The sequence below is a fragment of the Vibrio sp. MMG023 genome, from assembly GCF_021654215.1.
In the GTDB taxonomy this organism is placed as follows: Bacteria; Pseudomonadota; Gammaproteobacteria; order Enterobacterales; family Vibrionaceae; genus Vibrio; species Vibrio jasicida.
Window position 1 is genome coordinate 1 of record NZ_JAKFZP010000001.1, and the last position, 57671, is coordinate 57671.

Genomic DNA, 57671 nt, shown 5'->3' on the forward strand with positions numbered 1-57671 from the left:
GATCACGATCGGAACCACCGGTGATGTATCGGGTAATACAACAGTAACCGTCAATGGTAGCAGTACTCGTTTCGAGACGGGGGACACAATAGAACTCAAAGCGGTTGATACCGATAGCTTGGAAGTTCGAGGCAGTGCAACAGTGTTACTTGATGGCACCTGGACCGTTGATCTTGATTTGTCTACTTTAAAAGATGGAGAAATAACCGTTTATGCAAATGGTACTAATTCACTCTCTGCGACCGCTGATGAGGTGAATACGATATTCAATTACTCCAGTACTACAGCGCTTGTTGCTCCAGATTATTGGGAAAAATATTCCGCGGAGTTACCCTCCCAGAAAGCAGCCTAAAAGAAAGCTCGCTTTCTTTTTACTTGGTATTAAGTGATCTAAGTCAAACGATTGGCTTTTTCTAATAATTGCGACAAATGACTTGCCGGGCTTTATACAAGGTGAAACATCTAGAATGCCTATGCCAATTTTGTTTTAGGAAGCGGTTAGTGTGATTGTGATGGTTATTTGAAAGATGCTGTGGTGAATATGCCACGTTGAGAATATGTCTTAATATTATATAGTTACACGCAATGCTATACCCCAAGTATAGAGTTCTGCATTAGGTAGTGTGAACTACCTGACGTTTTGTGACTGTGATGAAGCGACACCAGCCTAGCATTGCTTCAAAGTAGTTGCGCTTTTTTGTGAGTGTGACACGCGCTCACCTTTTTATTCATACTTCCTCAGTAGCTATTCATTATCTGTTGCTGCTGAGGAAGGTCATTCCTTCAGAGCCTCTCTCAGAGGTGTCATTTGCCCAATAGAAACTGTTAACTTCTGCCCAAAAATAAAAAAATTCCTTTTATTTGAATCCTTCTTTTTGATTTCAATATCTAGTTATTTTGTCTTTATTTGTGGTTTAAATGACTTATTTGCTAGCGAATGTGTCTTTTGGGTGGCTTTCAGCTTATTTGCTGATTTTTCTATGTGATTGAATGTTATAAATTAAATTAGTAGCATTAGCGCACCAAATCGTACTTGTAAGCCTTATCAGCTTAAATGTCACCGCAACCATATTTACGATGTTGGTTGTGGAGAATTCAAATGCATTTAGTTTGCAAATTTATACCTAGCTCGAAGCTATCTTCCAGCGAGCTACCTTATGTTCTTACACCAGACGAGTGTATAGGGCAGCTTTCGCGTTTGCGAAATTCAGATGACATCCTTAGAAACCTCCCTAAAGAGTTTGCGCAAAAGATTTCTCTTTCTTCTAAAAAAACGACCAGCGGATTGCTAGCAGCGATTAGAACCGAACTTGGGAAAGGCAGTTGGGTCTCATTATCTTCCCTTGCTCGTAGGTCGCCATTAACGGACTCTCAGTTACAAAGCTTCCCTAGACTTAAATCGCTTGTTGACTCTGTATCAGCTTCGAATGAAAGCAAAGTTTTTAAAGCGGGTTACAAGCAGGTTACTGACGATGTTGCTTTAGTTCGTAGTTACACGCATGTACCTTCTGAGCCGAGCCCAGATCAAAAAATCGTTGTTGAGTTTGCAGGGCAGTGGTCTAGCAATGCAGCCTGTTTGATGTTGGGTAAAACGGACGCTCAAAAAGAAAAAGTGACTGTGGGCAAGGCCGATACAGAAAATAAACACCGCAGCCTCGCGACGTTTAAAGATCTCGAAACTGAGGGCAAAACGCTCTATATCAAAATCCCTTGTTCCGACCAGCCTCAGCCGATCTTGCTTAAACTCGCAGAGAACCTACAACCCGTTGATAAAGAAACTCAGATGGATGAGTGGGATAACGTGTTGGTGCCGGTAGTTCCAGTTCATAAGAGTGATTCAGGGTATGTATCTATCGATCGCGGTTATATTTATGTCGTTTGGCAATCAGAAGTTTGGCGAGAAATCCAAGTTCAAAACGACGGACGCTTTTCTGATGTCGATCTATCACTCTACCAAAGCACTAAGTCCTCGCCTCAAAGATCGGTCGATATCAGCTTATATGATGAAGACTCCGAAGCATTTCTGTCAGGGGAAGCGTTTCAGCTGTACCAAGACGGTAAAAAAGTCTATGAGGGTGTGTTGGACGAATACGCTTGCGCCCGTGTTTTTGGTCTTACTGGAGAAGAAGTTGAGGTAGTGGTCGCTGATTGGCCTAACGAAGGCGAAACATACACAGAATTACTTCAAACCGAATTGAGTCCATTTAAGGCTGGAAGTAAAACAAAGAGAGAGCCACTTGGTGTTCCTTTGCCTCATATTTGGCTTCCATACAAAATCAACGGCAGCGTACAGAGTGATGTTGCTCTTTATTATTCTCGGGCTCAACTCAATACTCAGCAACTCAATGAGTTAAAGAGCGGGAATAACGAGAAAGCGGTTAAAGTAGACCTCAGTGATTATTCTTCTGCTCATAACTTTGATGCGAGCTCCGAACCTGTGATTTCGCTGCCGAATCTAGATACTCAAGTGTTAAGCAAATCAGATTACAATGTCGTCAGTCAAAAAGAGCAGGGTGTTGCTGCCGCTGTTGTTAACTCCCCAAGTGAAGGCATCGTAATTACTTATAAGAGTAACCCCCAATGCGATCAACCAGATGATTACTTCCAACTGGCGTGTGTTGATGAAACATGGAGCCAAAAGATTTTTTTGCGCGAGGCTGAGTTTGTGGATCAGTATTGTAAAGAAGTCGTGTTTAGTGGTTGGTTACCAGAAGTTAAAAGGGTCAATCTAACCCGTCATTGCCGATCTCATAACTCAGATAAAACGGTCTTAATGTCAGTAATTTATCAAGACATTGAACTCACGGAACTATTATAAAATGAAACGAACAACGTTAAGTATCATGCTTCTGTCGACAGCTATGTTATTAACAGGCTGTGGTGACGAAAGTAATCAAACTTCGAATACTGCAACAACACAATCCGTAGAAAAAGAACCCACTCAAAAGGCTTGTTACAATGTTGGTGAAACAACGTCATTCGAACGCAAAGATGTAACAGGACCACGCTGCCAATGGCAAAGTGAGCACAACTTTATTGTTTACTCTGAAGATCTGTCCAAGCCTGAATATCCAGGTACACTTCCCGTAAAACCAGGCTATGCTGTTCGCAGAGCAAAAGAGTGGCCCCGTGAAGATTTATCTGATGCGAGCTCTTATGACAAACCTCGAATTCAGTTTTGGTGGAATAATGTTAGCTCTCGAGACCCTCTCGTAAATGATTACGAAAATGGCTACAAGATTTGGAGCGTGAAAATTGATGGGACAGATTTACGTTTAGTTACGGATGATATGCCAAGTACGGCGTCACCACAGAATTTTACGATGAGTCGTTCACCTAACAATCGTTATGTGGCTTATGCATACAGTTATGGAGAGCCTCTGATAAAAGCCATTTTTGACTTAAAAACGCAACAGACCATTCAACTAGGGAGCGCGCGGACTAAGCCATATTTGGTCTGGGCGGACGACTCTAGTTACATCTATTTCTCAGATGGTTCTAAGCGCTTTAAATACACACTCGCGACAGGAGTCAAGGAAGAAGTAGATGTCGACATTTCAGAATCTACGGTCATTGTTGACGGTAAGCTCATTTATGTCGGCGATTTGGGTGTGGTGGTTTTCGATGCCAAGACTTTAAAAATGCTATATAAAATTTTCCCTGAGGACGAATTTAAGCCAGAAAAAACGATTAAGGAACGTGTTTATGTACAAACTGCTATCAGCCCTAATGGAAAATACGTGTGGGCAGTAAACTCGTACCGCAAAGTGTTGATCAACGTTGAGGACAAAACGTGGCTTGCGTTCTCTGACGAAGGAGAGGAAAAGAACGTTTATGCGAAAGTTGTAAATATCAGTAACAACGGTAATGAAACACAGAGAGGAGCAGCAAAAATAACCATAAGACGTTATGGGGCAGATTACCGTTATGAAATGAATGGAAATGGCGCTCAGTCATGGAAGGTGATTCATTCTGGAAGAGTAGCTAAAACCCCAGTTCTTTATAATGCCGATGCTAACGGTGGGCGTTTTCTGGAGGTAGATAACGATGAATAATGACTTTAAATATTTACCGACAGACATCTATTTATTTGGCGTTGAGTATCCTACCGTTGATGGTAAAAAAGGTTCCGACTATGCCGATGTGAATTCAGCTGATAACTTGGAAGTGATTGAGGCATTAAGCAATATTCGCCCTATGTCACGGCTTCCCATTGCCAAAAACTTAGGTGAGGAAAGCGCAGGCCTTTGGGCGACAGACGACTTAGGTCGTTTACATGTACTCGGTGATTCAACGCAGAAAAACCAAAAAACCAACGTCAATCAGGTTTTGGCACTGCGCTCGCCAGTACATGAACTAACACAGAAGACGTACAAGCTGTCTTTTCCTGAATGGTCAATGCTTACAGAGTTGGCGATTGGTGCACAGAGTGATGCTCGGCCAATGAAAAAGGCGTGTGTAGACCTTGTCTCTATCTTAGAAAAGCTAAAGGGGTATGACGGTGATCAAGCACTGAACTCGCTAGAAAAAAAAGTGGAATACGCTGTTACAGAAGTAAAGCGCTCACAACTCGCGCCTAAATATGAAGCAGGCACTCAAGCACTAACGGATGAGCAAGCTACATATAACAAATGGTATGACTCTGTTCCTGAAGATAAGGCCATTCGTGGCTTTATTGTACCCACGTTCTCATTTCTCGCCGTAGCATTTTCAACACAAGAGTATGCTGATGCAATTGTTAAAGTTACTCGTTTTGATGATGAGACCGGACAGCACCTAAACCTGCAGGGTAAAAATACCATAACGCAAGCACAACTTGACCGAAACAGTGATTCGCATCGCCCAATTGCGTTGTTTCCGTTGGCGTCGGAGGTTTTTATTGATGGCATGTACACCATTGAAGTGGTTTTTGATGTTGATCTCATCGATGAGATCCCCGAGTTTGCATTAAATGCCACTAATGTAACCAAAGAGTATGATGAGTTTGGTGATGCTACTAGAGTCAGCTACGAGCTACGAGAATTCATCACGCTCAGTCAAACGACTCCGTTTGGTAAGATTGCGGTTGTTGCGGGCGACATGATCTCACTTGAAGAGTCTTTGATATACCAATTTCCTACGCAGTTTAAAGCTCTACAAGCCTTCCGAATGGGGGACCTTGAAAACCTAGAGAATAGCGGAACTACTGCCAGTATGAGTGCTGCGCTGTGGGAGATTGGCACAAAAGTGACACCAAGTTTGGTTAATGCTGGCATTAATATTCATCAAAATCCCTCAAGTAAACACGACGTGATTGGAAGTTTAGCAAACACGTTTTGGGGGCAAGTAGACAAGGGCGCTTTACCTCCAGCCATGATTTCGGCATTGGAGTTTTCATTTGGGGTATCGGCTACCGCAGCAGCATACCAAACTCTTCAAGATTTACGCCAAGCGGCATCGGAATCCGAGCGTGCAGCACAAGTGGGCTTAAAAGTGCTCCTCAAAGAGAAGGGGTTTGACAAAAGTAAGTTCTTTACCAAGGTTATTGAACCTGCGAGAAATGGTAATGCCCACGTTGTGGCGGGGAGTGCTGCAAGAACTTGGTTGACAGGTAACGGCAGTATCAAAAGCTTTTTGTCGCCCTTTGCTGGTGCAGGGCTCAATGCAATCAACACCTTCTATGAGATAAAAGAGATCACTGACAAAAGCGAGCAATTACGCTTAGCAGAAGAGAAAGCTAAACTCAGGAAAAGTTATTTTGAGCAGGTATCACGCGATTATCTGAACTGGGTACCAGTCTGGAAAGAAAGTCTGAAGAGTGGGGAATTACTACTTAAGCAAATCATAGATAAGTTAGGCGACAATGTAACGTTTACTGACAGCATTCCTAATGACGTTGCTGAAGACAGTGCAATGTTTGTTAAAGACCATAAAGGTGCCGGTTTACGCTTGGTTTTTCCTTTTGATAACAATCAGGTTCAAGCCCCTCACTTGTCATATTTGGCTGCTGTCGATAAAGAATTATCTAAGATTCCAAATGCCGTTGTTGAAATCGAAGGGCATGCCTGTCAAAACGGTGATTCAGAATATAACCAAAACCTTTCGCAACAGCGAGCGCAGCATGTTGCTGAGTTCTTTTCTTCAGTCAGTGACATTCGATTTTTTGGCGAACGTCGACCGATAGTCGAGGTACCAAACAACGAAATCAAACGCGAAAACGCTCAACTTAATATTAACCGACGTGTTGAGGTTCGAATCTACCTACAAGAGTTTGCGGCGAGAATTCCACCGAGTCGACTTGGCTTTAAGGCTATGGAGCAAGCGCGCTTAGCTCAGTTAAATGCGAACTTGGGAGAAGAAGCAATTGCAAAAGAGCTCAAGCTAGCTATCTTCGAGATGATCGTTGGTATGGCTTGCTATGTTCCGATAATAGGACAGGCAGCAAGAGGCTTTTTCGTTGTCAAAGAAGGCGGGAAAATGCTGATGAGTGGCGCCCAGTTGCTAGACTCTGCGCTCTTCGATTATTACTTGTCTTCCTACAACGAAGTTAGAAAAAGCATATCTGCGATTGAACAACTTAGCCATGAAACCACAGAGATTATTGATTCATTGGCTGAAATTAATACTCAATTGACCGAGATGTATTTTACGTCTTCAGATGCGTTAGTTGAGCACCTAGGAAAAGCAACGGGTGCAAAGGAGTTGATTAAGCGCTATCAACGCCGTGCACTTGCTATTAATGGTTTGGTGCTTTTGATTCAAAGAGCTTGTGCTGAGGGCGAACAAGAGTTCACAAAGCAGTGGCAAGTTTTAGCCATCGATGAATACATTCAGCGATACATCGAAACCGACAGCTGGATATTAAACACAGAGTTAAAAGAAAACTTGTGTAACTTGTGGCTCCAAGAACTCATGCGTCGTGAGGGACACAAGCAATTAGTTGAAAGTTACGGTGAAGAAATAGCTGAACAAATCATTACTCGTAACAAAGCCAACTATATTGTTCCAAAAAGGAAAGACGTTTCTGGGGCGTTTAATGTCGCGTTTCCAGTGCAAGACAAGCTCTATAATCGGGATCAACAACGAGGCTTAGTGGAGTTTGCGACACAGTTTAATGTTGAGTCTAAAAAATTATCAGAAGAGGACCTAGGGTTCGTTAGGTTATTAGTCTCTGAGCCTCATGACAACTCTAAATGGGTCACCTTTGATGAGTGGGAGAAGGTACGATTAAAAGCAAATAAAAAGGTGCGATTATCGCCTTTCCACCGTTTGAAGTGGCAAATGGTGTTAGGCAAACAAAGTCTGAAACAGATGACGTCAAATGTGTTTCAGTGTGAGATGTCTTATCAGCGCACTGACGGTTTACTTAATACCAGCGGACCTAAGTTTAATTTGATGTTCAAACCGATGAAACACGAGGAGTTTAGTGTAGACCCCAAAGGTGAGTTGGCCGAATTTTTTGAGGCGGAAAAAGCAGACGGCAAAGTCCTGATTGGTTGTGAGTTTGAGCCGTATTTTTACTTTGGTGATGATGTCTTCTCCGGTGTGAAGCCTTTGATCGCCAAGCATGATTTAGTTGATTATAGTGGCTATTTATCTAAAGTTGCTCTCGGTCCGATTTTTGGGCAGGTGATAAAAATTGACTCCCAACAAGATGTACTCAAAGAATATGTAAACAGCGGTGGCTTCAAAAATATGACCTATGAGTTCACTCTATCTGGAAGCAACTATAAGCTGCCAGTACGAGTGGACAAGACAGTCGGACGATTTATTACGTCACCTAGACAGATTCCTGTAGGAGTCGATACAAACCATAACTATACACTCTCTGCTAAATCGGGCTTTATTGCGAACAGAAATAGTGTGTCAGAGAAAGATTTGTTAACGCTAGATTTTGTCTTACATAGTAAAGTTCATAAAGGCCCGACTAAGCCTGTTATCGATGACATTAAGCACAGTGCGATTGCGGTCAACTACGGAAATAAACGACAGTTTATGAACGAAGACAGTATGTTTACTACTGCAGATGAGCTCAAAGACTTTGATTGGACTTCGAATAAGTCATTCGCTACGGAAGTTATGCTTATTGGTGGCAAGCACAGAAAAGAGTCGTATGAGGGACAAAACCTCGAATGGCAGAGTGTTCCAGTTTCACTAAAGCTATCTACCACTTTTGATAATGAAGCCGTATTCGGGTCTGAAACTACCGCTGGTCCTGAGTATCTAAGTAACCTTACTTATATTGGGATACTAAAGAAGGACGGTTCTAAATGGACGCTAGATGACAGCGATGTGGTTAACAAAAATATAGATGCAGATTTTGTCTCTGAGGCTCTATCCAACATAGACATGGATGAAGATTTCGATGGTAAGGTGGTCTACGCGTCTCGTTTCGAGTTCGCATTTAAAGCGCTGAACGGGCAAGAAATCAAGGGGCTTCGACCATTTGGACCCGTTGTTTCGACATCTGGTCGATTCCAAGAAGCAGTTCTAAAGGTGTCCTCTCTAGTACAACGTAATACAGCGGAAAAAACGCCGTTTAAACTTGGAAGCTTTGAGATGTCGTTGGGCAGGCAGTACAAAAATGTAGATGAGTTATCTTATTTTTCTGATTGTGAAGACCCAAGCTATAAAGTTGATAAAGATATGTACATCAACTGGGCAAAACTGAAACCAGAAGAGCGTACAGAACGTTTGGTAACTTGGATTAGAGACCCATACTTAGCAACCATCATTGAAGCGTCGATTCTCAATAAATAAAAAACCGCCTTCGGGCGGTTTTTCTTTTCTTATCAATGGAAACTGAAGTAAGGTTTTCTCGCTTCTCGCTTCTCGCTTCTCGCTTCTCGCTTAACCCGCTGCAGAAATATCGTATTTCTTCATCTTATGGTTGAGGGTACTCATTGGCAGCGCCAATTGCTCGGCCGCTTTCTTGGTGTGCCAATTACAGGCATTTAAGCAATCGATGATCACTGTGCGTTCGTATTGGCTGACAACGTCCTTAAGGCCCATCGAAGCGTCTTCTAAATCCGCTTGTGCTAGCTCGTAAGCAGGTTGTTCTGGGGGAGGCGATGCTACTTTCAATTCGACACTTGGCGTATCTTCTGGGATTTGTTCACCAAACTCAATGTGAGTGATGGTTTCAAAGTCGGACAGTAGCACTGAGCGTTCGATGATGTTTTTAAGCTCACGCACGTTACCTGGATATGGATAAGCAAGAAGCTGTTTACGGACGTTGGCACTTAACCCTGGCGCTTGCGGTAAACCTAGCGTGTTGGTGGTGTGCTGCACGAAATGTTCTGCGAGAGGAATAATGTCTGATTCACGTTCTCTCAAGGGTGGCAGCGTAATCGGGAATACATTCAAGCGATAGAACAAGTCAGCACGGAACCCGCCATCTTTGATCTGCTGCATAAGATTACAGTGAGTAGCGGCAATTACGCGAACGTCGACTTCAATCTCTTTACTGGCACCGACAGGGCGAACCTTACGTTCTTGCAGCACACGCAGCAATTTTGCCTGCAGTAGCATTGGCATATCACCAATCTCATCTAGGAAAAGCGTGCCGCCGTTGGCTGCTTCAAACAAACCAACCTTGTCTTTGTCTGCGCCAGTGAATGAACCTTTCTTATGCCCAAAAAGCTCAGATTCCAATAGCTGCTCTGGAATAGCCGCACAGTTTTGAACGATCAAAGGCTGTTCTGCTCGGTTAGAGTTTTCGTGAATGTATTTCGCGATTACCTCTTTACCGGCCCCAGTTTCACCACGCAACAGAACGTCGACAGGAAGAGATAGCACCTTATCAAGACGATTCAAGACATTGAGCATTTCTTCGCTTTCGGCAATAGGGCCCTGATAGGTTTTTTGGGTACGCTTTTTGAGCTGAGTGTTCTCGCGGACGAGGGCTTGATTATCGGCACTGAGGCTTTTAATCACTTGCCCATATTGCTCTAACCAAACGGCTTGGCGAATATTACTTGCGGCCATGCGACAAAACTCAGTCAATGCTGCCTCATTGTCGATAACACTTAAATCGAGCAAGACCAAGAGTCCAATGGTCTTACTTTCGCTATCAATTAAAGGCCAAGCCAGTAAGTTCTCGCTTTTTAGCCCTAGCGTCTGCTCAGTTTGATAGATGCTGTCACAGTCATAACCGTTGTACTTATACAACTCGTTAATCAATACCACTTCACCATTGCGAATGGCAAAGTTAAATGGGTCGTTCTCACTAGCGGAATCAATCTGCAATGCCTCCCAAGGGTGGGAAACAATCGTTTTATCGTTATGGTGAGCGGTACTTGGAATCAACGCCTGACCAGTCTGGTCCAAAACATAAATGATGCCGTGCTTTGCGAGGGTCATTTGTCTCGCAGCGGTCAACACAGCATCCAACGTTTGGGTAAGCTGGCTGCGATCAGCCAAAGATTGACTGATCGCAAGTAGGGCGTTGCTAAGTTCGCTATGGTTAGCTGAACGCATAGGTTAGTGTTCCTTGCTCATCGACAGACACTTCGATTTGCGTATGTGAATCATCCTTGTCATGCACCAATAGCTGTGTCGATAGCTGAGGCAGTAACTGACGGTTGATAACTGCGTCGATGTTACGCGCGCCCGTTTCAGCAAGGCGACAGTTACCTAGTACGAACTCGACCAAGCTTTCTTCGTAGCTCAGAGATAACTTGTGATGGCTCTGTAGACGCTGAGAGACTTTGTTCAACTTGTGGTGAATAATTTCTGTCATTGCTTCATCAGATAGCGGAACAAACGGAAGCACAGACATACGCGCCAACAGCGCCGGTTTGAAGTGTTGGTTCAAAGTCGGGCGGATAGCTTCTGCGATGATGTTTGCATCGATGTCTTTGGATTGATGAACTAAAGATTCAATCTCATGCGTCGCAAGGTTACTGGTCATGATGATCAGCGTGTTCTTGAAGTCGATGGTGCGACCTTCGCCGTCGTTCAGCGTACCTTTGTCGAACACTTGGTAGAACAGGTTCAGCACTTCTGGATCGGCTTTTTCAACTTCATCAAGAAGTACAACAGAATATGGACGTTGACGTACCGCTTCTGTCAGCATGCCGCCTTCACCGTATCCTACGTAACCCGGAGGTGAACCAATTAGGCGAGATACCGTGTGCTTCTCTTGGAACTCAGACATGTTGATGGTCGTCATAAAGCGCTCGCCACCAAACATTTGATCAGCGATCGCACGAGCAGTTTCGGTTTTACCTACACCACTTGGGCCAACCAGCAGGAATACGCCTGTCGGTGCATCTGGGTTGCCTAATCCTGCTTTTGCGGTTTGAATGCCTTCAGACAGTGCATCGATAGCGTATTCTTGGCCTTTGATGCTCTGTGTTAGGCTTTCTTTCAGTTTTAGCGTGGTTTCTGCTTCGTCTTGAAGCATCTTACCCATTGGAATACCAGTCCAGTCCGAGATCACGTGGCTAACTTCATCTGGACCAACTTCAAAGTGAACCAATGGGTTGCCATTGCGGATTGCATCTAACTGCTCTTGGCAGGCTGAAATTGCAATGCGAACTGCTTCTTCATCCATTTCTGCATATGGAGAAGCGTCTTGCTCTTGTTCTGAATCTTCTTCTGCAACAAGCTCTTCTTCATTTGTTTCACCAAAGACCAGTTCATGCAAGCGAGAGCGTAGAGCAATCATCTCTTGGATCTGCTCTTTTTCTTTGTGCCATTGGGCTTCTTGCTCTGCCAGCTCTTCTTTCGTTGTTTCCATTGCCAGTTTTAGGTCTGGAATATTAGCAAGGCTGTGCTTGTCGCCAGTTTGCTGCAGAGCATCACGCTCAAGTGCTTCAAGCTCGCGCTGTTGAGCTGCAAGCTCTTGCTGAAGGGTCTCAACAGAAGCAGGAATAGCATTCAGGCTGATGTTCACTCGTGCACACGCCGTATCTAGCACATCGATCGCTTTATCTGGCAGTTGACGGCCAGAGATGTAACGCGCAGAAAGCGCTGCCGCAGCAGTGATCGCGTCGTCACGCACGTAAACGTTGTGTGATTTCTCATAAGCAGGGCGCAGACCACGAATGATCAATGCTGCTTGCTCAGGAGACGGTTCGTCGAGTTTTACCAATTGGAAACGACGCGCGAGGGCAGGATCTTTCTCGAAGTACTTCTTGTATTCCGACCATGTTGTCGCTGCGATGGTTTTCACTTCACCACGTGCTAGGGCAGGTTTTAACAAGTTTGCAGCGTCGCTGCCGCCCGCTTGGTTACCACCACCAACAAGGGTGTGCGCTTCATCGATGAAAAGAATGATAGGGGTTGGCGAGTTTTTCACTTCATCCAATACCGCGTTTAGGCGTTTTTCGAATTCACCTTTTACGCTTGCGCCAGCTTGTAGAAGCCCCATGTCTAGGCCGTAAAGCTCAACACCTTTGAGGTTGTCTGGTACGTCACCTTGTACAATCTTAAGTGCTAAGCCTTCTACTACTGCGGTTTTACCAACGCCCGGCTCACCAACAGCAATAGGGTTGTTTTTACGTCGACGAGCAAGAATGTCTACGATTTGGCGGATTTCTTGGTCACGGCAGAAAACAGGATCGATTTCGCCTTTGCGTGCTTTACCCGTAAAGTCGGTCGTGAACTTGCTCAGTGCTGAACCATCTTCACGAGCTTGCGTTTTCTCGGAAGTCGCGACTTGCGCCTCAATAGAGTGGCTTGTTAGCTCTGCAAAATTACGCTTAAGGCTGTCAGGGTTTACGGCTTCAAGGATAGAGGCGTAACCGTGTTGGCCGTAACGTAGAGGATTGCTAACAAGAGTAAGGAGTAGGGCGCCAGAGCGGATTTGTGTTTCGGATAGATCTAAAGAAGAAACCAGCCAACTTTCTTGTAACCATTCGATTAATAAAGCAGAAAAAACAGGTTTGCTGCCATTTCCCTTGGCGTTGGTGTCGAGGGTGGATCGAATCGATTGTCTTAGCAAGTTCTCAGAACAATCAAAATGACTTAATAAGACGTCAAAATCACTATTTGGCCTTTCTAATAGACTCAGTAAATAATGCTCGATTTGAACTTCGGTTGCTTTTTCAGAAACTGCAAGTGCAGCTGCGTCTTCTAACGCCACTTTTGCAATAGGGTGGAGACGCTGAATTAATGAAGAAAGGTTTATATTTATCATAGCCATTTTATTCTTTAGAGGAAAAGAGGTAGCGGCTATTATACTAAAAGTGATAACACTCTTTTTTTATCAAGATATTTTGCCTAGCGTTTGTTGGTGATTTTAATGACAAAATTAGTGGGAATATTTACGGTTGATTATCTTGGTTTGTCATACTGAATTAATTCTTAGTTAATATGACTAAATAGATAGTTTTATTAACTTTATTCTGTTCTTGATATATGGTTATTTTCACTTTTTATTATTGAAACAATTTATTATTATCGATTTCCAACTTTTTGGTTTTTTATCCAATAAATTGTACTTAATAAATTGATAAATAAAGCCCATTTTTAGCTAAGTGTTTGTATTGTAAGGTTTATAAAAGTTGGCATGGAGTTTGATTATACTAAGTAGTCGCGGTGATAAGCGATTTGGTGATTTAAACAAAACAGATTTTAGAAAAGGAAATAACGATGCCAACTCCAGCATATATGTCTATCAAAGGTGAAACTCAAGGTCACATCACTAAAGATACTTACTCTGCAGATTCTGTAGGTAACACATGGCAAGAAGCTCACGTTGATGAGTTCCTAGTACAAGAACTTGATCACGTACTAACAGTGCCACGTGACCCACAAAGCGGTCAGCCAACTGGTCAACGTGTACACCGCCCAGTTGTTGTAACTAAAGTTCAAGACCGTTCTTCTCCGCTACTATTCAACGCACTAGTTTCTGGCGAAAAACTTCCTGAGTGTGTGATTCGTTTCTACCGTACTTCAGTTCAAGGTAAGCAAGAGCACTACTACTCAATCAAACTGATTGATGCGCTACTTGTAGATATCCAAACTCGTATGAACCACTGTCAAGACGCTGCAACAGCAGACCGCGTGACAGAAGAAGTTCTTAAGCTGACTTACCGTGCAATCGAAGTAACTCACGAAAACTGTGGTACAGCTGGTAACGACGACTGGCGTGCTCCACGCGAAGCATAATTGCTTTTTGCGTAAAGATTCAGGGCCAACAATTGTTGGCCCTAATTCGATTATTTGTATCAGGTAAAAGATATGGTGAATGACGTAGAATTTAAATTTGAAGTGCCAGGATCTGGGCACGACTTTCGAGTAGAAAGCTTTCAAGTGAATGAAGAGCTTTCGAAGCCTTTTCACATCAGTCTCTCATTACTTTCACTTGATCCAGATATTTCTTTTGATGCCTTGATTCGTAAAGCGGGCACGTTAACGCTTTATGGACAGGGTGTAGGTGCTGCACGCGTATTCAACGGGGTAGTAAACGAAGTTCGTTACCTAGGTACGGGTCGTCGCTTCTCTCGTTATCAATTGGTTCTGGTTCCTCAAGCTTGGTTCTTATCTCAGCGTCAAGACTGTCGCATCTTCCAGCAGAAATCTGCGAAAGACATCATCACGGAAGTGCTTGATGATGGCGCAGTTACCGACTATCGATTTGAAGTCTCGGGTACTTATCCTCCGAAAGAATACGTACTGCAATATCGTGAATCTGACCTTCAGTTCGTTCAGCGAATGATGGCAGAACACGGTATGTGGTACTACTTTGATCACACTGATGCGAACCACACCATGGTGATTGTGGATAGCAACGATGCTATTGCGCCTTTGGTGAGCTCTCCTATCAACGCTTCTTATATTGGACCGATTGTTTACCACGCTGAGGGCGGCGGTGTTGCTGATCGCGAGCACATCTCTGATCTTGAGCTTGTTAACCGCGTACGAACGGGTCAGGTTACGTACACGGACTACAACTACGAGCAGCCAAAGATTCCACAAGAGATGACGCATGCAGGTGATCTCGACCAAGATCTCAAGCAGTTTGATTATCCGGGTCGTTATGTTGATCCTGCAATGGGGCAGGTGAGAACGACTGAATGGATGTCTGAGCACATTGTTGATAATCAACAAGTTGAAGCAAGCAGTGATGTGATGCGTTTGGCATCCGGCTACAGCTTCAACATCAGTGATCACCCTCGTTCGGCGATCAACCGTGATTACATCATGTTATCAGTGATGCACACAGGACAAGACCCACAAGTGCATGAGGACGAAACAAGTGGTATGCCAACTACGTACTACAACCAGTTCTCTTGCATCCCTCGCGACGTGGTATTCAAAGCTCCTAAACTGGCGGCTCCGCTTGTAGACGGCCCTCAAACGGCGGTAGTGGTTGGTCCAGCAGGCGAGGAGATCTACACCGATAAACTAGGACGAATCAAAGTTCAGTTCCACTGGGATCGTTATGGCGATAACGATGAGCACGCAAGCTGCTGGATTCGTGTAAGCCAATCTATGGCGGCTCCTACTTGGGGGGCAGTTTACTTGCCACGTATTGGTCATGAAGTTGTCGTTACCTTCCTTGAGGGAGACCCAGACCGACCGCTTGTAACAGGCGCGGTGTACAATGGCCTGCATTTCCCTCCGTACTCATTGCCAGAAAACAAAACGCGTACCACGTTCCGTACTCAAACGCACAAAGGCACTGGTTACAACGAGCTGAGCTTTGAAGACGAAGCGAACCAAGAAGAAGTCTACATTCACGCTCAAAAAGACATGTCGACGAAGGTACTCAACAACCGTTACCGAGATATCGGTCAGGATGAGTTCTTAAAGGTAGCGCGTCATCAAACCAACGAAGTACATGGTGACCACAAGGAAACCATTGATGGTCACAAGACAACACAAGTTAACAGCACCTTTACGGAAACCGTAGAGCAAGACGTCACTGTCACTTACAACGCTAACGAAACTCAGTATGTGAAAAACAATTCTGATTTGGAAATTGGTGATAACCGCACGACCAAGATTGGCAAGAATGATGATCTGGATGTGGGTGAAAACAGCAACTTAACCGTTGGTGCATCGAAAAGCTCAGACATTGGCGCGGACGATAACCAAACCGTTGGCGGCAACTTAACAGTATCGGTGAAAGGGAATACGTCATACAAAGCCGATGGTGCGACGCAAATCATCAGTGGTGACAAGATTGTATTGAAAACCGGTGGTTCTTCATTAGTGATGAACAGTGACGGTTCAATCAAGCTTTCTGGTTCTTCAATCACCATTGAAGGCAGCGATAAAGTCGTCGTGAAAGGTGGTAACGTAGCGATTAACTAATGATGGAAAAACAACCTCTTATTGCAGAAACCATCACGAAACAGCAAGCCGAATCACCGGCTTGCTTTTCGCGTTTTGGAACCATAGTCGCCATTAACGAGTCAACGGGCAGTGTCCGTGTCGATTTTGATGGTAATCCATTCAATCAACCGCTCACTGCAAGGTTAGGGCGTGGCTTTCGTCGCAGTGAATTACAAATGGCAATAGATAATAAACTGAGTTGCCGTATCGAATTTATGAACGACGACTTAAGCTTGCCTCTCGTGACGGACATTTTTTTCTCTATTCTGAATGACTCTGACGAGTTCGTGTTGAGAGCGAAAAAGATGGTGATAGAAACCGAGCAAGAACTGATCGTCAAAAGTGGTGAGACAGAAACGCGCTACAGTGGGCGTGATGGCCGAATTACGACGAAAGCGAAATACGTCACCTCACAAGCAGAAAAAGCTCAAAAGATTCAAGGCGGAACGATCGCAATTAACTAGTTACCTCGAGTTAGCTACTTACTGTGAGTTAACTAATTGTTTCGAGTTAACTAACTGTTTCGTGTTAACTAATTGTAATCGCGTTATCGCACGCTAATAACGGATAAGTAGATGCGACAAAGAATCGGTGTTGAACACCTAAATGCCCCCATAACTAACCAACTCGTTGAAAGCGCTTTAGCAAAAGCAGAGAAGGCGACCAACGAGCTTTCCCAATTGCCGGCATCTTGGCTGGGTTTCTGTAATGAAAAGTTATCGATAGCATCCGAGAGTCTCGGTTTTTTACTCAAACAACGTGTCCAAATCCACAAACGTGGTTACCCAAGCCGAGAGATTGAGTATCTCAAATTGATAGAACGTCAGATTAAAGAGCTCAAACAGGTTTATCTCTCGTTCTATCGACTTACCCCAGGGCTGTTCCATCAACTAAAAAACCAAGAACCAGAAATTTATGTTTGGCTCGCGCTACAGAATGAACTTGGTTCAGATATTGATAATCTATTAGTTGGCTTATCGGTACTTGAAGAGTTAGATAGCAACACTGCGATGGTGTTTGTGACTCAATCGCCCGTTGAACACCTCGACAGTGTGATGTCAGAACTGATTGAAGGTAACTCGAAAACAAGCGCGTTTTATTTTGAATGCTTACGTGTAAGGCAAGCATTAAGCGTTGCTCTGATCAAGCGCTGGCATAAAGCGGAAATCATTCGTTCCAATCTCGCATTACCCCTGTTGGCATTACAAGATGTAGAAGAGGGCATTGAGTGGATTAATGAGCATGCGAATGGTGAGCAGTATCTGTTCGAACGCTTGATCACCAAACGTGATAGAAGCACTTGGTTCCGCCAGTGTTTTGGTATTGACCCGAGTGGATTGCCTTCGGCACAAGTGCTGACTTTCGCCAAACTTTTGGAGCTCAAAGAGTTTGAATCCTTTGATATATCTTCATCGCTGGCGCCTGTTGATTTTGCACTAACGGGTGATTGGAAATTGGTGCCTGAGATCATCGAGCAGTTAGAGCGACTAGAAGAAGATGAAGGCGAGGTTTGGATTCAAGCCCTGTATGTCGTCTACGGAAAGCTCCTTCCTCTTACTCCTCAAGAAATAGGTGTTGAGTATGAGTGGGAAGAGATTGTCGATTTACTCAATGAGTGGCTTGAAGACGACAAGTACGTTCAAAACTTACCAAGTCGTTTGGGGTATTCACTGAGTTTCGAATCTACTTTGGCAGCAATGCAAGATGCCAATATAGACGTGATGTTTCGTGATTGGCTATGGCGACAACTCTGTATTCAATCTAGGGCTTATGTGCCTTGGGATATGGCGATGCCAATTCACCAACAAGATTGGAACTTCAACAATTTAAAGGCCGCACCTTCTGCGAGCGAACGATTCAACTTAAGGAATAGCAATGCAGTTATGGGACATTGAAGCGCACCCCGAGCTATCGCTTAAAGGGCGCTTTCAGCGTGATGAACACGGCGATGAAGTGTGGGTTGTTGTCGCGAAGCGTACTTGGCAGTTTGATGGTGCAGTATGGCATGAGTTGGGCGAAAGCGAGATTTTTGATGATCCTCAATATTTAGGAGAAGAAGGCTTCTCGGCAATGAAAATGGACCATGAATTCGCCTATACCAAAACTAATACTGACGTGCTGGTCTACGGAAAGGCGCGCAGCTATGCGAAGAAACCGGTGACTTACCAAGAGTGCCGCGTGTTGATTGATGGCCATATCGACAAGACACTTGCTATTCACGGTGAACGTGTATGGGTAGAGCATGGTGGCAGTATTACGCTCAGCAAACCGATTCCTTTCATCGAAAAAGACATTGACTATACCTGTGCCATTGGCGGTGACTTACGGAACCGTATTGGCGGCGGTGTTGCCGATTCCAGTAAAGAATTAGTTGAGCAAAAGGTGCCTTCGGTGTTTTATCCAAAAGAAGATTGGAGTGCGACAGGGAAAAAACTGCGTGTGGCCGGTTTTGGGCCGATACCTCCGTTCTTTGAATCTCGTCAAAAGTTGGCGGGTACGTTTGATGACGATTGGATTGAAAACCGCAAACCAATGTTACCGGTCGACTTCGATAGACGCTTTTTCCAAAGCGCACCTGTTGACCAACAATGTAAAGGTTTCCTTCACGGTGGTGAACGTTTGATGATGAGTGGTTTTTGTCATGACGACACGATTTCATTTCGCATCCCTAAAGAAAAATACCGTGCGCTTGCTACGTTCAAACAAGATACTTATCAAGCCGATATGTCGATGTATACCCTATTTGTCGATGCTGAAAAGAAAACGATTTCAATCAGTTATACCTCCGCATTTCCTTGTCAGGGGAAAGAGCACCTGTTGGTATCAACGTCCATCACGAAACTGGCAGAGGTAAGTGAGCATGCATAATTCGACAGGCCGTTATGTCTTAGGAATGGAAGTGATGACGCCGATGGGCATGAACCTCGATATCTCAAGCAGTGTCGCTCATGCTGATTTAGCCAGATTTGAACAAATCGTTGGAGAAGACGGGATTGAGCGCTTTACCTACGCGAAAATCGAATACACCAAAGACACTGAGTTGTTTGAAAAAACGTGTGAGATAACGAGTTATCTACTCGATTCTTTATTGATGCAGTTACCGCGTTCTTTGAAACCGATTCCATTATTGATCGCCGTGCCAAGCTCTGTCTCTCTAATAAAGGTGCAGGAATGGCTTGGTGAAAGTGACTATTCTGACTTTCTTTCTGTGGTCCAAGCAGTGCATGCAAGCGGGCCTAGCTTTGTGCTACAAGCCATGAAATCACTCGATAAATACGACGCCATGATGTGTGTGAGTGTCGATTCGTTAGTGAGCTCCCTTGACTCGTTAATAAGTGAAGCAATGGTTATGAGTACCAATAATCCATGGGGCGTTATTCCAAGTGAAGGTGGTGCGGGGTTGATTCTGTGTCGAAGAAATACAGTAGAAACATTAAAACTCAGCCCCCAAGCGCAATTAGGCTATATCGATACGGAATTAAATTCGTCAGATAGAAGAGGGATGTTTCGGTTGGTTCAACGTTCAAGTAAAAAACTGGCATCCTTTGGTGAGGTTTTTTCGGATATGTCAAACTTACGTGCTCACACTGAAGATTATGGTTTCGCTTTGGGTGCAAAGGCGGAACGCTTTACTTATCCAGAACAACCTCAACTTATCAATGAGTTATGGGGAACGATGGGAAGCTCATCTTCGCTTGCTTTGGTCGCTTATGCTGTTAAAAACCACCACTTTAACCAACCTACATCATTGCTGATGTTTGACTTTAATGGTGATAAAGGGCTACTCCAATTATTAGCCTGTTAATTGGATCACACACTTATAAATAGTGAAATAGGCAAAGTTTTTATGATCGGTATTTAAGATGCCAAAACAAGGGAACTAATGTAGTGAAAGCGTAAGTCAAAGCGACTTATAAATTAGTAATTATCACTAAAGTAATAGACTTACTGTTCGTTTTAAATACCAGCCTTGAAACAAGGATGTTTCAGCAAATATTATTTCGCTCTAATAATATTTGTTCGATGAAAGAGTGCAGAGTGTCTGATAAGCAGGGAGCAGCCAAAGGATATATTGATCAATTGGTTGTTAAAGCCATTGAGAAAAAGAAACAGAACGAGCAAAGATTGGCGCAAAAAAATAAGCCAAAGCTTGAGTACGTTCTTTTTTCGCAATTTGATGTACTAGACACGCTGCCTTCAAAAAATGGTAGAACTACGGTTTACCATCTCGCCAAGAAAGGCCAGCCAGAAAAACAAATCTGCTGCAAAGTCGTCAATGAAGAGGCGCCAGAAGTTGCCAGCAAAATGTTGGTTAATGAAGCCAGTCGACTAGAGATTTCCCAGCATCCAAGTGTTGCTGAGTTTATTAAAGTCGGCAACGAGTTCGAACGTCCGTATTTGATGTATGAGTGGATTCAAGGCGAATCTCTCGCAGAAAAAATGGAACGTCACTCGACTAAGGGCTTTCGTCACGATCACATTGCTTGGCTCGTGTATCAACTGGCTGGTGCGCTTGAGTTTATGCACACCAGAGGCATCTGCCATCTCGATATCAAACCATCAAATGTGCTTGTCAGTGAGGGCGATTACGTCAAGCTGATTGATTTTGGTGCGGCTCGTTATATTGGTGAGACTGAGACACATGCCGAAGCCAGTCTGAGTTACGCTTCGCCGCTTTATCTAGAGACAGGCACAACCGAGCCACAAGACGACGTATATTCTCTAGCTTTACTAACCGGACATCTATTTATAGGTGCTATTTTTGGTGATGCTTGGCATAAACAGTTAAAAGATCGCAAGCGACCTGCACTCATTCCCAACCACATTTGGAAGCTGCTGAAGCAAGTCATCAATAATCCGAGAGGGCATGGCTATACAGCCATCTCATTTGCCCAACAGCTCGCACGTATTGATACGCAGTCGATTGATTCACAATCAAACGCGCCAATTTTTAGTAGCTTACGCAATGCAGATTTATTACTGACGCATTGCAAACCGCAAGATAAGCCTGGCTATGGACGTTTCAAAATTTTAGAGGCGAGTTTGGTGCTCAGCGTGATTGCGATTACTGGCAGCTACTTGTACCAACAAAACCAGCCAGAATGGAAAACCATTGTTAAGTCTGAGCCATCGATTTCACAGGCTGAAACACCTTTGGTTAGTACGATCAAGCCAGCACAGACGGCCTCTTTCTTAGCGCAGCCACCTTGGGATATTGAATTCGCTCTTAATGATATGGAAAAGAACGTGGTGACTACTGCGCCATATCGTGAAGCTTTCCAAGTGCAACAGATGAAACTGTCTAAGTTGTACAAGAAGAACCAAAGCCAGTTGACCGCTTATCAAGACTTAGCGGATGACTTACCAAAAACCTTAGTCGATATTCGCAAAGAGTTGGTTACGTTGCGTGAGAAGCTTGTCGATGATGGTGCGCTGTTTCCTTATGCTGATAAAACCCTGACCAAAGTGATGGCAGGTTTGAACGTTGCTGCGGTTGATTCAATGAAACTGTCTGCCGTTGCGGGCAGCAAAGATGAGCAAATCGCTAATTTGATTTTATCGGGTGAAGCGAAGCAAGCAGATGATGAAATGAAAGCGGCTTGGTTGCTCAATCAGTCAGAAGCTTATTTCTACAGCCAGGTACTGCCGAAACGAGTCTTAGAAAGCATTAATGAATCCATTGAGCAACATGCGAAGGACCATTACTACACTAAAGCGATTGACGAAGCAAAAGCCGCAAAAGCTTACTTTGGTAATACGCCAGAACTCAGTAAAAAAGTGAAAGATCTGATTGTCGCAAGAAGTGAATTCATCTTGTTTAGCACAGTGACAGAACAGTCCATTTTTGATCAGCAAAAACTGCATGACTCACTGGCGGATCTAGAGCGTAACGCACCCAAAAAATTCAGTGAGATTACCGAGCTACTTAACGGTATGGCATCAGATTCCATCGACAAAAGCCATCAACTGTCTAAACCAGCACGTGGCGCGATCGCTGTGGAAAGAGCCATTAAAGATTATCTTTTATCTGAAGGGCGAGGTTAGTGATGTCAGTGATTGATATTGAACGCTTGCTTACGCCAATTTCAGACGCAAATCCAGTCGGTGAAGACGCGCGTTACGAGTTTTGCTACGAAATGATGGAAGCCGAAGTGAAGAAGTTTGGCTCTTTGTTTGGGGAAACTGTGGAATGGGGTGTCGTCAAAACGCACGCTACCGAGGTTCTTGAACATCACAGCAAAGATCTTAAGGCGATTTGTTATCTCATTCGTGCACTTACAGAAGAGTCAGACTTGCAAGGTTTTGAACAGGGCTTGCAGCTGCTTAATGGGGCGTTAACGAAGTTTGGTGCGAATCTTTACCCAACCAGAAAGCGAGGTAGAGATGGCGCCGTTGAGTGGTTAAACCATCAGTTTAAGCTGGTAAGTGGTAAGTTAGCGGAAAGTACACAACCTTGGGAGCTTGTCTCTCGTTGTATCAGTACGATTGAAGACGTACAGCGCCAGTTTGATGATGTTTTCCAAGATTCAGAGGCGGATTTCTTTGAGATTCGTACCCAGCTGAATATCTTATCGCAACAAGCTGGAGCGGACTCTCACGAGGCGGGTACGACATCTTCAGCGGAACAAAGTGCGCCCGCTCAATCTGTGCAAGCGGAAAACGCAGAAGAAGCCCCTAGGCCAGTAGCGGAGCAACCATCAAGCAGTCAAAGCGTATCGGCTGTAGCTAAACCGAAAGTGGCCAAAAAAGCCGCGGCGCCGGAGGTTGATGTTGATACGGATTTCTCCTCACCAACTGCTTCTAAACGCACCTTGAAGAAGGTTGCGGAGGTCATGCTTTATTCCAACGCGAGCGATCCACTTGCCTATCGAATTTATCGTCATCTGACTTGGGATGACATTGATGACTTACCCGATCATCAAAACAACGAAACACCGCTCAGTTTAGCGGTCTCTTCCGATCAACAAGCGGAGTATCGCGACAAGGCCAACCAAGAAAGTGATATCGATACGATTAAGCGTTTAGAGCGCACACTAACCGATGCGCCTTTTTGGCTGACGGGCCACTTCTATGTCTATTCAATGCTCACCAATCTGGGCTTTGACGATGCCGCAACGGCGGTGAAGCAAGAGGTGAGACGTTTCGTTGAATCACTGGAAGGCATTGAACACCTTTCATTTAAGAATTCTATACCATTTGCGGACGAAGCAACTTTGGCTTGGTTATCGACTCAAGTTGCAGGTTCATCGGGCTCGCCAGCGGTCATTCAGACCGTGGTGATTACCGAGGACGATTCGTCGCTAATGGAGGATATCACCCTAGAAAACCTAGGGGAGCGTGCTGCAGAACTTGCTCGCAAACTCGAACTGGATAGCTCGGGACGTGGGCAATTTTTGCTGTATTTACAATTGATAACAGCTTACCAGTCTGTTGGATTATACCCGTTGTGCTTGCCGTATCTTGAGAAGGGTTGGGACGTACATCAGGAATTTAATCTTGAGAGCTGGGAACCACACTTATCTTTGCAACTAAAAGACCTAATTCGAAAAACACTCCATCCGTTATTCCGAACCAAGGATCTTTTACCTGCCAAGTATGAACAGTGGAAAGCAATTTATGACTGATTACAGAGTTAGATAAGGAACTAATTATGTCACGTGACGGCTCGGTGGCTCCTAAAGAGCGAATTAATATCCGTTATGTTCCAGCAACTGGTGATACGCAAGACGACGTTGAACTGCCGCTGAGCATGATGGTGGTTGGTGACTTTACTGCACGTGCAGATGAGACGCCAATCGAAGAACGTACGCCAATCAATATCGACAAAGACAACTTTAACGAAGTGCTAGAAGGCATGTCTCCAAACGTTAGAGTAAACGTTGAAAACCGCCTTTCTGATGAAGAAGGTGCGCAAATCGGTGTTGATCTAACGTTTGAAAACATGAAGGACTTCTCTCCTGAAGCGATCGCGAAAAGCGTACCAGAGCTAAATAGTCTGCTCGAGCTTCGCGAAGCCTTGGTTGCATTGAAAGGTCCTCTAGGTAACGTTCCTGCGTTCCGTAAGAAGATCGCATCGGTTCTTCAAGATGAAGAAGCGAGAAAGAAACTGTTGGATGAACTAAGCATTGGCAACGACCAAGAAGCGAAAGAAGAGTAAGGGATATCATGTCTGCAGAAGCACAAGCGCCAGAACAAGAAGCAGCCTTAGTTGAATCAGGGTCACTTCTGGATAGCATTCTTAACGAAACTCGTTTAAAGCCAAGTGATGAAGGTTTTGATGTTGCAAAACGCGGCGTAGAAGCATTCATCAGTGAGCTACTAAGCAGTTCGACCACAGAGAAAGTCGATCAATCTTTGGTTGACCTGATGATCTCTGAAATCGACCAAAAATTGTCAAAGCAAGTTGATGCCATTCTTCACAACGAAGAAGTGCAAGCCATCGAATCGACGTGGCGTGGTCTTAAGTACCTAGTTGACCATACTGACTTCCGTGAGAACATTCAGATTGAACTGATCTCTGCGAAGAAAGATGAAGTACTAGACGATTTCGAAGACGCACCAGAAGTGGTGAAGTCCGGTCTATACAAACAGATCTACACTCGTGAATACGGTCAATTTGGTGGTAAACCTGTTGGCGCGGTAATCTGTGACTACGACCTGTCTGCATCATCTCCAGACATCAAACTGATGGAATACATGGCGAACGTGGGAGCAATGTCTCACGCACCGTTCATCACGTCTGCATCTTCTAAGTTCTTCGGCCTAGACAGCTACGAAGAGCTACCAAACCTAAAAGACCTTAAGTCTGTATTTGAAGGCCCACAATACACGAAATGGCGTGGCCTGCGTGAGCACGAAGACGCACGTTACCTAGGTCTGTGTACTTCTCGCTTCATGCTTCGTACGCCTTACTCGGTAGAAGATAACCCAATCAAAGCGTTTGATTACGACGAGCAAGTAACAGACAGCCACGACAACTACCTATGGGGTAACTCAGCGTACGCTATGGCGTCTAAGATCAGCGAATCTTTCGCTAAATACCGCTGGTGTCCAAACATCATTGGTCCTCAAAGTGGTGGTGCGGTTCAAGATCTACCGGTTTACAACTTTGAAGCGATGGGCCAAATCGAAACTAAGATCCCAACTGAGATTCTTGTTTCTGACCGTCGTGAATATGAACTGGCAGAAGAGGGCTTTATTGCGCTAACGATGCGTAAAGGTTCTGACAACGCAGCATTCTTCTCGGCGAACTCTATTCAAAAACCAAAAGTGTTTGCGAATACGCCAGAAGGTAAGCAAGCAGAGATGAACTACAAGTTGGGTACACAGTTGCCTTACATGTTCATCATCAACCGTCTAGCACACTACATCAAAGTGCTACAGCGTGAGCAAATCGGTTCTTGGAAAGAGCGTTCTGACCTAGAAATCGAACTGAACAAGTGGATTCGTCAGTACGTATCTGATCAGGAAAACCCGCCAGCAGAAGTACGTGGTCGTCGTCCACTACGTGCTGCGAAGGTTGAGGTATCAGACGTAGAAGGCGATCCAGGTTGGTACAAAGTATCAATGTCTGTACGTCCTCACTTTAAGTACATGGGCGCAAGCTTTGACTTGTCACTAGTTGGCAAGCTAGACCAATAACCCATTGCTGATAATATCAAGCAGCCAGTGAAGACTGGCTGCTTTTTTCGTAGGACCGGATATGGAAAAAGGTTATCGTCTTTTAGAGCGCATCGAGCTTGGTGAGCCCAAAAACTGCTACGAGAAAGTCGTTTCTCATCGTCATTTAATCGAATCCATTCACTCGCATTTGGCGGATTTGCTCAACACGCATTCGGGCAATGCGATGATAGATAGTGAATACGGCTTACCTGACTTTAACGACGTACTCTCCAACAATACGAACCTCGTTCGCCACATTCAAAACAACATCACTTCAACCATAGAACGCTTTGAACCGCGATTGCTGAATGTCGAGGTTCATTACCGAGAAGACCACCACAATCCTTTACAGCTTGGGTTTGGTATTCGAGGTGAGGTTTCCCATAACGGCGGTAAAGTCCCAATGTCTATTGACGTCTACATGGGAACTGACGGCCAATTTAACGTTTAGTAGGTGCCACTTGAGTAACAGTAAATACTTCCAAGATGAACTCACGTATTTGCGCGAATCGGGTAGTGAGTTTGCCAAATATCACCCCAAGTTAACGCACTTCCTCTCAGAAGGCACTTTCGATCCAGACGTTGAGCGGCTACTGGAAGGTTTTGCTTTTTTAACGGGGCGAATTCGCGAAAAGATTGATGATGAGTTGCCAGAGCTGACGCAATCTCTTATGACGTTGCTGTGGCCGCACTATATGCGTTCTATTCCTTCTCTGTGCATCAGCGAACTCAAACCTCACACTGGTAGTGTCACTGAGAAAACCGTGGTAAAACGTGGCGCAGAAATGGCGAGCGAGCAGGTAGAGGGGACGCAGTGTTTATTCCGTACATGTTATGACGTCAACCTTTACCCGATTACGCTGACCAATATTGAACAAACCAACAGCCGCACAAGCTCTTCGATTGATGTAACGTTATCAACAGAGCATGGTTTGGAACTTTCGCGCATTGGTTTAGATACGTTACGTCTTCACCTTCATGGTGAAATTCATATTACGCGCACCGTTTTTCTTTGGTTATTCCGCTATTTAGATTACGTTGAGCTGGATGTTGGTGGTGGCTACAAACATCGCCTTGGCCCTGAATATGTCGTGCCAGTTGGGCATGAAGAAGATGAAGCGCTGTTGCCTTACAGCAAAAACTCGTTTGCCGGTTATCGCTTACTGCAAGAATTCTTCTCTCTTCCAGACAAGTTCATGTTTTTTGACATCAAAGGTCTAGAATGGCTAAAAGGAATTCCACAGCGCAGTACAGTCAAGGTGAAGTTCCATTTTAAGCGTGCTTTACCTTCTGAAGTGGTTTTGAAAGATAAGCACTTAAGATTACATTGTACGCCAGCCGTTAACTTGTTCGAGAAAGATGGTGATCCGATTCGTTTAGAACATCGACGAAATGAATACAAAGTTCGTCCTCAAAGCAACAGCCAAGAACACTACGAGGTGTATGCTATTGAACAGGTAGAAAGCTGGAGCAAGGATGAACGTCGTCGTAAACCATTAATTGAATTCGAATCGTTTGAGCACCAAATCAACCAGCGAGACAAGCGTGAGTTCTACAAATCTAAAGTAGGCGAACGAGTGAGCGGTCGTGGCCTTGAGCGTTATATCTCATTCCATACGCACAATGGCGACATTGCCGATTTGGGAACCGAAACGGTCCTGATGAAGCTGCAATGCAGCAATGCAGACTTAGCTGAGCGCCTGTCTGTTGGGGACATTACCTATGCCACCCATAAATCGCCGACGTATGCGACGTTTAAAAACATTACCAAACCAACACAGTCAGTCAGCCCGCAAGTGAACGGTGAGCTTCAATGGCAACTTATCGCTAATATGTCACTGAACTATTTGTCGTTGGCAAATATCGATGTACTTAAAGTGCTTTTGTCTACGTATGATTTCCACTCTCGTGTTGACCGACAAGCTCACCGAGCGTCGATTCACCGACTCGACGGCATTATCTCCTCTGAAATGAAACCGATTGATCGTGTGTTCCGCGGCGTATCAGTAAGAGGCAATCAGTTTAAGCTCGTAACGAATTCGAAGTTCTTTGTGAACGAAGGGGATATGTTCTTAATGGCGAACGTATTGAACGAATTCATTCGACTGTATTCCAGTGTGAACTCGTTTACAGAGCTGGAAGTTTTTGATGAAGCCAGCGGTGAAGTCTATAACTGGACGAGCCTAATTGGACAGCAGACGATTCTATGATTAATACACTCTCTGATAAGTCGAATGAGTTTAGCTTCTACCAAGCGGTTTTGTTGTTGGAGAAGCATTACCAACTGCAACCAGAAACTGACTTTGTCGCCGTGGGTGAAAACAAGTATTTTCATCAAGAGCGCATTGAGTTTAGTGTTTCACCAAACTTGTCATTTCCCAAGAGCGATATGGACTTTATCGCTCATATGGAAAGAAATGGACAGCAATACTCTCGCGTAGAGACAAATTTTCTCGGCTTACATGGTTCAAGTTCGCCACTGCCTGCATCTTATACTGAAAAACTTGCAGGCCGCGATCCAGAAGACAACCCAGTTAAAGACTTTTTCGACTTCTTCCACAACCGCTACACGAGCTTGCTGTACCGCGTCTGGAAGAAATACCGGTATCACGTCCAGTACCAGAGCGGTGCAAGTGATGCGTTCTCAGGGCGTATTCTACATTTAGCTGGTTTGTCTGGTGTCATGCAAGATTGCGATGTTGCGGAGCTGGATAGGGCGAAAATTCTCTCTTACGTAAACCAACTCTCAACACGTACGCGCTCGCCTAAGCTTATCTCCGGTATTGTTGCCCACTACTTTTCTTTACCTAATGTCCGTATCGAGGAGTGGGTTCATCGCCGAGTAGAGATTGCAGAATGCCAACGTAATAAACTAAACCGAGCAAACTGTGTGCTAGGTCATAGTTTGCACTTAGGGCAAAGCATTTCGGATTTGAACGGTAAGTTTAACCTTTGTATCGATAACATTGATTTTAAGACGTTTAGAAAGTTCTCTTATGATGGCGAGTTGCACAATACACTGGTGGGACTGATGCGGTTTATTTTGCGAGACCCAATGTCTTGGGACCTCAAGCTAACGGTTAACTTAGACTCAATACCAGAAAACAATCTCGGTAAAGGTGAAGGGAACAGCCTGGGACAAACCTTTTGGCTTGGTAACCCTAGTGATAAAGACGCTAAGATTCGCGTGATTGGAAGCATATAAGAAAGCCGCTCAATTGAGCGGCTTTTTCGTTTGAGAGCTATTTTACTTATTAAGCAAATAACTCAGCCTAGCGACTGATTGGCTGGTGCAGAACCACCGTTGTATCAAGTTTTTGAATCCCACTGAATGATTCAATCTCGTTACACAAGTGGTGGATTGATTGAAGGTCTGGCGCTTCGATAAGAGCAATAATGTCGAAGCTACCACCAACAACACTGGTTAAACGAACTTCAGGAATCTCTTTTAAGGCACTTGTTACTTCATTTTTTTTGCCTTTTTCGCAAGAGATGAGCAGGTAACTTGCCGCCTTTCGACCTTCGTTCTCTACTCGGATCTGAGCGGTATAGCCCTTGATGATCCCCGTCTTTTCTAACCTGTTAATTCTTTCTGCAACAGCAGTACGTGACAAACCGATGTTTCTAGATAGGTTCGCAATTGATTCGCGTCCGTTTGATAACAGACTGGAAAGGATTTTGCGATCCAACTTATCTAAGCCTTGTAAAGTCATGTTAGAAATCATGTGTTCTGCCTATTCTGGTTTTTATATTGTTATTAAATCGACTCTGGAAGTGTAAAGTTATACAGCTCAGCCAGAGTGAATGGGTTTTTCTGTGTCAATGGGGTGATACGTAGGCTCAAATCCCTTCCTGACACTTTTATGTCACTGACGAAGCTACCGTTATGAGTGTTTGTCAGGGTCGAATCACCTAGCAATCTGTATATCGCCCACTGACCACTCTTATTTAGAACGTGCTGCTTACCCTCGTCGGTTACATCTTGTATCGTGATACTAATATTGAAGTCACCATTCTGCGGTGGCCACTCCATCTCACGAATTCGGCTCGGACCGTGATAGTAGTTAATGTCAGTGTCAGCGATTTTCAAGCTGGCTCTGATCGCACTAGAATCAAGGTCTAATACTTTGGCGCTAAACGGAATATAAACTCGGTTTGTGCTCTTATTAATCAATGTATCTCGGATCACATTGTAATTACGCAATTGCACCAGTAGGGCAGGTGACAGAGGCATGGTTTCGCCATCTACCTGCTTTGGTGTCCATAAGTTTGTGTCGTAAAACGGCGCAAAGTTTTTCTGAATAAAGGTGTCTAACAAACCACCTGATGCAAACAGCAATTCGAAATCTTCGATTGAAATTTCTTCTGTTGCGGTAAGATCAAATGGATATTTACCAAGCCCTAGCTCCTTAAACTTGGTGTAAATCTCGCTATACCATTGGGTTTGAATGCCTTTTGAAGATTCTGCAATCATCACTGACCAACTTTGTTGGACAACATCCAACAACCAACTGCGTACAGGCTCTGGTGATTTTTGAGCAATCTGCTTAAGTTTGATAAGCGGATCGGCTTCTGTGCTGTTCATGCGGTGTTGAGCCGCTGCTAGTGCGGCCATTTGTGGGTCTGGCGCGTCAGCAATGTCTTTCATGTAAGTACGAACGCGGCTCAATGCGGCAATGGTCTCATCCCATGGAGTAGGGGAGTTCGGTGTTTCACTGACTTGCAATTGGTTGAGCAGGTGGAACGCTTGTTCTACACGCTTCATAAGCAAGTAATCTGGTTTCACTGCTTCTTCAACCGCTTCCGAAGCAGAATCAGCAACTTCTAACAACTTAGGGTTAACTTGTGAAATCAGTGCGTTTTTCTCTCCAACTGGTGAGAACTGTGTGTTGGCATACACTTGTTTCAACACGGTTGTCATCGGTGATGAAGGGCCTGAAATAAGGTCAATCGCGTTTGTCAGATCCCCAACGTTGTTGTAATGCTGAACCTTGAGCTCACTCAGTGCATTTCGCCAGTAGTTGATGTAATCGTCTGTGTATTTCTTACGTACTTGCGTCTTGAAATCATCTTGCTCTGTCTTCGTTGGGATAACATGGTTTGAAAGGCCAAGTACCCAGTTGTCAGTGATGACTTGCTGCGACATTAGATCTACACGAGGACGGTAGAAGGTGCTAAAACCAGTAGACGTGTAGATTTTGTCGATGATAAGACGGTTGTCGGCTAATGGCTCGTTGAACACATTGTTAAACTCAAAGCCTACCGCTCGTTGAAGATCAAGCGTACCGAGGTCGATCGCATCCGCTTGATTCAAAATGCCAGCGTAAACCAAGTCTACGTTTGAGTTTGCAAGTAAAGAGCGTCGAGTTGCGCGAACGATGTCCATGCTGATGTCGACAGGAGCAAACTGAGTACGGAAGTAGGCATCTAGATAGCGCATCGCCTGGTTTACTACATCAGGTTGACTGCTTAGCTCATTCATCATGGCCAATGTTTGATGACGCAAGAATTGAATGTCGCGTTTAGACGGGTCATTTAGCATCAAGTAGCCTTTTAGCAAAGGCAGTGAGCGGCTAAAGTCATCTTGGTTATGAGTCAGTTGTAGGCGGTAACCTTTTTCGACAACGGGCATCAGTTGTTGAGCCACTTCTTTTAATAGTGCCTCGTAAGCAATCTTGGTGCTTTTATCTAAACGGCTGATGTTCAGTGGTAGAACTTCGTTATCTAGTTCTTTTGAGCCTTCTAACCAAGCACTGTAAGACGGCTGAATCGCACGAGTCGCATTGACTAACAGTTGATTAAAACTTGCTTCTTGCTCTGCTTGCGCGGTGTCATCGATACCAAGCAACTGGTTAATCACTCGTAAGTTACTGTCGAGTGTTTTAACGAAGAAATAGCCACCGCCAGCAAGAATGACAACAGACACAAACATCGCAAGATGACTTTGTCGTTGAATCAAACGTAGGTAGGTTTTGTTCTCACCCGCAAAATCGCTCTCTGGAAGGATCTGAGAATCAATCAGGAACCTTGAGAAGTAGGGAGTTTCTGTTAGCTGAGTATGCTCAGAGGCAATGATCGGTAAGTTGAAGTAGTTGCTGCAACTCTTCGCCAGCAGATTGTATTTACGACCGCCTTGTAAGCTTGAGCAGAAAAAGATTTCACGGATGTCTAACGAGTAAACACCACTGTTCGATTCACAGAGGCGCTCTAAGATGTAGCTAACCTCAGACTGAGCCAGTTCAAACTGTTTAGGAAAAGAAAGGATTGCCTGTTTTTCGTCGATCTCAGTTGAGTTTGCAGAAGAATCCAGAGCGTTACTTTCCAGCACTTTAACAAGGTTACGGTAACCGTCTTTGTAGTACTCGGTGATTACACCTTTTGCTTCTTTCAACGGTATAGAAAGGAACTCAACACGCGTTTTCAGTGAACTGAAATGAATGTACTCTTTAAAGCCATCCAGTTTATCCAGTTTAGACATCATCAAATACACAGGCAATGCAGAGGATGTTTTCTCACTGATTGATGTCATACGTTGGAGTAATGCCGTCATGGTGTAATCTTTTTGCTCTGGCTCTGAAACAATCAGGAACTCAAAGTCGATAAAGAACAGACAACCAGCAAAAGGTTTTCTAGGGCGATGACGAATCACTTCGTTAGTGAACGTATTCCACAGTGAAGCATCGCTACTCGACACTTCTTGGAAAACTAAACGTTGATCAGGTTTGATGTACACCGCACCGTCAGACTCATACCATTCGAAGAAGTCATTTTTGGCCGTGCGTGTCCTGTCCATTGGTTTAATTGCACTGGAATTAAACAAAAATTGACGTCGTCCAGACCCTTTATTACCAATCATTAGATAGATTGGTTTTTTACCCGCGTTAGAAAGGAGAGGGCGAATCACCATGGAAAGCGCTTCTTCCTCTGTTTCTAGGCGTTGAGCCTTAGCGTTATTCTTTTTCTTAAACCACAAAGTGAATTGAAAAATAAGGTAGAAAGTGGCAATAACACCAAGACCAACCCAGAGATAAAGTTTGTCTGCGTCTTCAAGCCAGAATAAATACACCCCAGCCAGTATTGCGGCAAATAACAGTGCCACAAAGGTCGAAACCACGATCGGGTTTCTGAGTATTTTTTGTTTGAACATAAGCCTATAACTTCTTTTACTTGTATTGTTATTTGTTGTCGGTTTCCGCAGTTTGTAACTGGTTTATCTTATATAGGTAGGTGTTCAGTAAAAGGAGTGAGCGATCAATTTCCTTTTGCTGGGTGTTCTTTTCTGCGTATTCAATTCGACCAAGAAGCGGAAAAAGTGAATTACTGTACTCATACGCTTTCTTTGAATCTTTATCTGAGTTCTGCTTTGCGACATTGGCAAATACGGTCCTAGCATAGGCAAACCGTTTGTATATGACATCGAATTCAGCCTCGAAACGAGAACGTTGCTCTAAAAAATTCTCTCGAAGTTGCTGTGCAGATGACGAATCTGGATAAAGTATCGTTAACTCACTGGTGAGCTTATCTATCGTATTTACCTTACTAACTTTGACTGGATCAATCGTCCAATCTGTCATTAGAACGTCGAGGCGATCGACCGTCGGCGACCTTAAAGAAGTAAGATATTCCTTGTTTTTAACGCTTAGTGAATCAACCAAGGTGGTGAGTTCGCTCAAAGAGGCATGTTCAATCTGGCCTTTAAGTGTTTGGTACTGGTGCTGCTTGTAAATGAAGTGCGACGCAAAAGCCGTCACCATTAAACCGATTATCGAGTAAACCATCACCTTGCTTGACTTAGAGCTCTCAACGTCTTTCTCTTCGCCCTTTTGGGATTGAGTTTTGGTTACTGATGGTTTTGCTGGTGGTGCGATTTCAACCTTTATGCCTGTACTGTCGGGTTTCGCCTGTTTTGCTTCTATCGTTTTGGTTTCTTTTGCTTTTTGTTCTTTGAGCTCTTCAATCCATTGATTCAAAATACGACGAATACGACCAAACGAAGGCGCTTTAATGCCATAGTGAAGGCGAAGCTCTTCTTCAATCCTTAAACAAAGCTGATGAGCAGCCTCAATTAGAGGTAACTCTTCTTGCCTTACTTTATGTTTGTTGATGCGTCTTTCGGTGTTTTCAACCATCCATTCGATAGCGCCCATGCGAGCGTTAGCTTTCGAATGCTCTGGATAAGCGGTATACCAATACACCACACACAAATCGAGTAAAGAGTTTAACCCTTCAACAAGCCCTTTTAGACCCTCATTATGCGTTGCTGCGACAGTAAAGTAGCAACTACAGCGAAAGTCTTTTCCTTGTGTACTTAAAATCTTCTTTGAGAGCGTTTGAACCGTCTTCCATGAAACACGTCCAGTGACCTTATTTAGGTTATTTATTTGACGCTTTATTTCGTCAAAATCATCTAAGCCATTAGGGTTTGAGCCGCTGGGATTACTTTCATCGATCGGCCTTCTGGTGAAGTCGCTGAAAAACATAATGTCTAATTCCAACTGAGTATATATAAAGACAGTAACCAGTGATTAAAATATAAATACTGCACTATCATCTTTTTTTTGTGGGATTTTATAGGCAAAAGAAAGAAATTGAATAATAAATAATATGTAAATCAATGTAATTTAACTTAGTGTGACATTCGTTCACATTTTTGCTGTCAGGTGTTGATTTATTTGGCATTTGTAAAGGTGATGTGCATTCCATTTATAGTAAGAATATTCGATGCGAATTGGCTTTTATCATTTGTATTGATTATGAGAATGGTCTTAAATTTGAAGCAGTGTTGTATTATTAAAATTAAGATTAACTTGTTTAGTGGTCACTTTAATAGCGTTTGCTTATTAAATGTAGCCTGATGTGTTTGCTCGTTTTATAGATGGTTCCCAAATATAAGTAGCAACTAAATTAGTAAAGTTCATTATCTAACCAAATATATTCAAATTTTCCTTGCCGACTTTATGAATATATCCATAGTTATATTGCTTTAATTTATAGGCGTTTTGCCTTATTTGATGGCGCTATCTTTTACCTTATTGAAAAAGAAAAGAGAGTTGATATCTTTCGCCTCTAAGTATTATTACAAGGCTTACCTAGAGGGACGAAATGCTAAAACCAAGTCAAGTGGGGCTGATTTCAGCCATGTGTCTGTTTTCTACTTTTGCAATAGCGAAAGGGGAACGATATGGCGGATCAGTAAACATGCTTATGGTGGAAAGCCACGACTACGACGAAGGTTCTAGCGGCGATCAAGAGGCTTTACGTTATGGCTTGGTGCATACGCGCCCAATCGATGAAAACAACAACCGTTGGCGTTGGTGGTTGGGCTTTAATTATCTCGCAGAAGACATTGATGCTCCGGCAAATGGCGTCTACGAAGAGGTCACAAACTATGAGTTTCGCGTTGTGCCTCAATATGCACTGAGCTCTTGGAGTATTTTTACCCCTTATATTGGTGCCGGCCTGTCTTTAGGGTATTCCCAGTATTCAAATCGTTGGAAAGTCGATCAGGATGGTTTCCGTTATGAAGCCATCGAAGACATTGACCAATTTGAACTTGGCGCTGTCGTTACGTTAGGTACCGCAATCAAACTTGGTAGCAACCCTGACGCCCACATTCAAATCATTCCGCAAGCTTCCTACATTCTTCCTGTTGTAAATGATGGATTGGGTGGCGTTGAACTCTCTGTTTCACTGCTATTTTAAGGTTTAGCAATGCGCTTACATCAGCTAGTCCTATTCATTTCGAAATGCCCAGAGGAATACACGGGTGCGAAGCATATTGAAATGCCGGAAGGTGGCGGCTCAGTAGGGCGAGCATCCAGTTGTACTTTGCCTTTGGCGGATCACAATCGCTTTATTTCAGGAACGCACTGTCTGATCAGTGTTTACGGTGATACGTATTACATCAGCGATGTCAGTACAAATGGCACCATGGTCAATGGCAACAAGATACTGAAAAATCAGCCAGTATCGATTGTCGACGGTGACATTGTTTCTCTGGGTCAATACGAAATTGGCGTGTCGCTAGAGCACGTTACTGCTTCACAAGACATTGCTGCCGATATTGCTCCTGAGCGTGTTTCTAACGACCCGCTTGTCAACTTAGGAGAGGCGGTAGTCGAAGAGGAAGAAAAAGTAGGCGCATTAGAAGACTTGTTCATGGAAACAAAACAAGACGATGTTGATAGCCACGACCCTATTGCACACCTCAAGTTTTCCATGCAACGCGATGATGACCACTTAATCAGAAACGAAGAAAAAGATCAGGAACCACAACCTAGTTCTATCGAAAACACGCGTCAAATCGTAGACGACAGTTTCAGTATTCATTCCGAATTGGATTTGCCTAACCTGATCCCTGAAGATTGGTTGGGTACAGACACCAAAAGTAACGAATCAACGCCTGTTCAAACCAAGAGTGATTCACAGCCCCAAGCAAACACGCAGCAAGTTCCAGACGATTTTTACCGTAAAGAGACTTCGTCTAATGCTGAAGAGTCATTGATGAGTGACCGTTCGCCAAGTCATCAGGTGAACGGTGATGCTTCCTATCAACAGAGTGCGCCTAAAAGCGAACCGGTTGGACAAAAATGGGAAGAGGTCACGCAAGCGTTTATCCCTTCTTCACAAATAAAGGATAAAACTCAGCAGCCAGCGTCAGAAACAAAAGTCGGCTTTGTATCGAATTCGTCTTTCGATGGGGCTGGAAGTGAAACCCATAATGATATTAGCCAAGCATTCTACGAAGGGTTAGGTATCACCAACCCCGACTTGATAAGTAATGAAGCGTTGTTGTTTAAGCAAATGGGTACGTGCTTACGCTTGTGTATCGATAACTTGCAAAAAGACCTTCACGAAGTGGAATCTTTGAAAGAAGAGGAAGGGCTGAGCCAAGCAGAGTCGAATCTTGCCGAGCTCATGTTGACGTTAAATAGCCAGAATTTACTCGCGCCAAACGAACTAGTCGAACAGATGCTTGATGAACTTAATGATCATCAAATTATTTTTAATAAAGCGCTCAATGAGTTGCTGATTGAGCAATCAGAAACGAATGACCCTGTCACGTTTGCAAATGATGTAGCAAGCAAATCGATGTTTGCAACTAAATCTAAGCTCTGGGGCGAGTATTTGGAGTTTTACGCGAAGAACCGTCGTCAGTTCAACGAAACATCGTTGAAAGGTCTTATTAAAAAGAACTACAACAAAGCGATTAAGGGAAGCCATGCGTAGTATCGCTGTATTACTCGGATTTGCATTGCTATCCGGATGTTCCATGTGGGATCAGTTAAAAGAATCAACAGGCATCACGCCAGAAACTTCTTCTATTGAGTTAGTGATAGAGGCGTCGTCGGTTTTAAACGTACGTGAGGGAGGCCAATCATCGCCAGTTATCCTTCGCGTTCATGAGCTAAGTTCGCCAGTACTTTTCCGTAGCCTAGACTTTTTTGCATTGTTTGAGAACGATAAAGCGTCATTGGGTGACGAATACATCAAGCGTTACGAATATCAAATCCAGCCAGGCGACAAAATCCATGAGATGTTAACGCTTGATCCAGCTACACGCGCTGTCGGCTTCTCGGTCGCTTTCCGTGATATTGATGGATCGTCATGGCGAAAAGTGGAAGTCATTGAAGAGAAGAGCGAGTACTACCTGAAGCTCAAGTTAGAAGGCAGTGAGTTGATTTCTGATAATACTCGCGGCATTGAACAAGTTTACTTTTAAGGAATAAAAGCATGTCTTTATACAATCCAGTTGTTTGGCAAGATGGAATGTTCATGAAGCCGCAGCACTTTCAGCAACTCGATCGTTCACAAAGTAAACTTTCTAGTATGTTGAGTTCAAACGCCTCGCCCCTGCATTGGGGCATTAAGCGTTTAGAGATTAACTCGCAGTTACTCGCGCTGGGTAAGATTGGCATCACTCGGGCAGAAGGTATTTTGCAAGACAGAACGCCTTTTGATTTGCCACTGCTGGCAGAATTGCCAGAAGTGAAAGACGTTGACCCTTCGATTGCCGACAAAGTGGTTTATCTCTGTTGCCCATTACCGTCAGAACGTTCTGAGCTGTTCGGAACGAAGAAAGACGGCGCGCGTTACACGATGGAATCTCAAGAAGCGGTTGACGCTTGTTATGATTCAGAAGACATGGCAAACATCGTAGTTGGTAAGCTTAACTTCTGTTTGATGTATGACCATGAAGACAAGAGCGCATACACATCGATTCCGATCCTAAAAATTTCAGAAGTAAAGCCAGATGGCAGTGTTATCTTAGATGAGAGCTTTATTCCGACTTGTATTGATATTCATGCTTCAACCGTACTGAACAAGTTCGCGACTGAATTTGCTTCTATGTTGAAACACCGCGCAGAGTCTATCGTTCAGCGCTTAGGTGTTGTCGACCAGCAAGGCGTATCTTCAGTTTCTGATTTTATGCTGCTCCAAGCGCTTAACCGATACGAGCCGTTATTTTGGCACTTTGCGAGTGCAGAAGGGGTCCACCCAGAATCTCTGTATCGAATTCTCCTTCAAGCGGAAGGTGAGCTTTCAACGCTTTGTTCAGCAACGCGTCGACCAATTGAGTTTACTAAATACAATCATGGTGACTTAACCAGTTGTCTATCACGTGCACTTGATAGTGCGAAGATGACGTTAAGTGTGATGTCTGAGCAACGAGCAATGCCACTGACACTGAAAGATCAGAATTACGGCATTCGAACAGCAGCAATCCCAGACAGCAAGATCATCGATACTACGACCTTTATTCTTGCCGTTAAAGCCGATGTTACGCTGGATATCTTACATACCCAGTTTGTGAGCCAAACGAAGATTGGTTCTATCGATAATATTCGTGATCTGATTAACCTGCAGTTACCAGGTATCGAGATCAAACCAATGCCAGTTGTACCTCGTGCGCTGCCTTACCATGCAGGTTACACCTATTTCGAACTCGATAAGACGGGCGAAGAGTGGTCAGCACTGAAAAACACAGCGGCGATTGCGATTCATGTCGCGGGTGATTTCGCTAACTTGTCATTGCAACTTTGGGCAGTACGTCTATGAGTTATGCAGAAACCGATGTAACCGTCGTTCTATTTCAACCAGAGCCTGGCAAACCGATGGAGGTGATGCCAGCGCCTGATTTGTCGCGCAATATCGCCGTTCAAGACCTCAACATCGAGAGTATGGGTATCAACCCGTTAGTCGACCAATTTTCTTGGTTGATCGCGAGTCTGTCTTGTATGTCGTCGATTCCTTGGCTTGATGACCCAATGCCGTTTCGTGAACAAGTGGCTCGTGAGATCAGAAAGGGCGAACGTAAGCTCAACGAAATGGAATTGGATCGCGCATCCATTTTGGTTATCCGTTACTGCTTGTGCGCAGCAATAGATGAATCTGTCTGTCGTCAGGAGTGGGGAGCAAACAGTCATTGGAGCCAGAACAGTTTGTTGTCTGAGTTCCATAACGAAACCTCTGGTGGTGACAAGTTCTTCGTGATTTTGGAGCGCTTAAAAGCAGACCCTCGCAAGTACCGACACGTCATCGAGTTCCTCTATTTACTGCTTCAACTTGGCTTCCAAGGTAAGTACGGACGCGAAGAGCGAGGCAACGAAAAACTCGCGGAAATCGGCAGCACTATCTATCGACTCGTGCGTGATGAACGTTTAGCCGAGCAAGAGAAAGTATCTTTAGTCAACCTTAAAGCCAAATACCTCAAGAAGCCGTTAAAAAGGGTGATTTCACCCAAGCTGATTTTAGGGGTGAGCGCGATCACCTTTGCGGTCATGTATGTCGCGACCTACATGGTGATCGACCTTAAGTTTCAAAAGTTGTTGGAAATGTATCAATAACCAGAAGATCTCAAATTGAGATCTTCTGCCAGTTTTAAACTTTATCGTGAATGTCACTAGCGGTTTAGTGAAATTCACTAGTCATTTAGAGAGATTGCAATATGCGATCTCTTTTATTATTCAATCAACAAAATTCAAATGGATTGGTTATGGGCGTAACAGTTGGTGCAAATGGACTTTCAATAGTTCATAAAGGCTCAGGTGGTGAAGCGAATGCAACGCTCCCAGATGTTTGTTTAACGAAGGTCGGTAAGCCGATCGTTCCTATCCCTTATGGCAACAATGCTAAATCAACAGACCTTGCTGGTGGCACCACGACTATCTCTATGGATGGTGGCAACAGTGTCGCGATCAAAGGCAGTACGTTCTCAAAAAGTACCGGTGATGCGGGCGGTGATAAAAAAGGCGTTGCATCCGGCACCATAGAAGCCGAAGCAAAATTCATTTCAGCCTCACCAACGGTTAAGTTTGAAGGCAAGGGCGTATGTCGCCTATCCGATCAAATGACCATGAATAAAGCCAATACCATGTGTCTTGGCGGCGCTCAAAACCCATCCGTATCTGTTACGGAAGAGCAGGAAGGGACTTATACGGTTGATTTGTACCTCTCTTACTCAGACGGTGAACCCGTTCAAGGCGCAACTTATACTCTCACAGATCAATCTGGCGCCGTATTTGAAGGAACATTAGACAGCAACGGTAAAGCATCGGTTGGTGGTGTTGCTCCGGGTGAGTTTGCCATAGAGTATGGTGAGGACAGTCGCGACTTTATGCCGAATGTTCCAACTAAGACCAATCCGAACTTTAATCCGAGTGCGAACGCTCAACTGATCATTGAAGAAACAAAGAAAGGCGAGGTTGGCTTCTGGGAAAACGCTTGGACGCGAATGTCTGGTGCCGCTAGTTGGATTTGGGGCGTGATTCTTGGTGATTTCAACGATGATGCTTCCGTTGAGCAGATCATCGCCAATACTGCTTTGACCATGATCCCTGTTGTCGACCAAGCTGCTGACGTACGCGATTTATCTGCGAACATTATGACTTTGCTGAGTGAAGAAGAGCGCGATAAGCCCGAAAACTGGTTAGCGCTTTCACTTACCCTTGTCGGCTGCGTTCCTACATTTGGTAGTGCGGTTAAGGGCACGTGTAAAGTTGCGCTAAAAGGCGGGAAAGGAACTTCAAAGGACACTTTGCTGGCCGTTTTAAGAGGCATGGGTAAAGGCGATCCAGAAAAGTTCTTGCGCACGTTAGATTGGGTGGATTACGCGAAACAAACCAGCCAGATTGTTAGCGATGTTCTAAAACCTTGTATTGAAGTGGCAACCGAGTTGGCTTCATATGCAAACAGAATGGGCGCAGATGAGCTTGGTGCGTATTTCTTGAAGCTAGCGGATGAAGTGAAAATCATCGATAAGATGGTGCCGGACAAGCTTAAAGAAGCGATGGGTGAGTTTGATGATCTTTTTGCTCGTATCTTAGGTAAGGGCGAGAAAACTTACCCAGCAAAAGTAAAACATAATACCGGTGAATCTGCTCAGTCAGGGAAGAACTCTGCAAAGGCGAATGAGGACAAAGACAAAAAGGAGTTTATCTGTCCTGTTTGTAAGAAAAAACCAGAAAAATGTGATGCTTATTAGAGGTCAATACCATCATGGCTAAAAACTCAATCGTAAAAACACACAGTCTTGTAAAAGGTTCAGGGCCTGCTTTAGCAAAAGCAATTAAATCTAAGCACTATAAGTCTGGCTTCAATGAACATTTATGGGCGGATGGACGTTTGAAGGGGGATGACGGACAGTTCGGACTTCAGGCTCACCACATCATAACAACTAAAAACTTAGATACTCCAGACTGGAAAAAATACAGAGAAGCGTATGAGTATGATATAAACACCTGGAAAAATGGGGTAATGTTCCCTTCCAAAACGGATATCGCTTGTCAAGTCAATACACACGTCCATAAGTCTGGCCATGGTGGAGGTTTGGACTTCAAGACCGAGCAAGAACAGTTTTGGGAAACAAGTTCAGATCCTGAAAGTGGTGAACTTACATCAATTCCGGTAACAAAGGTTCCTGACCCCGTAGCATCTAAGTTGCGGCTGGATGATATAAAGTATATAAAGTCAGTTAATCGAGATATTAAAGGTGTAAAAGAAAGTGCAAGAAGAGGCTATTATTGCAAATCAGGGAATAAAAGGCACTTTCAGTCTGATTTAGACGACGTCTCTGAAGACGTTTTAGTGTGTTTAGATAGCTTTTTATATACAATTTCGACTTTTGGTCATGATTACTCTCCGGCAAGTGACATAGGTTGTGCAGGCGAGAGTAATATAGAAAGCAAGAGTAAATCAAGAAGCGCATGCCCAAGTAGATCTTCCAAGCTACCGGAAGAAAAACACAATATAAAGAATGTAAAAGGTAAGACTATGAAACCTAGAAAACTTGAGGTTGGAAAATGAGTGAATATTTTTTTGCAAGAGAGTGTGTCAATTCCCCAATTTATTGTTTTCCAGATGAATACATCGATTCCGTGCCCTTAACGAGTTTTACTTACCCTAAAGCACCTGTTCCCTTGATAGTCGAATTTCTTCCACAAGATGATTATGAAATCCCAGATATACTTGAAATGCCAAATTTCTCGATTAAGAAAAATGAATTTTCGAAATTAGATTTTAATAACATTTTTGGGGTTAATTGGGTCGATATTAAACTTCATGATAAAGGCGAACATGATTTTCTTATGCTACAAGTTGTCAACGAGATTAAGTTGATTGATAGATCTGAAAGTAAGATCAAGAGGTACCGAAAGGATTCTAATGGTGATGAGATGATTAGTGGTATTCTTAATCTTATATTAGATGAAAAACTAATTCAGACTATACCAGTAGATAGAAGACAGATAGTGATAGATCCTGGTTGGTTGAAGTGTGTTTTTTTCCATAAAAGTTTAGTTGAAAAAATAAAAAATTCTAAGCTAGTCGGTGTGGAATTTATACCGGCAGACGGCTATTCAGACTTTAGATAGATGAAATTAAATTTAAATGACTTTTATGTAAATAACAATCCTAAAGTAATATGTATATTAAGTTTATTAAAGAAAATTTAAGCAATATTCTACCAGAAAAAAGACCAGGTATGGTTTTTTCTAACCCTGACTTGTTTATTATTTTTGACAATACTATCCGATTCGTAATTTGGGAAGAAATTTTAGAAAAGTTAAATGAATTTTGGTTAGAAGGAAAAGATACTTGGGATAGTCATTTTGATTTTGGTAGTAATCCTGACGATTATGATAGACAGTTTGATGATTATAAAACAATTGAACTTTTACAATTCCCAACCCTGACAGATTTAGAAGTAGAAGAAAAATATGCTTTTGTTTTTAACGAGAATAATGAATTATATATTAGTGAGAACTTCGTTAAAGACTTGAAGTCAGCTGGATGTGTCGATGTATGGTATGATACCACGGCTCCATATGGCCGTTATTAGACTGCCAGCATTGAAAAGCGTCTCATGGCGCTTTTTCTTTAATACTACGATTGAAGCACCGCTGATGCCTGTTGAATTAAAGAACAAGAATAAAATAAGAACGTCAGAAGTTGTAAATGAGCGATTATTACTTTGCTAGAGAAATTGTTGAAACACCACTTTATGATTTTCCGGATGAATTCTCTTATTCGGTTCCATCCAACGTATTTACATATCCTAATCAGCCAATTCCGCTTGTAAAAAGGTTTGCTCCTACAGAAGATTATTGATGTGTTTTTAATTCCTTCACTAGTAATATCGCCTTATGAGTGTAAGAGAGCAAAGCAAGATAATTACCAAACAATAAAGAGGTATAAGATGGAGTTTTCGGTAATCTCTGAGGACTATATGAGAAGTCCAACGGCATTCCAATGTGTGGATGATCGTGAATTTCTATATAGTACAGATAATTTTCACCCAACGAGTTCGGAGAGTCCAATAAGATGGGAGGATAAAAATGTAACTTCCTCCATGGTTCACCCCATTTCGGATAATGGTGACATATGTGTTACTAAAGAATTTGCAGATCTTGTAATGAGCTTTGATCCTTATGGTGTAGAGTTTTATCCAGCATCACTATCGACTAAAGATGGAGTCATCACCGATCGATACATACTAGCTCTGAATAACATTCAAGATGTTGTCGACTTTGAACGAAGTGTTGTAGAAGTATCACCAAACAATGGGGACCTAATCGTCCACCGATTGTTTCTAAGCCCAGAGAAAATTTTAAAGATCCCCTTCCATAAACGGGTGGTTTATAGGGCTAAAGGAGCTGATACTGCAGTATTTTTCGCTCCAGAAATCTATGATTTGATTAGTAATGATTCAAGATTTTCTCTAGTTAGGAAAATGAAGAAGAATACATCTATGCGTGCACCTAAATTTTAGGGGAAAATAATGAAAGAAGACTATATTATTTTAACAAAGCAAAACTTAACTAACTTCCCATTCCAGCAAACCCCTAAACCAATAGTACCCGTAGAGCCTGACTTACTGCTTGAAATGACCTTTTCTCCGAAGCTATTTATCATCAGTGATATTGCATCAGAAGTAGAGAAACTGGTTGTACACGGAGTAGAGTGGTTAGACGCTCGCGTGGATTGTTCTCCAAGCCAAGCATCTGATGATGAAATTAAAGTTTATGAAGATTATCGTATGCCTTACATCCATCAAACTTATAAATTGACGGATAAAGAAAAACAATACGGTAAGTTGAACTGGTTAGATATCGAGTCAACAGAGTTTGATTTCTCTAAATTAGAAAATATTCCCTTAGAGGAACGATTAATATTTAAACTAGAAGAAGATTTTGGCTTAGTTTTTATTCACCAAAGTGTGATTGACCTTCTAAAAAAAGACGTCAAAGACGTTTGGGTAAGAGATGTATAATAAGCGCCGAAAGGCGCTTTTTCTTTTATTCAATCGGATACAACTCTAACAAATAAAAGATGTGAACGTGGCTAATGAATCCACAGTGGTTAGGAAATAATGAATAGAACAACGAAATTAACTTTGCTGTTGGCGGCGGCAACATCGGTCGTCGGCTGTCAAACAATGCCGAATCAAACGTTAACTTCTACGGCAACTCAAGAAACTATTGAACATGCGAAAGCCGAACTTGATGGGCAGCGTTTCTACAAACTTAATGAATATGACCAAGCGATTGAAGTTTCTGACGACGGGATCATTGTATTCAAGTCTTACTTACCTCGTAGCGGCGGTTACGAATGGGTACCTGTAGTCATTCAGGACAGCAGTTTTCATGTGTCATGCGACTATTTCCGAGAGTTTGTGGATGCAGGAATGGTAGTGCAGGCACAGTTTGTCGGTAAAGGTGGGCATATTGAATACTATGATAAAAAACGCTGTGAAGAGCACGGCGAGCCCGTTTGGAATTAAAACGTTTTTATTAAAGCGCCTTTCGGCGCTTTTACTCTCTACAACCAACACCCACTATCTAGCACATCAATTAATCGTCTCGACAAAAATAACTCAGCGTAATTGGCGTTGGTTTAAAATGAACCACACTAGGGCAAATGGTACACTGTACTCATATAGATACACTGTAAATTAGCGTTTGAACCTCTTCCCCATAACATTGATATTTAGCGTTCAAACGTTGAGAAAACCCATATGCGTTTGTCGTTAAACCTCGTGATTGCATCCACTTTTGTAGCTGTTACTCCAGCTGATGCTAACTATGATCTTGATTCCCTGCTAGAGATGCCACTGTGCTCGTTAGCAGACACAAAAGTTGTTTCGGCAACTCGTACCTCTCAATCCCTTGCGGACACGCCAGCTTCGGTTTATGTGATTACAGCCAAAGAGATCCAACGCTCTGGTGCTCGTTCTGTGGCTGACGCATTATCTTTGGCACCTGGTCTTCATGTCGCCAAGTTCTCCAATTACGATTGGGGGGTCAGTGTGCGTGGCAATAATGAAACACTTAACAACAAGATGTTGGTCATGGTAGATGGCCGCAGTGTGTTCAATCCAATGTCATCCGGTGTTAATTGGGATTTAATTCCCGTTAGCATGGACAACATTGCCCAAATAGAAATCGTTCTGGGCCCGGTTGGGACAGTGTGGGGTGGTAATGCCGTGACAGGAGTCATCAACGTCATCACTAAAGAAGCAGAAGGCTCGGCAAAAGGGAAAGTGTCAGCAAGCTTTGGTAATTATGGCTACAGTGAATATCAATTGCATCATGCAGGATCAATTGGTGAGTACACCAACTACAGTGTTTATGGTGAGTTTGTTGATCACATGCCTTGGACAAGTGATGAAGCTCGTGTGGCTCCGCTGCAACATTTTAACGTATACACTGAACGCTTTGGTGGCCGATTAGATTATCAAAAGCATGAACACACGTTGAGTGTACAAGCTGGTGGTATTCGCTCTCGCGAAGACTACAACTGGGGTAATTATCAGCCTCACTTTGTCATGCCCGGAGCAGAACCGGTCAACTTTTATGAAACCGAAATGACCATGCAAGAGTACTTCGTTGGGGGGCATCATATTTTTGATCGTCCTAGCGGAGACCGATGGGAAAATGAAGTTTGGTTAACCTACAGCTCTAACGACATTTCACACGATAATGCGCGATTTTTCCGAACAGATCTAGACTCCCATTATACCTTTTCAAATCTATGGGGAACCGAGTTTACTGTTGGTGCCAATATTCGGCTTATTGATGAACAGTTTGGAACTTTCGATAAACACGATGAAATGACGATGCCTTATTTGCGCTTATCGGACAGTCCAGATTTTCTCAACCAATCGTATGGTCTGTATGCCAACTGGAGTATTCCGTTGGACGAGAGAACCAAACTGACATTAGGTAATCGCTGGCAATACAACAACCTTACTCATCATGTCGATCCACAACCACAGGTGCGTTTGAGTTATGAGCTCGCGAATAATCAACGATTGTGGGCGGGTTGGGGTAAAGCAATAGTGACACCGTCACGATTGGAGCTGAACACGTATATGCGTGAAAACCATTATATGGAAAACGTACAGTTCAGCGACGGTAATTACTATGACTACTATTACAGTTACCTATTAAAAGGGAATGAAGACCTAGATGTAGAATCAGTCTCGACCTACGAGCTTGGATACCGTTTGTGGGATGAGAACAAACTGCAATTCAATATTGGTGGCTTTTATACTCGTCATGAAAATATTCGTGTTTATAAAACGGATTCTGCGACACAAGCGATTGTTACTGGTGGCTCATCACCGGGCACGGTTGGTACTGTTGTAGAGCAATACACATCCAGCTTAGTTGATCCGATCTGGAGTGAAAGTTTTGGTGGAGAGGTTTCTGTGAAGTGGCAACCTCGTCAAGACATTCAAATAAACGCCAATTACAGTTACAAGCGTATTGTTGGCCATTGTGAGGGCGCTATTTGCTCTAACAACAAGGCCGTGAAACGTATGATTGAAAATGAACCGAATCATTTTGTGAATGCACAAGTAATGTGGGACATCACGCCACAATGGTGGCTCAGTGTGACTGGTCAGTATGTTTCTGAATCTAAGTTACACGATGATTACGAGTCGGCTTTGAATCCGGTTAACGTAGCGAATAAAGACTATAACTGGCCGGAAGTGGTTTCCTTTGATGCATCGGTAAGTTGGCAATACAACGATTGTTTGCCACAAATTACAGCGTCGGTAGAAAATCTAGGTGCAGACCAAAGCAAAGAGTTTCCCAACAACTACAACCCTTTCGCTAATGGAACGCAATACTGGCTAACGCTCGATTGGAACTACGCTCAATGGTAAAACGGTTTGAGCGAAGCTCAGCAGTGAAATGGGTAATAATGATTTGGGCACTGCTCAGCGCGACGTTTGCCTTTGCTCAATACGATGATGCGGAGCTGAAAGCCGTTTATTTATATCGTTTTGCTTTGCTCGCCGATTGGATGGCGACGGGGGAATCCATCGCCCCAGTTGAGTATTGTGTGTCTGAAAGTGACTCTGTTGGCGAGCACCTTAAAAACATCGTTGCTCGTAAGCCGCAGTTGTCTCGTTACTATGATTTATCAAATCCGGTGACGCCGAACACCTGCCATATCTTGTACATACCGCAAGCAAAGAAGTCCCAAATCTTATTGTTGCGCGATCAATACCCTCATTCGTTGTTGATCAGTAATGGCGAAGAGTTCGTGAAAATAGGGGGGATGGTCGCCTTTGTTAAGGTAAACAATCGTATTCGTCCTATGGTATCTCGTAGTCACGTCGCGCCAACACAGATACAACTGCGTGCCCAACTATTGAGTATCTCATTATTGGTTGAAGATGAGGTCGCGCCATGATTCGCTCTCGTCTCGCTCGTTTGCCTTTAAGGCATAAGATGATGTTGCCTACATGGCTAATGATTACTCTTATTGTCATTGGTCTTGGTACGCTCGCAATTCAATACGTGGTACTTGCACAAGAAAAGGCGTTGGAGCGTCGTATTGATATTCTTGGCCAAGGGGTGGCGAACACGCTACAAGCGGCATTGATGTTTGATGATGCATACACGGCAAAAGAGCAACTGACCAACCTGAGTTTCGATCCTGACATTATTTCCGCGGTCGTGATCAATCAGCATGACAAAACAATTGCATCGATAGAAGATCTGCCAGCAGGTTGCCATTGGCAAGAGCGTCAGGTGATTTGTTCACATCTCAACGTTGTGATGCGTCATAACGATGTCTTATTAGGCGATGAGAAGTTGGGCGCACTCGAAATATGGGTTTCTTTAGAGAACCTATTAATAAACGAACGGAAAATGTGGTTATCGCTTGGCGTTATCGTTTTCTTACTTTCGTTGTGTGCGTGGGCGTTGGCAAAGTTACTACACTCATTAATTTCATTGCCATTGCTGTCGTTGCATCGTTCTGTTGAGCATATGAGTCGTGTCGGGGTCCTCCGTAAAACATTGCCAGTTTATCATCAAGATGAAGTTGGTAAGCTAACAGAATGCTTTAATGAAATGACCATGAGTTTGGCTGAACGTGAATCACAAGTGGCGCAAGTGTTAAAGCGTGTTGAAGATAAAAACCGTTATATCCATAGTGCACTCGACGCAATGCAACGTTGCGTACTCGTAGTTTCGTCAAATCACCAGGTGACGTACTTCAACCCTATAGCGGCAAAAGAGTTAAAAGGGATGGAATCAAATTCGGACGCGAGAAGCCTCTTGATGAGTCACTTCGAGCCTATGTTGAAAGTAGAGCGTATCCTGTTTGCAATCGATACGCATACTACAGTGAAAGGGTTAGAAGTTCGTAGTGTTGACAAGACTAAGCGCTATTTGATCTCTTGTAACCCGATGGACACAGAAAAGAGCAGCTTGATTCAGCTTCAAGACATTACGGAGCAAACGCTATCGGAGCAAAGACGTAAGTTACTCGATTTAATGTTTGATCAAAACCAAGACGCCATATTGGTATTGAATCGAGCTTTAAGCGTTCAAACTCAAAATCAATCTGCGACACAGTGGTTTGGTGAGGTTAATGCATTAAAAGGTCTCGAATTGTTTTCATCTTTTGAAGTGACGAAAGCGATTAAATTAAGGTTATTGAAAACGGGTCACTACAAAACGCACGTTGATGTAAAAAACCAACAAGGGCGTGTGATGCCGTGTGAGCTGAAGGTTCGCGCTTTGAAGAGTGAAAATGGACGTGCAGAAGCGTTTGTGGTCTCATTTACGGACTTGACGATTGACATCGAGTTAAAACGTTTAAATTATCAAGCAAACCATGACCCATTAACCGGCTTAGCCAACCGCTCAAAAGCGTTACGTCGACTCCAGGAAAAGCATGATGTGGGTGCCTCACAGCATATTTTATTCTTAGACCTAGATGGATTTAAAGCAGTTAATGACCAATACGGTCATGCGGTTGGCGATCAATTATTGAAAGCCGTTGCTCAACGTTTGGTCAACTGTGTGGCGAGAAGGGATCTTGTGTCTCGTCTTGCTGGCGATGAATTTTTGATTGCGGTTCGTGAGGCTTCGAGTTGTGAGCCGATCGCGAATCGCATCATAGAAAGCCTAGCGAAGCCCTTTTACTTTGGCGATATCACTTGCTATATCTCTGCAAGTATCGGTATGAGTTATTGGGCGCGAGAAGATAACTCGACGTTGGATGATCAAATTAACGCTGCGGATATGGCTATGTATCTTGCGAAAAAGGGCGGTAAGAATCAGTACCAAGCCTGTTTAGAGCCTGCTTGTATTTTGGATTAACTTAATAGCCACACACTATGCGAACAAGCGTCAAACACGAGCAAATAGAGGTGTGGCTTTTAAATGTACGTCATTGTCCATTTTATCTTTTCAGAATGGGGCGTATGTTGTGCTGTTTGATTTTTGAGCGAAAGGCGTTCTGTTGATGATGAGATGGTGAACGCAATTTGGTTGTAGTCCAAGGTGGATAATGTTGTAAGAATGTCCTTACTAATTATTAAAAATTATCATCTTATCAATAAGATAAAATTAATTCGCTAAGTTTCGAAATTTGACATTTAAGCTGTGCAAATTAGTCTGAGCTCCCAAGTCGTGGAAGCCAGTTATGCTTAGCATTCTTAGAAAAAACATCGTATTCATTTTCGCATTCATTGCTATTGCGTCTTCAAACGTTTCGTTTGCCGCGGATGAGCCAAAAGAAACGGTTGTTGTTGGCGTTATTGCTCAGCATTCAGAAAATCCCCAAATAGGGGATGAAATCGGTGCTTTCTACGGGATCAACCTTGAGTACCTGACTAACATCGCCAAGGTCCTCGAACTGAAATTGGAGCTTCGTTCCTATAGCACGATTCCTGCCCTGTTAACTGATATCGAAAATGGTACGGTTGATGGCGCGGTAGGTTTTAGCAAAACACCAGAAAGAATTAGCCACTTCTTATTTTCAGAACCTTTTTTCTCCAGCACGATTGCGGTCTGGTACCGCGATAGCAACTATAATCAACGTGATCCTCGAGAGCTTCAGTGGGTTTGTGTCGAGGGAAGTGTCTATTGTGGCTACATTAGAGAGGCGGGTGCAACCAAAGTACGTGAAGTAAAAACGCGCCTAAAAGCATTTGAAGCTGTACGCAGTGGTCGTGCCAATGCACTTATCTCAACGTATGTCGCCATTAATCAATATTTAGACCAAAACGATATTGTAAAAGGGGCAGTAGACATTCCGAGTTGGCTCAACGAGGAAGAAGTCAGTTTTATCACTTCAAAATCAAACCAAGATTTGGTTGACCGAATCAATAAGATCTTGAGCTGGGAACGTCGCGGAAAGAATATTCGCTCGGTCGCGTCGAAGAACCCATATCATGTTAACGACAAACTATTAGTCGAGTACCGTCGTGATCTCGATAGTAATAAAGCCATCACTTACAGCAGCAGCGAAGAAGCGTTCCCGTTTCTTTATCGCAATCCACACACGGCTCGCCTAGACGGTTTCCTGCCTGATTTCATCGACCTAATTCGTTCAAGAACAGGCCTAAAATTTGAGTACATAGAGCCCACGAACAGCTTAGATAGTGGATTGACTGCGTTTTCCTCTGACCTTGTTCCTGTCGCCTATGTTGATCATGTTCGGTCGTCTGATTGGCTAATTACGAAGCCTTTTATGCACAATAACTTTGTCGCGATTGAAGCGCTAGATGTGGAGAATCATCCTCCTCACGATGCGACGTCAGGCATTTTGATGAGTTTAAAAAAACAGGGACTGGTTAACTTAGACTCATGGAAGGAGGAGCGCTTTACTCGTTATGACGACTTGAAGCTACTTCTTAGTGATCTAAAGAACGGCGAAATTGATGTGGCTTACGTACCTGACGACATTGTTCACAGCATGATTGCGCAAGATAACATTGATGGACTGTTGATCAGCGAAAAGGATGTTCTGACGTTGTCGATTGCCTTTGCCGTTGCCAACCACAATACCAAGTTGAAGAAAATCTTGGATAGCATCATCGATACGATTGATGCCAAAGAGATCGACAAGTTAAACCGGACTTACCGCAATTTCAACCTAGTCTATGGCTATGATGAAGAAGAGATTACCACCATTGTACTGTTTGTCGCGGTCATTTTTGCGGTGCTTCTCGCCGTCGTCTACTTCGTATTGGCGCACCTCAAACTGAAAGTGAACCTTGCTGAGCTCAATGCCACTAATGAAGAGAAAGAAAAACAGTGGTTGATGGGGATCATTCAAGAGATAAACAGCATTGTATTCATCCATGGTGAAGACAACCAGATTCAAATGAGTAACTGCTCTTTGTTCCTCAATCGGCGATGCAATGGTTGCACTATTCTCGACCGAAAAACCGCAAAACCGTTGGTCGATAATGCCCTTGAACTGCGTGAAGTAATCGAAGGTAAACGCATTACCGATACTAGCGCGTCCACCGGTTGCAAAGGTGGTATTCAGCACGTGTACCGCGAGCGAAAAACCATCCTTTCACCAAGCAGCAAGAAAAAATTTGTCCTAACGGTTCTTCAAGATATTACCGAACAAAAAGAACGTGAGTTTGCCTTGATTGATGCTCAGGAGAAAGCTCAAACGGCAGTGCGTGCACGTGAAAACTTCTTAGCGACCATGAGCCACGAACTAAGAACGCCACTGTCTGCGGCGCATGGGTTACTCGACTTATTAGAGCGTCAAACTCGAAGTGACACCAACAAAGAACTCATCACGCAAGCCATGCGTTCTCTTAATCACCTCAACGTGCTGGTGGACGAGGTCCTGGATTATTCAAAGCTTGAAGCAGGACAATTAAAAGTGACACCAGTAAAAACCAACGTCATTACAACCTTATGCGATGTTGTGCGTAGTTTTGAACCCAAAGCGCAGAGTAAGGGGTTGGATTACCGAGTGACTGTTAAACCCTTTACCAACCCTTGGTTAAAAGTAGACGCGGTTCGACTCGTACAAATTACGACGAACATCTTATCAAATGCGGTCAAGTTTACTTCTGATGGTGAGATACGGATTAGCATTGCGCTCAATCAAGAACAACTGATTCTAAAAATCGCCGACACCGGCATCGGTATGACGGAAGCGCAGTTGGATGGGATTCTTCAACCATTTGTTCAAGCGGACGATACGATCACTCGTAAATTTGGGGGTACAGGCCTAGGGCTAAGCATTGTTGATGGCCTTGTGGAATGCATGGGCGGAGACCTTCAGATTAACTCTGAATCGGGACTGGGGACGACCATCGTGGTTAAACTGCCTGTTAAGCTCTGCAAACCCAAAGCGCAACCTTCTATTGTATATAGCTACTCGCCGACATTGCCTGCCAATATTCGCGATTGGTGTGAAGTATGGGGAATGGAAGCAACCGATATTTCCCCAAGCCTTGCTGGAACATTTTCTGAGGAAGGGAAGTACCAAGGGCTTAATTTGAACTGCGGTTGTGACGCCATATGTTCGCTAACCGCAGTAGAAGCAAAATATCCAGATACGTTGTTAAGTCTGTTGAGCCAAGGTTGTACACCGACAGTTGAGCCGATTAAGCCAGTAGATAAGGTCTCTTGGAAGCACGGTACGGTCTTGGTCGCAGAGGACAACCCAATAAACCAAAGTGTCATAACCATGCAGCTACGAGAACTCGGCATAGAACCCGTAATTGTGAGCAATGGTTTAGAAGCATGGCAATACGTAAATCAGGACGAATTCGTTACCTTGGTATTAACCGATTTCCATATGCCGGAGATGGATGGTTTTGAATTGGTGAACAAGCTCAAAGCAAATGAGGAGCTGTCTAAAATCCCAGTTATTGGTGTGACCGCAGAGGATTCCCGTCTAGCAAACGAACGAGCGAAAACCATAGGGATCGACGACATTCTCTTTAAGCCATACGACCTTGAGCAGCTTAAGGTTAAATTGCTGCCTTACTTGAGTGAACAAAAAAACAATCTTTGGCCTGAATGGCTAGAGAAGTTTAGAGCGCAGGATGCAAAAGAGATCGCTAATGTCTTTAAAAGCTCGATGACGCAAGACGTAACCAATTTAAAAGCGGCAGAAAGTAAACAAGAGAAGAAACGAATTATTCACGGTATTAAAGGGGCGTTAGGGGCGATAGGCGTCACTATCTTAGCTGAGTTATGTGTTGAAGCTGAACAGGCAAGTGACGCGGATTTCGATTCGCACGTCACAGGACTTATTGACCGGATAGAACATGAAGTTAACCTCGCAGGACACTGGATTAAAGCTCATGAATAAACCACTGAACACGATGGTGATCGATGACCATCCTCTACAGATTACGTTGTTAAGGCAGATGTTATTACGTAACGGTGTTGATGTTGCTACTTATGATAAGGTCGACGATGCGATAGCACATGCGAAACATAACAATTTAGATGTTATCTTTTGTGATTTACAGATGCCAGAGAAAGATGGCATCGACATGATGGAGATGCTCAATCAAATTGGTTACAAAGGCAAAGTTGTTCTAGTCAGTGCGATGGAGCTGACGATCGTGACAGCCGTGCGTGCGATGTGTGAAAGCTTTAGTTTTGAAGTGCTTGGAAAGCTATTGAAACCTTACGAAGAGCAGCAAGTCATCGATATGCTGACTCGAGTTAACCTAGAACCAGTCAAAAGCACCAAATTTAACCAATGCGTAGACGTTCAAGACCAAGAGTTTTTGTTTGCGCTTGGCGAGGGACGCATCAAAAACTACTACCAACCGCTGGCGGACGCTAACAGTGGTGACATTATCGGATTTGAAGCTCTGGCTCGTTGGTTTCATCCCATCTATGGTGTTTTACCACCACATTGTTTTTTGCCGATTGTTGAACGTTGTCATTTGTCCGCCGAGTTGTTTGATGCCGTGTTTAGTAACGCGTTATACGACATTAAGCATCGTGGACTCACTCAAAAAGTCTCAATCAACGTTGACCACGATAATCTTGAAGATTGCGAGTTCGCAAGCCAGTTCATTCAGCGATGTTACGAAAACGGCATCAGCCCAGACCAATTTACAATAGAAATTACCGAGCGTGATACTTTTCAGACCAGCGCGGCACTCTACAAAAACTTACTCAAATTCAGAATGAATGGCGTGACGGTGAGTATCGATGATTTTGGTACTGGTTCGTCATCGCTAGAAAAACTCGCTCAATTGCCTTTTAACGAACTGAAAATAGACCGCTCGTTTATACAGGGGTTAGTGAATGACCCGAAAAAGAAAAACATCGTGCTCGCAATATGTGCACTAGCAAAAAGTCTCAACATTAGCGTCGTCGCAGAGGGGGTGGAAGACGAGATTACGCTGCAAGCCATGCGCCAATACACGATCGATGTTTGCCAAGGCTATTACATCGATAAACCAATGCCTTTAGAAGCCATAACAATACTGAATTAAAAGAATGATGAACAAAATAAACTGCCTGATCTTTGATGATCACCCACTTGTCTGTATCGCCATTAAATCGCTTGTTGAAAGCCTAGGTATCGCCAATGAAGTGATGACGGCAACAAGCTCAAAAGACGCTTTAAAAATGCTTAAAGAAGGCGATATCGGGCTGCTTATCTTAGACGTGAACCTTGCTGATTGTGATGGTTACGACTTTTATAAACGTATTAAATCCCATGGTTTTAGCGGAAAAGTGATTTTCTTTTCTGCTGAGACTAGCCATATGTATAGCCAAATGGCATTCCGTTCAGGGGCCGATGGTTATGTCTGTAAATCCGAAAATCACGAGATCTTAAAAGACGCTATAGAGGCGGTTGCGAAAGGGTATTCATTCTTCAAGTTCAAACAAACAGTGGAAGAGCATCGAAATGTCCCAACGTTATCAAGCCGAGAAAGCGCGGTGATGAAGTTACTTCTACAAGGAAAAAGTAACCGAGATATTGCCGATGTTCTGTCGATCAGTGACAAAACCGTCAGTACATACAAGCGCAGAGTCATGGATAAGTTCAACGTGAAGAACATCGTGGAGCTTTCAAAAGTCGTTGATACTTAAAGGGTAAGGGATGAACCTGAAAAATATTTATTTGTCTTTTTTCTTTAGTGCGCTTTTGTTTACCACTTCAATGACCATGATCGGTGCGATGTTGATCTCCCATGAAGTGAAGCAGTTTAAGATTTACACTCAGGGGATATCCAAGACCAAGCAAAAAGTCACCTTACTTGGTCTATTGATGGAATCTGAATTGGCACGTTATGAAGGTTCCACAGCTCATGAGATTAATCAACTGACGGAATTCAGTTTTCAAGATGCGATCTATGCGTTAGAGCCGGGCAGCGAACTGGACTATGTCGAAACGATTGCGCGGAAAGTACTGCACGAGGCTGAAGGGTATTTAGCAAACGTTTATGAACGAATTGATGTCGTGCTTTACTTTCGTTCATATACGGCGAGCAAATTGATTCTCGAGAATCCGATTAAAGAGCTTGAGAACTTGTCTGAACCTTTTGATATTGATTGGTGTAAACAAACGTACTCTTGCGTACTCGCGGCATGGAAGGATCAGCTAACCGATCGCATTCTCATTTCTAAACCTTTTAAAACGACGTATTCGGAGAGTAGGGCATTTAGTGTGATTAGCCCTGTTTACTACCAAGGTGAGATTGTTGGTGAATTTGGAGAGCAAATTTTTCTCGATTCGCTCAAGGTCGAAGGGAAAGCCCTAAAAGTGGATATCAACAACGGCAACAAACACATCGTTGTTTACTACCCACATTACCCGTGGTCAGACTTTGCATATACACAAAGCTACGTTGCGGATAACAACAACTTAATCGTTTATCAATTTCCTTTCAGTAAAATACTGATTGATTTCGGATTCCTGTTCCTAATCATGTTTGTATCTATTTATGGATACTATTCAAAGGCGCAAGAGTCCAAAGAAAGCAAAATTCAATTAGCCAATGCAATCAGTGATGCAACCAAAGATGAATTGACTGGTTTGTTCAATCGTAAGGTGTTCAAGGAACAAGCGTTCAAGAATAAGATAAAAATGACTCCGTTTACTGTGGTTGCTATTGATGGCGATAGAGTGAAACGCATCAATGATAAATATGGTCATCATGTTGGTGACGAGGTGATCGTGATTATTGCGGATGCGATGAAGAAAGTGTTTAGAGTGTCTGACTACTTGATTCGCACGGGAGGGGATGAGTTTATTGCGATTCTACCAGGATGCAGCGAGAGTCAATCTCTGATGTTGGCCAAAAAGCTGCAAAATGCCGTGACAGAGAACCGTTTAAAAAGCTTAGATATTAATGTAAGCGTCAGTACCGGACTTGCCATGAGCAACGAACACGAGACGTTAAATGATGTGATCATGCGCGCGGATGAGGACCTTTATGAAACAAAACGGCATCGTAGTTACTCTGAAACTGTGTCTTAAACGGGAAAATCAGCGTAAATGACTATATTGTTATTAATTGAAAAGATAAGAGTTTGATAAACTTGACCAAAACGTGACTTTGGTCTTCTATAGTAAAGCAGCTCATTCAAAGGCTGCTTTCTTTGTATTTGGCCGAAACTAATTATAAAAAACACAACTTTAATCTTTGATTCTACTTGGTAACCACACTGTGAATAAAGATCTCGACCTAAATCTCCTCAAAATACTGGTGCTGTTAGAGCGTCATCGTCAACTTAAACCTGTTGCTAAGGCATTGGGTAAAAGTGAAGCCTCGATCAGTAAATACCTCACTCGTTTGCGAACACAATTAGAGGATGAGTTGTTTATCCGTCATGCACATCATTTTGAACCGACGGATTATTTAAAGCGTAAACTTCCTGAAATTACAGGGGCGCTTGATCAACTTGAATCGTGCTTAGTTCGACGTGAGTTTGACCCGCTTTCATACGAAAAGAGCATTACGATTTGTTTGCCTC

42 protein-coding genes (1 of these 42 running past the window's edge) are annotated in these 57671 nt (G+C 43.5%); 37 read left to right on the top strand and 5 right to left on the bottom strand.

The window, feature by feature from the left end; genetic code table 11:
- The 4 genes from L1076_RS00005 to L1076_RS00020 all read left to right on the top strand — a co-directional run.
- A partial coding sequence (locus L1076_RS00005; protein ID WP_237302881.1) for a hypothetical protein occupies window positions 1-352 on the top strand: 352 nt, incomplete at its 5' end.
- Window positions 353-1099: 747 nt separating this feature from the next.
- Entirely contained in the window at window positions 1100-2818 is a 1719-nt protein-coding gene (locus L1076_RS00010; RefSeq protein ID WP_237302882.1) for a hypothetical protein, read from the top strand.
- A 1-nt stretch (window position 2819) separates the two neighbouring features.
- Window positions 2820-4055, top strand: a complete 1236-nt coding sequence (locus L1076_RS00015; protein WP_237302883.1) for a hypothetical protein — start codon at window positions 2820-2822, stop codon at window positions 4053-4055.
- On the top strand, window positions 4048-8739 hold the full coding sequence (locus tag L1076_RS00020) for an OmpA family protein (RefSeq protein ID WP_237302884.1): 4692 nt from the start codon (window positions 4048-4050) through the stop codon (window positions 8737-8739). The genes L1076_RS00015 and L1076_RS00020 overlap by 8 nt, the downstream gene beginning before the upstream one ends.
- A 90-nt stretch (window positions 8740-8829) precedes the next feature.
- Here the strand turns inward: L1076_RS00020 and L1076_RS00025 are convergent, their stop codons facing one another.
- Window positions 8830-10458, bottom strand: a complete 1629-nt coding sequence (locus tag L1076_RS00025; protein ID WP_039978276.1) for a sigma-54-dependent Fis family transcriptional regulator — start codon at window positions 10456-10458, stop codon at window positions 8830-8832.
- Window positions 10445-13123 (bottom strand): type VI secretion system ATPase TssH, encoded by a 2679-nt coding sequence (tssH, locus tag L1076_RS00030; RefSeq protein ID WP_237303266.1) that lies wholly within the window; start codon window positions 13121-13123, stop codon window positions 10445-10447. Before tssH ends, L1076_RS00025 begins: the two co-directional genes overlap by 14 nt.
- A 455-nt stretch (window positions 13124-13578) precedes the next feature.
- Between tssH and L1076_RS00035 the strand changes: the two genes are divergently transcribed.
- The 13 genes from L1076_RS00035 to tssG all read left to right on the top strand — a co-directional run bounded on the left by L1076_RS00035 (window position 13579) and on the right by tssG (window position 29137).
- Window positions 13579-14097: an Hcp family type VI secretion system effector gene (locus L1076_RS00035; RefSeq protein ID WP_038867845.1), complete on the top strand. Its 519-nt coding sequence runs from the start codon at window positions 13579-13581 to the stop codon at window positions 14095-14097.
- Window positions 14098-14169: 72 nt separating this feature from the next.
- Window positions 14170-16248: a type VI secretion system tip protein VgrG gene (gene tssI, locus L1076_RS00040; RefSeq protein ID WP_237302885.1), complete on the top strand. Its 2079-nt coding sequence runs from the start codon at window positions 14170-14172 to the stop codon at window positions 16246-16248.
- Window positions 16248-16733 (top strand): hypothetical protein, encoded by a 486-nt coding sequence (locus L1076_RS00045; RefSeq protein WP_038867841.1) that lies wholly within the window; start codon window positions 16248-16250, stop codon window positions 16731-16733. Before tssI ends, L1076_RS00045 begins: the two co-directional genes overlap by 1 nt.
- A 111-nt stretch (window positions 16734-16844) precedes the next feature.
- Entirely contained in the window at window positions 16845-18164 is a 1320-nt protein-coding gene (locus tag L1076_RS00050) for a hypothetical protein (protein WP_237302886.1), read from the top strand.
- Window positions 18145-19137 carry a DUF2169 domain-containing protein gene (locus L1076_RS00055; protein WP_237302887.1) on the top strand — a complete coding sequence of 331 codons (993 nt, stop codon included), beginning with the start codon at window positions 18145-18147 and terminating at the stop codon, window positions 19135-19137. The genes L1076_RS00050 and L1076_RS00055 overlap by 20 nt, the downstream gene beginning before the upstream one ends.
- Window positions 19130-20074 carry a hypothetical protein gene (locus L1076_RS00060; RefSeq protein WP_237302888.1) on the top strand — a complete coding sequence of 315 codons (945 nt, stop codon included), beginning with the start codon at window positions 19130-19132 and terminating at the stop codon, window positions 20072-20074. Before L1076_RS00055 ends, L1076_RS00060 begins: the two co-directional genes overlap by 8 nt.
- Window positions 20075-20307: 233 nt before the next feature.
- Entirely contained in the window at window positions 20308-22314 is a 2007-nt protein-coding gene (locus L1076_RS00065; RefSeq protein ID WP_237302889.1) for a protein kinase, read from the top strand.
- 2 nt (window positions 22315-22316) lie between these two features.
- On the top strand, window positions 22317-23894 hold the full coding sequence (gene tssA / locus L1076_RS00070) for a type VI secretion system protein TssA (protein ID WP_104038706.1): 1578 nt from the start codon (window positions 22317-22319) through the stop codon (window positions 23892-23894).
- 26 nt (window positions 23895-23920) lie between these two features.
- Window positions 23921-24427 carry a type VI secretion system contractile sheath small subunit gene (gene tssB, locus L1076_RS00075; protein ID WP_038867828.1) on the top strand — a complete coding sequence of 169 codons (507 nt, stop codon included), beginning with the start codon at window positions 23921-23923 and terminating at the stop codon, window positions 24425-24427.
- A gap of 8 nt (window positions 24428-24435) precedes the next feature.
- Window positions 24436-25911: a type VI secretion system contractile sheath large subunit gene (gene tssC / locus L1076_RS00080; RefSeq protein ID WP_038878565.1), complete on the top strand. Its 1476-nt coding sequence runs from the start codon at window positions 24436-24438 to the stop codon at window positions 25909-25911.
- Window positions 25912-25972: 61 nt separating this feature from the next.
- A complete protein-coding gene (gene tssE / locus L1076_RS00085; protein ID WP_038867824.1) occupies window positions 25973-26383 on the top strand; it encodes a type VI secretion system baseplate subunit TssE in 411 nt (136 codons plus the stop codon).
- Window positions 26384-26393: 10 nt separating this feature from the next.
- Window positions 26394-28142, top strand: a complete 1749-nt coding sequence (tssF, locus tag L1076_RS00090) for a type VI secretion system baseplate subunit TssF (RefSeq protein WP_042601595.1) — start codon at window positions 26394-26396, stop codon at window positions 28140-28142.
- Window positions 28139-29137, top strand: coding sequence for a type VI secretion system baseplate subunit TssG (tssG, locus tag L1076_RS00095; RefSeq protein WP_237302890.1), 999 nt, complete (start codon window positions 28139-28141; stop codon window positions 29135-29137). Before tssF ends, tssG begins: the two co-directional genes overlap by 4 nt.
- 67 nt (window positions 29138-29204) lie before the next feature.
- Here tssG and L1076_RS00100 read toward each other — a convergent pair whose 3' ends face one another.
- Genes L1076_RS00100 through L1076_RS00110 form a run of 3 tightly spaced genes read right to left on the bottom strand, consistent with a single transcriptional unit; the run spans window position 29205 to window position 34412 of the window.
- Window positions 29205-29657: an Lrp/AsnC family transcriptional regulator gene (locus L1076_RS00100; RefSeq protein ID WP_009705245.1), complete on the bottom strand. Its 453-nt coding sequence runs from the start codon at window positions 29655-29657 to the stop codon at window positions 29205-29207.
- Between the two features lie 32 nt (window positions 29658-29689).
- A complete protein-coding gene (tssM, locus tag L1076_RS00105; RefSeq protein WP_237302891.1) occupies window positions 29690-33079 on the bottom strand; it encodes a type VI secretion system membrane subunit TssM in 3390 nt (1129 codons plus the stop codon).
- 28 nt (window positions 33080-33107) lie between these two features.
- Window positions 33108-34412 carry a type VI secretion system ImpA family N-terminal domain-containing protein gene (locus L1076_RS00110; RefSeq protein ID WP_045419582.1) on the bottom strand — a complete coding sequence of 435 codons (1305 nt, stop codon included), beginning with the start codon at window positions 34410-34412 and terminating at the stop codon, window positions 33108-33110.
- 622 nt (window positions 34413-35034) lie between these two features.
- On the opposite strand from L1076_RS00110, the gene L1076_RS00115 reads away from it, so the two are divergent.
- The 20 genes from L1076_RS00115 to L1076_RS00210 all read left to right on the top strand — a co-directional run.
- Window positions 35035-35634, top strand: coding sequence for a hypothetical protein (locus L1076_RS00115; RefSeq protein WP_038867814.1), 600 nt, complete (start codon window positions 35035-35037; stop codon window positions 35632-35634).
- Between the two features lie 9 nt (window positions 35635-35643).
- Window positions 35644-37161, top strand: a complete 1518-nt coding sequence (locus L1076_RS00120) for an FHA domain-containing protein (RefSeq protein ID WP_102387302.1) — start codon at window positions 35644-35646, stop codon at window positions 37159-37161.
- The gene (tssJ, locus tag L1076_RS00125) at window positions 37154-37654 is read left to right on the top strand and encodes a type VI secretion system lipoprotein TssJ (protein ID WP_081094945.1); all 501 of its coding nucleotides are present in this window, start codon (window positions 37154-37156) and stop codon (window positions 37652-37654) included. The genes L1076_RS00120 and tssJ overlap by 8 nt, the downstream gene beginning before the upstream one ends.
- Before the next feature lie 11 nt (window positions 37655-37665).
- Window positions 37666-38991, top strand: a complete 1326-nt coding sequence (gene tssK / locus L1076_RS00130) for a type VI secretion system baseplate subunit TssK (protein WP_038867808.1) — start codon at window positions 37666-37668, stop codon at window positions 38989-38991.
- Window positions 38988-39779, top strand: a complete 792-nt coding sequence (icmH, locus tag L1076_RS00135; RefSeq protein WP_038867806.1) for a type IVB secretion system protein IcmH/DotU — start codon at window positions 38988-38990, stop codon at window positions 39777-39779. Before tssK ends, icmH begins: the two co-directional genes overlap by 4 nt.
- A 149-nt stretch (window positions 39780-39928) precedes the next feature.
- Window positions 39929-41416, top strand: a complete 1488-nt coding sequence (locus tag L1076_RS00140; RefSeq protein ID WP_237302892.1) for a PAAR-like domain-containing protein — start codon at window positions 39929-39931, stop codon at window positions 41414-41416.
- Window positions 41417-41430: 14 nt separating this feature from the next.
- Window positions 41431-42237 carry an AHH domain-containing protein gene (locus L1076_RS00145; protein WP_104038420.1) on the top strand — a complete coding sequence of 269 codons (807 nt, stop codon included), beginning with the start codon at window positions 41431-41433 and terminating at the stop codon, window positions 42235-42237.
- Window positions 42234-42803: a hypothetical protein gene (locus L1076_RS00150; RefSeq protein WP_053304698.1), complete on the top strand. Its 570-nt coding sequence runs from the start codon at window positions 42234-42236 to the stop codon at window positions 42801-42803. Before L1076_RS00145 ends, L1076_RS00150 begins: the two co-directional genes overlap by 4 nt.
- A gap of 50 nt (window positions 42804-42853) precedes the next feature.
- A complete protein-coding gene (locus L1076_RS00155) occupies window positions 42854-43270 on the top strand; it encodes a hypothetical protein (RefSeq protein ID WP_130546334.1) in 417 nt (138 codons plus the stop codon).
- A 357-nt stretch (window positions 43271-43627) separates the two neighbouring features.
- Window positions 43628-44200: a hypothetical protein gene (locus L1076_RS00160; RefSeq protein ID WP_104038074.1), complete on the top strand. Its 573-nt coding sequence runs from the start codon at window positions 43628-43630 to the stop codon at window positions 44198-44200.
- 9 nt (window positions 44201-44209) lie between these two features.
- The gene (locus tag L1076_RS00165) at window positions 44210-44701 is read left to right on the top strand and encodes a hypothetical protein (RefSeq protein ID WP_237302893.1); all 492 of its coding nucleotides are present in this window, start codon (window positions 44210-44212) and stop codon (window positions 44699-44701) included.
- Window positions 44702-44800: 99 nt separating this feature from the next.
- A complete protein-coding gene (locus L1076_RS00170) occupies window positions 44801-45211 on the top strand; it encodes a hypothetical protein (RefSeq protein ID WP_104038066.1) in 411 nt (136 codons plus the stop codon).
- Window positions 45212-45445: 234 nt separating this feature from the next.
- Window positions 45446-47602: a TonB-dependent receptor gene (locus L1076_RS00175; protein ID WP_237302894.1), complete on the top strand. Its 2157-nt coding sequence runs from the start codon at window positions 45446-45448 to the stop codon at window positions 47600-47602.
- On the top strand, window positions 47596-48135 hold the full coding sequence (locus L1076_RS00180) for a YfiR family protein (RefSeq protein ID WP_102387308.1): 540 nt from the start codon (window positions 47596-47598) through the stop codon (window positions 48133-48135). Before L1076_RS00175 ends, L1076_RS00180 begins: the two co-directional genes overlap by 7 nt.
- Window positions 48132-50057 carry a diguanylate cyclase gene (locus tag L1076_RS00185; protein WP_237302896.1) on the top strand — a complete coding sequence of 642 codons (1926 nt, stop codon included), beginning with the start codon at window positions 48132-48134 and terminating at the stop codon, window positions 50055-50057. Before L1076_RS00180 ends, L1076_RS00185 begins: the two co-directional genes overlap by 4 nt.
- Before the next feature lie 325 nt (window positions 50058-50382).
- A complete protein-coding gene (locus L1076_RS00190) occupies window positions 50383-54033 on the top strand; it encodes a transporter substrate-binding domain-containing protein (RefSeq protein WP_237302897.1) in 3651 nt (1216 codons plus the stop codon).
- Window positions 54026-55180, top strand: coding sequence for an EAL domain-containing response regulator (locus L1076_RS00195; protein WP_042601570.1), 1155 nt, complete (start codon window positions 54026-54028; stop codon window positions 55178-55180). Before L1076_RS00190 ends, L1076_RS00195 begins: the two co-directional genes overlap by 8 nt.
- Window positions 55181-55184: 4 nt before the next feature.
- Window positions 55185-55784 carry a response regulator transcription factor gene (locus tag L1076_RS00200; protein WP_038867782.1) on the top strand — a complete coding sequence of 200 codons (600 nt, stop codon included), beginning with the start codon at window positions 55185-55187 and terminating at the stop codon, window positions 55782-55784.
- 10 nt (window positions 55785-55794) lie between these two features.
- Complete coding sequence (locus L1076_RS00205; protein ID WP_237302898.1) at window positions 55795-57174, top strand: GGDEF domain-containing protein; 1380 nt, start codon at window positions 55795-55797, stop codon at window positions 57172-57174.
- A gap of 190 nt (window positions 57175-57364) precedes the next feature.
- Window positions 57365-57671: the 5' end (the start) of a LysR family transcriptional regulator gene (locus L1076_RS00210; RefSeq protein WP_038867779.1), read on the top strand. 581 nt of this gene lie beyond the right edge of the window; only the first 307 of its 888 coding nucleotides appear in the window; it begins with the start codon at window positions 57365-57367; its stop codon lies off the right edge, out of view.

Excerpts from the sequence above, each read along its gene's own strand:
- L1076_RS00010 (WP_237302882.1), top strand. The coding sequence starts at position 1,100 with ATGCATTTAGTTTGCAAATTTATACCTAGCTCGAAGCTATCTTCCAGC.
- L1076_RS00015 (WP_237302883.1), top strand. The coding sequence starts at position 2,820 with ATGAAACGAACAACGTTAAGTATCATGCTTCTGTCGACAGCTATGTTA.
- L1076_RS00020 (WP_237302884.1), top strand. The coding sequence starts at position 4,048 with ATGAATAATGACTTTAAATATTTACCGACAGACATCTATTTATTTGGC.
- L1076_RS00025 (WP_039978276.1), bottom strand. The coding sequence starts at position 10,458 with ATGCGTTCAGCTAACCATAGCGAACTTAGCAACGCCCTACTTGCGATC.
- tssH (WP_237303266.1), bottom strand. The coding sequence starts at position 13,123 with ATGATAAATATAAACCTTTCTTCATTAATTCAGCGTCTCCACCCTATT.
- L1076_RS00035 (WP_038867845.1), top strand. The coding sequence starts at position 13,579 with ATGCCAACTCCAGCATATATGTCTATCAAAGGTGAAACTCAAGGTCAC.
- tssI (WP_237302885.1), top strand. The coding sequence starts at position 14,170 with ATGGTGAATGACGTAGAATTTAAATTTGAAGTGCCAGGATCTGGGCAC.
- L1076_RS00045 (WP_038867841.1), top strand. The coding sequence starts at position 16,248 with ATGATGGAAAAACAACCTCTTATTGCAGAAACCATCACGAAACAGCAA.
- L1076_RS00050 (WP_237302886.1), top strand. The coding sequence starts at position 16,845 with ATGCGACAAAGAATCGGTGTTGAACACCTAAATGCCCCCATAACTAAC.
- L1076_RS00055 (WP_237302887.1), top strand. The coding sequence starts at position 18,145 with ATGCAGTTATGGGACATTGAAGCGCACCCCGAGCTATCGCTTAAAGGG.
- L1076_RS00060 (WP_237302888.1), top strand. The coding sequence starts at position 19,130 with ATGCATAATTCGACAGGCCGTTATGTCTTAGGAATGGAAGTGATGACG.
- tssA (WP_104038706.1), top strand. The coding sequence starts at position 22,317 with ATGTCAGTGATTGATATTGAACGCTTGCTTACGCCAATTTCAGACGCA.
- tssB (WP_038867828.1), top strand. The coding sequence starts at position 23,921 with ATGTCACGTGACGGCTCGGTGGCTCCTAAAGAGCGAATTAATATCCGT.
- tssC (WP_038878565.1), top strand. The coding sequence starts at position 24,436 with ATGTCTGCAGAAGCACAAGCGCCAGAACAAGAAGCAGCCTTAGTTGAA.
- tssE (WP_038867824.1), top strand. The coding sequence starts at position 25,973 with ATGGAAAAAGGTTATCGTCTTTTAGAGCGCATCGAGCTTGGTGAGCCC.
- tssG (WP_237302890.1), top strand. The coding sequence starts at position 28,139 with ATGATTAATACACTCTCTGATAAGTCGAATGAGTTTAGCTTCTACCAA.
- L1076_RS00100 (WP_009705245.1), bottom strand. The coding sequence starts at position 29,657 with ATGATTTCTAACATGACTTTACAAGGCTTAGATAAGTTGGATCGCAAA.
- tssM (WP_237302891.1), bottom strand. The coding sequence starts at position 33,079 with ATGTTCAAACAAAAAATACTCAGAAACCCGATCGTGGTTTCGACCTTT.
- L1076_RS00110 (WP_045419582.1), bottom strand. The coding sequence starts at position 34,412 with ATGTTTTTCAGCGACTTCACCAGAAGGCCGATCGATGAAAGTAATCCC.
- L1076_RS00115 (WP_038867814.1), top strand. The coding sequence starts at position 35,035 with ATGCTAAAACCAAGTCAAGTGGGGCTGATTTCAGCCATGTGTCTGTTT.
- L1076_RS00120 (WP_102387302.1), top strand. The coding sequence starts at position 35,644 with ATGCGCTTACATCAGCTAGTCCTATTCATTTCGAAATGCCCAGAGGAA.
- tssJ (WP_081094945.1), top strand. The coding sequence starts at position 37,154 with ATGCGTAGTATCGCTGTATTACTCGGATTTGCATTGCTATCCGGATGT.
- tssK (WP_038867808.1), top strand. The coding sequence starts at position 37,666 with ATGTCTTTATACAATCCAGTTGTTTGGCAAGATGGAATGTTCATGAAG.
- icmH (WP_038867806.1), top strand. The coding sequence starts at position 38,988 with ATGAGTTATGCAGAAACCGATGTAACCGTCGTTCTATTTCAACCAGAG.
- L1076_RS00140 (WP_237302892.1), top strand. The coding sequence starts at position 39,929 with ATGGGCGTAACAGTTGGTGCAAATGGACTTTCAATAGTTCATAAAGGC.
- L1076_RS00145 (WP_104038420.1), top strand. The coding sequence starts at position 41,431 with ATGGCTAAAAACTCAATCGTAAAAACACACAGTCTTGTAAAAGGTTCA.
- L1076_RS00150 (WP_053304698.1), top strand. The coding sequence starts at position 42,234 with ATGAGTGAATATTTTTTTGCAAGAGAGTGTGTCAATTCCCCAATTTAT.
- L1076_RS00155 (WP_130546334.1), top strand. The coding sequence starts at position 42,854 with ATGTATATTAAGTTTATTAAAGAAAATTTAAGCAATATTCTACCAGAA.
- L1076_RS00160 (WP_104038074.1), top strand. The coding sequence starts at position 43,628 with ATGGAGTTTTCGGTAATCTCTGAGGACTATATGAGAAGTCCAACGGCA.
- L1076_RS00165 (WP_237302893.1), top strand. The coding sequence starts at position 44,210 with ATGAAAGAAGACTATATTATTTTAACAAAGCAAAACTTAACTAACTTC.
- L1076_RS00170 (WP_104038066.1), top strand. The coding sequence starts at position 44,801 with ATGAATAGAACAACGAAATTAACTTTGCTGTTGGCGGCGGCAACATCG.
- L1076_RS00175 (WP_237302894.1), top strand. The coding sequence starts at position 45,446 with ATGCGTTTGTCGTTAAACCTCGTGATTGCATCCACTTTTGTAGCTGTT.
- L1076_RS00180 (WP_102387308.1), top strand. The coding sequence starts at position 47,596 with ATGGTAAAACGGTTTGAGCGAAGCTCAGCAGTGAAATGGGTAATAATG.
- L1076_RS00185 (WP_237302896.1), top strand. The coding sequence starts at position 48,132 with ATGATTCGCTCTCGTCTCGCTCGTTTGCCTTTAAGGCATAAGATGATG.
- L1076_RS00190 (WP_237302897.1), top strand. The coding sequence starts at position 50,383 with ATGCTTAGCATTCTTAGAAAAAACATCGTATTCATTTTCGCATTCATT.
- L1076_RS00195 (WP_042601570.1), top strand. The coding sequence starts at position 54,026 with ATGAATAAACCACTGAACACGATGGTGATCGATGACCATCCTCTACAG.
- L1076_RS00200 (WP_038867782.1), top strand. The coding sequence starts at position 55,185 with ATGATGAACAAAATAAACTGCCTGATCTTTGATGATCACCCACTTGTC.
- L1076_RS00205 (WP_237302898.1), top strand. The coding sequence starts at position 55,795 with ATGAACCTGAAAAATATTTATTTGTCTTTTTTCTTTAGTGCGCTTTTG.